The sequence below is a fragment of the Gemmatimonas aurantiaca genome (assembly GCF_037190085.1).
In the GTDB taxonomy this organism is placed as follows: Bacteria; Gemmatimonadota; Gemmatimonadetes; order Gemmatimonadales; family Gemmatimonadaceae; genus Gemmatimonas; species Gemmatimonas aurantiaca_A.
The window spans coordinates 173,015-230,685 of sequence record NZ_JBBCJO010000004.1 but is presented as its reverse complement, the minus strand read 5'-3'; the positions used below and the strand labels follow the sequence as shown (position 1 = coordinate 230,685).

48 protein-coding genes and 1 other RNA gene (1 of these 49 cut by a window edge) are annotated in these 57,671 nt (G+C 64.9%); 24 read left to right on the top strand and 25 right to left on the bottom strand.

Annotated elements, in window-relative coordinates:
• Positions 1–39: 39 nt before the first annotated feature.
• Entirely contained in the window at positions 40–1,458 is a 1,419-nt protein-coding gene (gene dnaA, locus WG208_RS05160) for a chromosomal replication initiator protein DnaA (RefSeq protein WP_337170267.1), read from the top strand.
• 233 nt (positions 1,459–1,691) lie between these two features.
• Positions 1,692–2,804 carry a DNA polymerase III subunit beta gene (gene dnaN / locus WG208_RS05155; RefSeq protein ID WP_337170266.1) on the top strand — a complete coding sequence of 371 codons (1,113 nt, stop codon included), beginning with the start codon at positions 1,692–1,694 and terminating at the stop codon, positions 2,802–2,804.
• A gap of 57 nt (positions 2,805–2,861) precedes the next feature.
• Here dnaN and WG208_RS05150 read toward each other — a convergent pair whose 3' ends face one another.
• Both WG208_RS05150 and rnpB read right to left on the bottom strand, forming a co-directional pair.
• On the bottom strand, positions 2,862–3,872 hold the full coding sequence (locus WG208_RS05150; protein WP_337170265.1) for a hypothetical protein: 1,011 nt from the start codon (positions 3,870–3,872) through the stop codon (positions 2,862–2,864).
• A 40-nt stretch (positions 3,873–3,912) separates the two neighbouring features.
• An RNA gene (gene rnpB / locus WG208_RS05145) (RNase P RNA component class A) lies at positions 3,913–4,330 on the bottom strand.
• 191 nt (positions 4,331–4,521) lie between these two features.
• Between rnpB and WG208_RS05140 the strand changes: the two genes are divergently transcribed.
• Positions 4,522–5,436, top strand: coding sequence for a helix-turn-helix domain-containing protein (locus WG208_RS05140; protein WP_337170264.1), 915 nt, complete (start codon positions 4,522–4,524; stop codon positions 5,434–5,436).
• A gap of 112 nt (positions 5,437–5,548) precedes the next feature.
• Here WG208_RS05140 and WG208_RS05135 read toward each other — a convergent pair whose 3' ends face one another.
• The 3 genes from WG208_RS05135 to WG208_RS05125 form a co-directional block, all read right to left on the bottom strand.
• Positions 5,549–7,180 carry a methyl-accepting chemotaxis protein gene (locus tag WG208_RS05135; protein ID WP_337170263.1) on the bottom strand — a complete coding sequence of 544 codons (1,632 nt, stop codon included), beginning with the start codon at positions 7,178–7,180 and terminating at the stop codon, positions 5,549–5,551.
• Between the two features lie 106 nt (positions 7,181–7,286).
• Positions 7,287–7,868, bottom strand: coding sequence for an orotate phosphoribosyltransferase (gene pyrE, locus WG208_RS05130; RefSeq protein ID WP_337170262.1), 582 nt, complete (start codon positions 7,866–7,868; stop codon positions 7,287–7,289).
• A 69-nt stretch (positions 7,869–7,937) separates the two neighbouring features.
• Positions 7,938–8,918, bottom strand: coding sequence for a serine/threonine-protein kinase (locus tag WG208_RS05125; protein ID WP_337170261.1), 981 nt, complete (start codon positions 8,916–8,918; stop codon positions 7,938–7,940).
• Between the two features lie 190 nt (positions 8,919–9,108).
• Here WG208_RS05125 and WG208_RS05120 point away from each other — a divergent pair, with 190 nt between their 5' ends.
• From WG208_RS05120 to WG208_RS05105, 4 genes are all read left to right on the top strand, one after another.
• On the top strand, positions 9,109–10,503 hold the full coding sequence (locus WG208_RS05120; RefSeq protein WP_337170260.1) for a GWxTD domain-containing protein: 1,395 nt from the start codon (positions 9,109–9,111) through the stop codon (positions 10,501–10,503).
• A gap of 65 nt (positions 10,504–10,568) precedes the next feature.
• Entirely contained in the window at positions 10,569–13,520 is a 2,952-nt protein-coding gene (gene polA, locus WG208_RS05115) for a DNA polymerase I (RefSeq protein ID WP_337170259.1), read from the top strand.
• A 262-nt stretch (positions 13,521–13,782) separates the two neighbouring features.
• Entirely contained in the window at positions 13,783–14,172 is a 390-nt protein-coding gene (locus WG208_RS05110; RefSeq protein WP_337170258.1) for a prepilin-type N-terminal cleavage/methylation domain-containing protein, read from the top strand.
• Between the two features lie 146 nt (positions 14,173–14,318).
• A complete protein-coding gene (locus WG208_RS05105; protein WP_337170257.1) occupies positions 14,319–14,609 on the top strand; it encodes a hypothetical protein in 291 nt (96 codons plus the stop codon).
• Positions 14,610–14,683: 74 nt separating this feature from the next.
• Here the strand turns inward: WG208_RS05105 and WG208_RS05100 are convergent, their stop codons facing one another.
• Positions 14,684–16,078, bottom strand: a complete 1,395-nt coding sequence (locus WG208_RS05100; RefSeq protein WP_337170256.1) for a lysophospholipid acyltransferase family protein — start codon at positions 16,076–16,078, stop codon at positions 14,684–14,686.
• Positions 16,079–16,108: 30 nt separating this feature from the next.
• The gene (locus WG208_RS05095; protein ID WP_337170255.1) at positions 16,109–17,485 is read right to left on the bottom strand and encodes an MFS transporter; all 1,377 of its coding nucleotides are present in this window, start codon (positions 17,483–17,485) and stop codon (positions 16,109–16,111) included.
• A gap of 190 nt (positions 17,486–17,675) precedes the next feature.
• On the opposite strand from WG208_RS05095, the gene WG208_RS05090 reads away from it, so the two are divergent.
• From WG208_RS05090 to WG208_RS05060, 8 genes are all read left to right on the top strand, one after another.
• Positions 17,676–18,587, top strand: coding sequence for a hypothetical protein (locus WG208_RS05090; RefSeq protein ID WP_337170254.1), 912 nt, complete (start codon positions 17,676–17,678; stop codon positions 18,585–18,587).
• Between the two features lie 399 nt (positions 18,588–18,986).
• Positions 18,987–20,189, top strand: a complete 1,203-nt coding sequence (locus tag WG208_RS05085; RefSeq protein ID WP_337170253.1) for a hypothetical protein — start codon at positions 18,987–18,989, stop codon at positions 20,187–20,189.
• A 95-nt stretch (positions 20,190–20,284) separates the two neighbouring features.
• On the top strand, positions 20,285–22,651 hold the full coding sequence (locus WG208_RS05080; protein WP_337170252.1) for a Tex family protein: 2,367 nt from the start codon (positions 20,285–20,287) through the stop codon (positions 22,649–22,651).
• A 131-nt stretch (positions 22,652–22,782) separates the two neighbouring features.
• Entirely contained in the window at positions 22,783–25,482 is a 2,700-nt protein-coding gene (locus WG208_RS05075) for a glycoside hydrolase family 9 protein (protein ID WP_337170251.1), read from the top strand.
• Between the two features lie 53 nt (positions 25,483–25,535).
• Complete coding sequence (locus tag WG208_RS18755; RefSeq protein ID WP_345786962.1) at positions 25,536–25,832, top strand: type II toxin-antitoxin system prevent-host-death family antitoxin; 297 nt, start codon at positions 25,536–25,538, stop codon at positions 25,830–25,832.
• A gap of 110 nt (positions 25,833–25,942) precedes the next feature.
• Positions 25,943–26,326 (top strand): hypothetical protein, encoded by a 384-nt coding sequence (locus WG208_RS05070; protein ID WP_337170250.1) that lies wholly within the window; start codon positions 25,943–25,945, stop codon positions 26,324–26,326.
• A 162-nt stretch (positions 26,327–26,488) separates the two neighbouring features.
• Positions 26,489–28,141 (top strand): TldD/PmbA family protein, encoded by a 1,653-nt coding sequence (locus WG208_RS05065; protein ID WP_337170249.1) that lies wholly within the window; start codon positions 26,489–26,491, stop codon positions 28,139–28,141.
• A complete protein-coding gene (locus WG208_RS05060; RefSeq protein WP_337170248.1) occupies positions 28,141–29,499 on the top strand; it encodes a TldD/PmbA family protein in 1,359 nt (452 codons plus the stop codon). Before WG208_RS05065 ends, WG208_RS05060 begins: the two co-directional genes overlap by 1 nt.
• 121 nt (positions 29,500–29,620) lie before the next feature.
• Here the strand turns inward: WG208_RS05060 and WG208_RS05055 are convergent, their stop codons facing one another.
• The 10 genes from WG208_RS05055 to mnmG all read right to left on the bottom strand — a co-directional run bounded on the left by WG208_RS05055 (position 29,621) and on the right by mnmG (position 42,608).
• Entirely contained in the window at positions 29,621–30,958 is a 1,338-nt protein-coding gene (locus tag WG208_RS05055) for a dipeptidase (RefSeq protein ID WP_337170247.1), read from the bottom strand.
• 114 nt (positions 30,959–31,072) lie between these two features.
• The gene (locus tag WG208_RS05050; protein ID WP_337170246.1) at positions 31,073–31,990 is read right to left on the bottom strand and encodes an ABC transporter permease; all 918 of its coding nucleotides are present in this window, start codon (positions 31,988–31,990) and stop codon (positions 31,073–31,075) included.
• Entirely contained in the window at positions 31,987–33,144 is a 1,158-nt protein-coding gene (locus WG208_RS05045; protein WP_337170245.1) for an ABC transporter permease, read from the bottom strand. Before WG208_RS05045 ends, WG208_RS05050 begins: the two co-directional genes overlap by 4 nt.
• A gap of 43 nt (positions 33,145–33,187) precedes the next feature.
• Positions 33,188–34,861 (bottom strand): ABC transporter ATP-binding protein, encoded by a 1,674-nt coding sequence (locus WG208_RS05040; RefSeq protein WP_337170244.1) that lies wholly within the window; start codon positions 34,859–34,861, stop codon positions 33,188–33,190.
• Positions 34,828–35,610, bottom strand: coding sequence for a Nif3-like dinuclear metal center hexameric protein (locus WG208_RS05035; protein ID WP_337170243.1), 783 nt, complete (start codon positions 35,608–35,610; stop codon positions 34,828–34,830). Before WG208_RS05035 ends, WG208_RS05040 begins: the two co-directional genes overlap by 34 nt.
• Entirely contained in the window at positions 35,607–36,686 is a 1,080-nt protein-coding gene (locus tag WG208_RS05030; protein ID WP_337170242.1) for a BMP family protein, read from the bottom strand. The genes WG208_RS05035 and WG208_RS05030 overlap by 4 nt, the downstream gene beginning before the upstream one ends.
• Before the next feature lie 30 nt (positions 36,687–36,716).
• On the bottom strand, positions 36,717–37,724 hold the full coding sequence (locus tag WG208_RS05025) for a ParB/RepB/Spo0J family partition protein (RefSeq protein ID WP_337170241.1): 1,008 nt from the start codon (positions 37,722–37,724) through the stop codon (positions 36,717–36,719).
• Between the two features lie 122 nt (positions 37,725–37,846).
• Entirely contained in the window at positions 37,847–38,608 is a 762-nt protein-coding gene (locus WG208_RS05020; protein ID WP_337170240.1) for an AAA family ATPase, read from the bottom strand.
• 740 nt (positions 38,609–39,348) lie between these two features.
• Positions 39,349–40,089, bottom strand: a complete 741-nt coding sequence (locus WG208_RS05015; protein ID WP_337170239.1) for an SIMPL domain-containing protein — start codon at positions 40,087–40,089, stop codon at positions 39,349–39,351.
• A 593-nt stretch (positions 40,090–40,682) separates the two neighbouring features.
• The gene (gene mnmG / locus WG208_RS05010) at positions 40,683–42,608 is read right to left on the bottom strand and encodes a tRNA uridine-5-carboxymethylaminomethyl(34) synthesis enzyme MnmG (protein ID WP_337170238.1); all 1,926 of its coding nucleotides are present in this window, start codon (positions 42,606–42,608) and stop codon (positions 40,683–40,685) included.
• 30 nt (positions 42,609–42,638) lie between these two features.
• Between mnmG and WG208_RS05005 the strand changes: the two genes are divergently transcribed.
• On the top strand, positions 42,639–42,941 hold the full coding sequence (locus tag WG208_RS05005; RefSeq protein ID WP_337170237.1) for a hypothetical protein: 303 nt from the start codon (positions 42,639–42,641) through the stop codon (positions 42,939–42,941).
• Between the two features lie 28 nt (positions 42,942–42,969).
• Here the strand turns inward: WG208_RS05005 and WG208_RS05000 are convergent, their stop codons facing one another.
• The 3 genes from WG208_RS05000 to WG208_RS04990 form a co-directional block, all read right to left on the bottom strand.
• Positions 42,970–43,341 (bottom strand): hypothetical protein, encoded by a 372-nt coding sequence (locus tag WG208_RS05000; RefSeq protein ID WP_337170236.1) that lies wholly within the window; start codon positions 43,339–43,341, stop codon positions 42,970–42,972.
• Positions 43,341–43,904: a hypothetical protein gene (locus WG208_RS04995; RefSeq protein WP_337170235.1), complete on the bottom strand. Its 564-nt coding sequence runs from the start codon at positions 43,902–43,904 to the stop codon at positions 43,341–43,343. The genes WG208_RS05000 and WG208_RS04995 overlap by 1 nt, the downstream gene beginning before the upstream one ends.
• A 175-nt stretch (positions 43,905–44,079) precedes the next feature.
• On the bottom strand, positions 44,080–45,132 hold the full coding sequence (locus WG208_RS04990; protein WP_337170234.1) for an alpha/beta fold hydrolase: 1,053 nt from the start codon (positions 45,130–45,132) through the stop codon (positions 44,080–44,082).
• A gap of 70 nt (positions 45,133–45,202) precedes the next feature.
• On the opposite strand from WG208_RS04990, the gene WG208_RS04985 reads away from it, so the two are divergent.
• The 5 genes from WG208_RS04985 to WG208_RS04965 all read left to right on the top strand — a co-directional run bounded on the left by WG208_RS04985 (position 45,203) and on the right by WG208_RS04965 (position 48,924).
• The gene (locus tag WG208_RS04985; RefSeq protein WP_337170233.1) at positions 45,203–45,520 is read left to right on the top strand and encodes a hypothetical protein; all 318 of its coding nucleotides are present in this window, start codon (positions 45,203–45,205) and stop codon (positions 45,518–45,520) included.
• A 97-nt stretch (positions 45,521–45,617) separates the two neighbouring features.
• Positions 45,618–46,883, top strand: a complete 1,266-nt coding sequence (locus WG208_RS04980) for a dicarboxylate/amino acid:cation symporter (protein WP_337170232.1) — start codon at positions 45,618–45,620, stop codon at positions 46,881–46,883.
• A gap of 67 nt (positions 46,884–46,950) precedes the next feature.
• Positions 46,951–48,039, top strand: a complete 1,089-nt coding sequence (locus WG208_RS04975) for a PDDEXK nuclease domain-containing protein (protein WP_337170231.1) — start codon at positions 46,951–46,953, stop codon at positions 48,037–48,039.
• 78 nt (positions 48,040–48,117) lie between these two features.
• Positions 48,118–48,537 carry a DUF3052 domain-containing protein gene (locus WG208_RS04970; RefSeq protein WP_337170230.1) on the top strand — a complete coding sequence of 140 codons (420 nt, stop codon included), beginning with the start codon at positions 48,118–48,120 and terminating at the stop codon, positions 48,535–48,537.
• A gap of 27 nt (positions 48,538–48,564) precedes the next feature.
• Positions 48,565–48,924, top strand: a complete 360-nt coding sequence (locus WG208_RS04965; protein ID WP_337170229.1) for an ArsC/Spx/MgsR family protein — start codon at positions 48,565–48,567, stop codon at positions 48,922–48,924.
• A gap of 18 nt (positions 48,925–48,942) precedes the next feature.
• Here the strand turns inward: WG208_RS04965 and WG208_RS04960 are convergent, their stop codons facing one another.
• Complete coding sequence (locus WG208_RS04960; RefSeq protein ID WP_337170228.1) at positions 48,943–49,986, bottom strand: hypothetical protein; 1,044 nt, start codon at positions 49,984–49,986, stop codon at positions 48,943–48,945.
• 165 nt (positions 49,987–50,151) lie between these two features.
• Here WG208_RS04960 and WG208_RS04955 point away from each other — a divergent pair, with 165 nt between their 5' ends.
• Positions 50,152–50,970 (top strand): hypothetical protein, encoded by an 819-nt coding sequence (locus tag WG208_RS04955; RefSeq protein WP_337170227.1) that lies wholly within the window; start codon positions 50,152–50,154, stop codon positions 50,968–50,970.
• Positions 50,971–51,086: 116 nt separating this feature from the next.
• Here the strand turns inward: WG208_RS04955 and WG208_RS04950 are convergent, their stop codons facing one another.
• The 3 genes from WG208_RS04950 to WG208_RS04940 are packed head-to-tail and all read right to left on the bottom strand — an operon-like array spanning position 51,087 to position 54,735.
• Positions 51,087–53,504, bottom strand: a complete 2,418-nt coding sequence (locus WG208_RS04950) for a DUF2723 domain-containing protein (RefSeq protein ID WP_337170226.1) — start codon at positions 53,502–53,504, stop codon at positions 51,087–51,089.
• A gap of 2 nt (positions 53,505–53,506) precedes the next feature.
• Positions 53,507–54,160 carry a hypothetical protein gene (locus WG208_RS04945; RefSeq protein WP_337170225.1) on the bottom strand — a complete coding sequence of 218 codons (654 nt, stop codon included), beginning with the start codon at positions 54,158–54,160 and terminating at the stop codon, positions 53,507–53,509.
• On the bottom strand, positions 54,157–54,735 hold the full coding sequence (locus WG208_RS04940) for an RNA polymerase sigma factor (RefSeq protein WP_337170224.1): 579 nt from the start codon (positions 54,733–54,735) through the stop codon (positions 54,157–54,159). Before WG208_RS04940 ends, WG208_RS04945 begins: the two co-directional genes overlap by 4 nt.
• A gap of 139 nt (positions 54,736–54,874) precedes the next feature.
• Here WG208_RS04940 and WG208_RS04935 point away from each other — a divergent pair, with 139 nt between their 5' ends.
• Entirely contained in the window at positions 54,875–56,272 is a 1,398-nt protein-coding gene (locus WG208_RS04935; protein WP_337170223.1) for a M20/M25/M40 family metallo-hydrolase, read from the top strand.
• Positions 56,273–56,312: 40 nt separating this feature from the next.
• Here the strand turns inward: WG208_RS04935 and WG208_RS04930 are convergent, their stop codons facing one another.
• Positions 56,313–57,041 carry an SGNH/GDSL hydrolase family protein gene (locus WG208_RS04930; protein ID WP_337170222.1) on the bottom strand — a complete coding sequence of 243 codons (729 nt, stop codon included), beginning with the start codon at positions 57,039–57,041 and terminating at the stop codon, positions 56,313–56,315.
• Positions 57,042–57,098: 57 nt separating this feature from the next.
• On the opposite strand from WG208_RS04930, the gene WG208_RS04925 reads away from it, so the two are divergent.
• Positions 57,099–57,671, top strand: partial view of a 1-acyl-sn-glycerol-3-phosphate acyltransferase gene (locus WG208_RS04925; protein WP_337170221.1) — the beginning only. The gene runs 984 nt beyond the window's last position; only the first 573 of its 1,557 coding nucleotides appear in the window; its start codon is at positions 57,099–57,101; its stop codon lies beyond the right edge, outside the window.

Sequence of the window (57,671 nt, the reverse complement as noted above, 5' to 3'; positions counted from 1 at the left end):
ACCTTCGCCGCCCCTCTCCCGCGTCTCCTTCTCCCTGCCATGTCGCTTTCGCCTGCTGAAATCTGGGATCGCGTGCGCCACCAGGCGCGCCAGTCCCTCCCCGAGCAGACGTACCGCACCTGGCTCGAACGCACCGAAGCCATCGCGTTCGAGAACGATACGCTGATCGTGGGTGCGCCCGACCTCTTCGCCGCCGACTGGATCGAACGCAACCACGGCGATCTGCTCGTCAGCCTGTCGCCGGTGGCCCTCGGCCACCCCATCAAGCTGCGCTTCAAGGTCAACGAGGAACGGCTCGCCCGAGCGCAGATGGATATGTTCGTGGCGCCGCCACCGGCTCCGATCATCGCGCCACAAAGCGCGCAGCAGCCACGCATATCAACGCCACTCAACCAACGGTACACGTTCGATCAATTCGTCATCGGCAAGTCCAACGATGTCGCCGCCGCCGCCGCCCAGGCCGCGGCCCAGGCTCCCGGCAAGGTCTACAACCCGCTCTTCATCTACGGCGAAACCGGACTGGGCAAGACCCACCTCATGCAGGGCATCGCCCACGAGCTGCTCCGGCGCACCCCCACCCTCCGCCTCGCTTACGTCGGCACCGAGCAGTTCACCAACGAGTTCATCGGCGCCATCCAGGCCGGCGCCATGGGCGATTTCCGACGCCGCTTCCGTGAAATCGACCTCCTCCTGGTCGACGACGTGCAGTTCCTGAAGGGAAAGGAATCCACACAGGAAGAATTCTTCCATACCTTCAACGCCATCTACGAAGGCGGTCGGCAGATCGTCCTGACTTCCGATCGGCCCCCCAAGGAGATCCCGGGACTCGAATCCCGCCTCGTCTCCCGTTTCGAATGGGGGATGGTCGCCAACATCGACTCCCCCGACCTCGAACACCGCATCGCCATTCTCAAGAAGAAGGCGAGCCTCGATCACCTCGAACTCACCATTCCGGACGAGGTCATCGAGTTCATTGCCCAGCACGTGAAGTCCTCCGTGCGGGAGCTCGAGGGGTCCATCATCAAGCTGCTGGCCTACGCGTCGCTCAAGCACCGCGACATCTCCGTCGATCTCGCCCGCGAAGCCCTGCGCGACAAGCTGCGCGACGCCGCCAATTCCGATTTCCCCGATGTCCCGCCCACCACCATCACGGTGGCCACCATTCAGCAGGTGGTGGCCCGGGAATGGGGCGTCACACCCGACGGGCTGCGCTCCAAGACACGCACCAAGCAGCTCACCGTCCCGCGCCAGGTGGCCATGTACCTCTGCCGCGAACTGCTCGCCCTGCAGTTGGTCGAAATCGGCAATGCGTTCGGGGGCCGCGACCATTCCACCGTCATTCACTCCCTGGATCGGGTGGCCGAGGACATGAACGCCGAGCCGACATTCACGGAGCGCGTGCTGAAGATGCGGAGCATGTTGGAAACTCTGCGGACAACCGGACAATTCGGCGTCTGAGTCCCCAGCCGTCCACAGTTCCCCACAATTCCGGGGTCGCCCATTGTGTGTCAGCGGGGAGTACGCCACGATTCCCACGGCCAGTTCACATCATCAGACATGGCGCAAATGTCCTCCAACACGTAGTTTGCGGCGTTTGTACACAAGCCCACATCCCCTGCTGCTACTACGGTTTTTATATCTAAGACTGATATAACAGCAGCCTGTCCACACGAACGGAAACCCGAACGGGCATGAAGTTCACGATCTCGCGTGAGAAGCTGCAGGAAGGCCTCCAGGCCGTGACCGCTGCCGTACCGGCCAAGACCACACTGCCGGTGCTGGCCAACCTGCTCGTCGAAACCACCGACCGTGGCATCCGCTTCTCTGCGACCGACCTCGATATCGCGGTCAGCACCGAAGTCAGCGCCGATGTCGAAACGCCGGGCGCGATCACCATTCCGGCCAAGAAGCTTGGCGAGATCGCCCGCGAACTGCCGCCGTCCCCGGTGAAGATCTCGGCCTCGGGCGAGCAGCGGGTCACGCTGGAATGCGGGCGCTCCAGGTTCAAACTCCTCGGATTGCCGCGCGACGAATTCCCCACGTTTCCGAGCGTGCGCTTCAACGATTCGTGGCGCGTCAAGTCGGGCGAACTGCAGAAGCTCATTTCGCATACGGCGTTTGCCGTCAGCACCGAGGAGTCGCGCCCCATTCTCAACGGCGTGCTCTGGGAGCTGCGGGAAGAGCGGATGCGCATGGTGGCCACCAACGGGCATCGTCTGGCCAAGATGGAGCTGCCGGTCGAAGCCAGCAGCGCGCCGCCGGGCGATCTGATCGTGCCGCCCAAGGCCCTCGAGCAGATCCGCCGCCTGTTTCCGGCCGAGGAAGAGCTGGAGATCGCGCGTGGCGACAATCACCTCGGGTTCCGCTCGCCGTTCACCTCGGTGTTCACGCGTCTCGTGGAAGGGCCGTATCCCAACTACGAGCAGGTGATTCCCAAGGACAACGATCGGTACTGTCTGGCCGACAAGGCCTCACTCACGAGCGCGCTCAAGCGCATGAGCGTGATCGCGTCCGATCAGACGCATCGCATCAAGATGTCCTTCAACACCGGGATGCTGAAGTTCAGCGTGACCACGCCCGATCTCGGCGAAGCATCCGACGAATTGCCGGTCAACTACACTGGCGATCAGCTCGATATCGGCTTCAACGCCACCTATCTGCTCGAGATTCTGCGCTACATGCCCACCGAGCAGGTGCGGCTCACGTTCAAGGCGCCGGAACGCGCGGCCACCATCGAACCCGAAGGATGGGACGACCAGGCCAAATATCTCTGTCTCGTGATGCCGCTGCGCCTGATGGATTGAAGCAGCACTGAAGACAGGCGCTTTGGACAGGCCGAGGATGAACGCATGAACGGGTCGCTATCTGGCGACCCGTTCGGCTTTCAGTTCCATCTGTTGCACGACGTGCTGCGTGCGCGGGATTCCCGAAGGAGTTCGCTCGGTGACCTGCAACGTGAGCGTGCTGGTGCCGTCGATGGTCTCCAGGACCCCGCTGACGGGATGCACACGCAGGCGCTGCGTTCCGCTGGATGTCCCCGTGAGTTCGAATCCGCGGAATGCGCTGCCGCCTTTTCCATCGAGGGTCGCGGTGATCGTGCGATTGATGAGCAACCGGTCCTGATCGAGTCGCTCCACGACGCTCTGCGTCACGGTGTGGATCGTGATCGGCACACCGGTGCGACACACCAGCGAGACCGTGCTGTCGCGCCAGCGATCCCCGACAGCCAGTCCATCGGGAATGCGCACCAGCACGTCCTTCGCCAGCGCGACCGCACTCAGCTCCGGCCGATCGCACTCGTTGGGCAGCAAGGGTCTCGTCACCACCCGATGTGACACGCTGTCCACGACGGCATCGAGCAACAACAGTCCCGGGGGGCGGTTGTTGTTCGCCGGGCTGGCCATGGCGCTGTTCGTGGGAGTGTTCGTGGAGCGATTCGTCGGGTCGTTCGTCAGGTTTCCCACCGAATCGAGCGTCGAGCGCACCGTGAAAGAATCGACCTGGCCGGTGCCGCGCAGTGCACCATTGCCAGCCCGTTCGAGCGTCCAGGAAACCAGAGCGCGGGAATCGATGTTCGATGTCGAACGGGTATCCCCGCGGGCATCACCGCGCGTATCCCCCCGCGTCTCCGCCGATGCACTGATGCGCGCGCGCGTCGTGACTTGCCAGGTGGTTCTGGCCATACGCGCGGGAAGCATCACGCGGGTGGGTGCACGAACCGGCTCCACGACCACCGGTGCCGGTTCCGGCGCGGGCGCCGGTGTCACCACGGGCCCGCCTCCACATGCCCCCAGCATGACAACGAGCGTGGCCCCGACCAGCACGAGGCCGGTCGGTCCGACACGATGCCGCGACGACATCAACGATTCCACGATCCCATCGACGATGATCCCAGCAACAGAGAAGAGATGCGGATGCCACCGGTCTGTAAGCCGGGTTCTGTCGGTACACCGAAGTATACCGGATGGTCATTCCTCTCGACGTGCCGTCACCGACACGTTCCAGCAGCCTACCCGCGGCTCGATGCCCGAAGGCATCCTGTCGAGACGGGCCGTCTCTCACCGCCTATTTGGCCTTGCTCCGACCGGGGTTTGCCGTGCCACGTTCGTTGCCGAACGCGCGGTGGGCTCTTACTCCACCCTTTCACCCTTACCGCCTTCTCGCGAAGACGGCGGTTTGCTTTCTGTTGCACTGTCCGTCACTCGCCGCTCACGCAACGAGCGCCCAGGCGTTACCTGGCGATCTGCCCTGTGGAGCCCGGACTTTCCTCGGAACACGGGCGTAGCCTCGAGGGCCCGTTCCCCTGTTTCGCGACCATCCGACCGGTGACATCCGCGCTCTCAATATAGCTCGGTTCGTCATCGACCACGTATACATGGGCCCAATGCAACATCGCGTCGACATACACGCAGATCGACGCAATTCACCGCAATTCACTGACGTGAAGCTGACGAGGGGTTCTACCGTCGCTGCATGCCGCACCCACCACACTCGGCGTGCCTTCCAGACATCGAGGGTCCCATGAGCAGCCTCGGCGGTTCCTCACCAAGAGCCATCCTGACATTTCTGACACCAGCGGAACGATCACGGGTCGATGCGGCGGGACAGGGATGTTATACCACCATGCATCACGAGGATCTCGAACAGGTGCTCGTCGATCTTCGATCCCGGCCAGCGTCGGCCATCATCGTCTCCGTGGCGCGTTATCAGCAACAGCATGCGCCACACATGGCCCGCCTGGTCAGGGAGTTTCCCCGCGTGCCCGCCGTCGCCCTGCTCACCGCCAACGAAGCCCGCACGACACAGGCGCTGCTCTCCCTCGGGCACAATGGCGTACGCAAACTCGTCGATGCCCGCGATCCGGCGGGATGGCGCGATCTCCGACAGTTCGTGGCCCGCGAGAATCCCGACAGCATCGAAGCCATCGCCATTCAACGCATCCGGAACGATCTCGCCAATGCCCGGCCATCGTGTCTCGCGTTCTTCGAAGCACTCTTCACCGTGCCCGCCTCGCTCACCACGGTCCGGCAATTCGCACACCTGCTCGGCGTCACGCCCACCACGTTCATGAGCCGGTTCTTTCGGTTCGGTCTTCCGGCGCCCAAGAAATATCTCGCCTTCGCCCGGTTGATCCGCGCCGCACGCCTGCTCGAGAATCCGGGTTATTCGGTGACCCAGGTGGCGCTGCTCCTCGAATACTCGTCGCCACAGAGTTTCTCGCGGCACCTGCAAAACATGCTGCAATGCGGCACGGCCGAATTCCGGCAACGCTACACCGGCGAGTCCATGCTCGATGAGTTCTATGTGCGCCTGGTGATGCCTTACCGCTCGGTGCTGCCGATGTTCGAACCCATCGACACCCTACCCGCATGGCTCATCCGCACGCAGAAGACGGCGGTGCCACCGCCACAGGCGGCGCTTTCCCAGGCGGGATGACATGAGGCTGGATGCATGAGGCCGAACGTCCGGCGCCGCCGTCGGGGTATGTCCCGCCGGTGTCCGTCCAGGCGATGTCCGCTCAAGCGGTGTCCACTCAGGCGATGTACACCTAGGCGGCGTGTCGTCTGGCCAGGGCACGCAAACGTGCCGTCGCATCCGCCAGCTGCTGCGCACTCCGCGAAAGCGCGTCGTTGCCGACCCGCTGCGCGGCGGCCGCGTCCACGGCGGAGCGCGCGCTGCTGGCCGCCCGTTGTGCGGAACCGTCCAGCGACTCGAACGCCGCCGCCGCGCCGGCGCTCAGGCCAGCCTGGGTCTGCGCCAGTCCCGACACCTCGTCGCTCTGACGGGCGATGCGGCCGATACCGTCCACCATCGACGCCAGCGCCCGCGTGGCCTCGCGGGCGATCGTTCCGGCGCCTTCCACCTCCAGCGCGGTGGTGTCCATCGCCATTACCGCCACGGCGATCTCGCTCCGCACCCGCTGCACGGTGTTGGCCACCCGCTTGGCGGCCTGCGCGCTTTCCACGGCCAAGGCCCGGATCTCATCGGCCACCACCGCAAACCCCAACCCGTCCTCACCGGCGCGCGAAGCCTCGATGGCGGCGTTGAGCGCCAGGAGATTGGTCTGTCGCGCAATCCGCGACACCGTTTCCACGAAGTCCCCCACCTGCTCCGATGCCGGCGCCAGAGCCCGCACCTGACGCGCCGCGTCGCCAACTTCGCGTCCCACGGTCAGCAACGCCTGGGCCGCCCGCTCGATCGCCTCGCGACTGGTGATCGCCGCGTCGTCCAGCGCGTGGGCATCGCTGGCCGTGGCTTCCGCGGTACGCCGGGTGGCTTCGGCAGTCTGTCGCGCATCCTGACCGGTGCGCACCCCCGAGGCCGCCCGCTCCCGCTGCTTGCGGAGCTCGTCGCTCAGCTCCTCGGAGCCCATGGCCACCTCCTGCGACCGACGGTGCAGGGCCTCGGACGTGGTCGATACCTCGGCGACGATGGCCGCCAGTTCTTCCGCTTCCCGTCGGACCGTCTCGATGAGCAAGGCGAGCTCGTCGAGCATGCGGTTGAAGCTGTGTTCGAGAAAACCGAGTTCGTCGGCATGCCGGGCATCGGCCCGCACGTTCAGGTCGCCCCGCTCCACCTGCGCCATGCGCTCCCGCGTCCGCCGGATACGCCGGATGATGCGCGACGGCATCGGAATGATCTGCTGGGCGACCACCAGCAGCAGCACCGCCGCCAGGATGACCTGCGGCCATGGGGCCGCGTCCTCGGGCCGCGCATGGGCAAAGCCCGCACTCGCCGCCAGAAACCCCAGCACCGCCGCTCCGGTGGCCACATACCCCACCCGCGGCCCGCGATCGAAGGAATACGGCACGATCGCAAGCACATAGGCCAACACGAAGACCGGCTGTCCAAACATGTAGACGATCGCACTCACGAGCAGCGTATCGAACACTGCAAAAACATATTTGAGCCACCATCGATACAATCGAAGCGATCTTCCGGCTGACGCACAGATCCAGTTCAGCACGATCGCCCCGCAGAACATGCCCAGCACCGTGGTCAGCGACTCCTGCGCCAGTCCCAGTCGCAGGCCCGTGAGCAGGACGCCCGCCACGACGATGATGCTCCAGAAGCGACGGCGGGCGGCCACGGCGAAGGTGGCCATGTCCTTGGCGCGTTCTTCCTCGTGCAGCGTGAGCCGCTGGGAGTCCTGGGGATCAGAGGGGACATGCGGATGCATATCCCCTCTGACGCGCGAGGAACCGCGTGGGTCTCGGAGCCGCGTGGGGTTGGACGAGTGGCTCGTCCAGATCGGCGCCGTCCGAATCCGGCCGGCGCGGGCCGGCTCAGACCGCCGGCAACAGCGGCAGCAACTGGCTCGCCGAGACGAGCGCGCGAACCTCGAGCCCCGCCGCCTGGAGTGCTTCGCGGCCGCCTTCCTCGCGGTCAACCAGGGCCAGCACGCCCAGGACTTCGCCGCCGGCCTGGCGGACGGCGTCGACGGCTTTGAGCGCCGAGCCGCCGGTGGTGATCACGTCTTCGACGACGACCACCCGGTCGCCGGCGCGGAAGGGCCCTTCGATCAGCTTTCCGGTGCCGTGGGCTTTGGCCTCCTTGCGCACCGTGAACGCCCGGACGAGCGGGCCCTCACCCCGTTCGTGCGCCAGCGCGCTGGCGTGGGCGATGGCATAGGCGATGGGGTCGGCGCCCAGCGTGAGGCCACCCACGGCGTCCACGGTCCAGCCCGAGGCGTGGAGATCGGCCAGCCCGGCGCGACCGATGAGCAGCTGGCCTTCCGGACTCATGGCCGTGAGCCGGCAATCGATGTACAGGGAAGAGCGCCGGCCGGAGGCCAGCACAAAATCGCCCCGCTTCGCCGAACGTTCAGCGAGCAGGGCGACGAGTTGCGACAGTATGGAATCAGTCACGGGACACGGTGCGGGTTCAGGAACATCAGCCACGTCATGCCAGGCGGACGTGGCGGGGGCGCCGATCGACTACCCGCGACGGAACAGCCCTCGCACCTTGCCAAGCAGTCCGGACTTTTCGTCACTGGGCTCGGCGTTGGGAACAGAAGACGGACTCGCCACGGGAGTCGGCTGGCGGGTGGCTTGAGCGGCCGGCGATGTGGGATTCGTCGCCGCCTGTGTGAAGGCATCGGCAAACGCCTTCACCGACGGATAGCGGTCGGCCGGCTGTTTGGACAGGGCCCGCATCACCACCGACTCGATGGCCGGGGGAAAAGTGAGATTGGGGCGCGCCTTGTTCAATGGGACCGGCGGCTGCGTGAGCAGTTGCGAGAACAGCTCACGGGGAGACTTGCCGGTGTAGGGGAGCGTGCCGCACAGCAGGAAGTACGCGATGGTGGCCAGGGAGTACTGATCGGCCGCCGGCCCCACCAGTTCACCCGACAGCGCTTCCGGCGCCACGTACATGAGGGTGCCCACGAAGAACCCCGCGCGCGTGAGGCGCTGATCGGGCGCCGCGTCGGTGTCGGCGGCAATGCCGAAATCGAGCAGCTTCACCTGCTTCGTGGCCGGATCGTACATGACGTTTTCCGGCTTCAGGTCACGGTGCACGATGTTCACATCGTGCGCGGCCTGCACCGCACTGCAGATCTGGGACAGGATGCCGGCCACTTCCACGGCAGGCAGAGGCCCGGCCTTCTCGGCGTACTTGTCGAGGATCTCGCCCGCGGCCCAATCGATGGCCAGATAGTAGCGGTCGCCGTCCGATTGTCCGTAGTCTAGGGTCCGCACGATGTTCGGGTGTTCCACTCGTGCGCCGAATTGCGCCTCCCGGAGGAAACGCGCGACCGCGGTCTTGTCGTGCTGCAGCTTTTCGCGCAGCACTTTCAGGGCCACCGTGCCATGCTGCGGATGTTCGGCGCGGAAGACGGTGGATGTTCCACCTTCACCCACCTTCCCGCGCACCGTGTACCCGGCCAATGTCGTCCCGACTAGCGTCTCGATAGCCACGGGGCGAACGTAACGCCGACCTCCGATGGCAGCAAGTTGAAATATCCGGTACATCCGTCGGCACATCCATCGGTGCAGCCTGGGTTCATCCTGCTCGACATATCCTGCGGCACCTTCGATACACAGGGATGGTAGAATGCACTTTGTGACACCTCATTCCTCATCCATCCGTTCCCGCATCGCCCCGTTCGTGACCATCGGGGCCCTGGTGCTGCAGTCGCTGCTGCTGAGTGCCTGCGCGAAACCCCGTCCTACCGGTCTCGATCCGGCCGGCACACCCGATGGCGCGCCCGGCCGTACGCCCGGGGGCGGTGGCGCATCGGCCGCAACGCTGGGTGACATGCAGCGTCTCTATCGCGGCATGGGACTGATTGCCGGTGCACCGACGTTGCCGTTCGTGGCATCGGTCTCATTCATGCCCGCTCCCGCAGCGGACACCACGCTGGTCCTGCTGGCGCTGTCGATGCCGTCGCGTGCGCTGGGGTTCGGCCGCGAAGGAGAGCGGTATGTCGCGAACTATACGGCGCGGGTCGAATTGCGACGTGGGCCCACCGTGGTACGCACCATCGAAGTCAATGAAACGGTGCGCGTTCCCACGTTCCGCGAGACGTCCCGCACCGACGAAAGCATCATCTGGCAGCAGTTCCTGCGTCTTGCCCCGGGACGTTACTCCATGACCGTGGCCATCCGCGACGAAAACGGTTTGCGCAACGCCGCCGAGGATGTGACGCTCGACGTGCCACCGGTGAGACCCGGCAGTCTGAGTTCGCCCGTGGCGGTGTACGAAGCGATCCCGCGTCAGAGCCTCGATTCGCTTCCGCGGCTGCTCGCGCGTCCCCGGTCCACGGTGATCTTCGGTCAGGACTCGGTCCTGCCGCTCTACATCGATGCGGTCGGGGCCGCCGCGCCGCCCAGGATCGATGTCCGTGTGGTGGGTGAAGGGGATCTCGTCTCCTGGAGCAATGCGTTCGACCTGCCGGAACGTGGCGGCTCGCGCAGTACCACCATCACCGTGCCCGTCGCGCGGATGGGCATCGGTTTGAACACGGTGCAGGTGGCCATTCCGGGGTCGGCGGATACCGTGCGCACCCGGGTGCTGGTCAGTCTCGGCGACGATCTGCCGATCGCGACGTTCGACGAGATGCTCTCTTATCTGCGGTATTTCACCACCGGCGAGCGGCTGAAGCCGCTCCGCGACGCGTCGCCCGCGCAGCGGGCCGAGGCATGGGCCACCTTCCTCCGGGAGACGGACCCCGTTCCCGGCACGGCTGAACACGAGGGGCTGCGCGATTACTTTGCACGCATTCGTACCGCCAACGTGCGTTTCCGTGACGATGCGCAACTTGGCTGGCAGTCGGATCGCGGCATCGCCTTCGTGGCGCTCGGCGATCCCGACAACATCGTGGACACCGGCCTCATCGATCCGAATGCGCGCGTCCGCCAGCAGATCTGGGAATATCGGGAGCTGCGCCTGCAGCTGGTTTTTGTCGACCAGACCGGCTTCGGCCGCTGGCGCCTCAACTCGCAGGGCCGCGCGGATCTCGACAACGCGATCCGTCGCAAGATGGCACAGCGCGACCAGTGAGGCCGCCGGCAGTGCGGACACGACCGGCGGGATCGCAGTCGACATGAGCCGCGGGGGTGGCGTCCATGGCTGACGTCACCCGCCCCACGGCGCCGCGCCTCTTTCTGGTCGACGGCTACGCACTCATTTATCGCGCGTTCTTCGCGTTGCTGCAGCGCCCGCTCGCCACGAGTCGTGGCGAGAACACGTCCATTGCCTGGGGCATCGCGAGCTTTCTCAAGCGTCTGCTCAATACGCACAAGCCGGAATTGCTCGGCTGGGTGCACGATTCGGGCGCCACGTTCCGCGACGATCTGTATCCCGAATACAAGGCCACCCGCGAAAAGCTCACCGACGAGCTGCAGGCCGATTTTGACCAGGGACTGCAGCGTGTGCTGCAACTGCTCGCAGCGTACGACATTCCCGTGCTCACGGCGCAGGGGTTCGAAGCCGACGACGTGATCGGGACCATGGCCGCGCGTGGGGTGGAGGCCGGCTACAACGTGGTCGTCGTGTCGGGAGACAAGGACTTCCAGCAGCTCGTGCGGCCCGGGGTCTGGTTGCTCAACCCCGGACGTGGCGGTCCGGCGAGCGTGGATGAAAGCTGGGTGAGCGTGGAGAATGGCAGCGACCGGCTCGGTGTGCCGCCGGACCGGGTGATCGACTATCTCGCCATCGTCGGCGATACCTCCGACAACGTGCCCGGTGTGAAGGGCATCGGTGAGAAGGGCGCGCAGGAACTCATCGGGCAATACGGCCCGCTCGAGAACATCCTCGCCAACGTGGAGCACATCACCAAGAAGCGTCCGCGGGAAGCCCTGTTGCAGTACGCCGATTCCGCGCGGCTTTCCAAGCAGCTGGTGACGATCCACTGCGATGTGCCCATCGCATTCGAGCCCGAGAAGCTGACGGTGAACGCACCCGATGTGGATGCGTTGCGCATGCTCTATCTGGAGCTGGAATTCACGTCGCTGCTCAAGGACCTGGGCGGAGCGCCGGCGCCGGCCGGCGAACAGCGCGCCTGGTCGGAGGCGGTGGGTATGGTGATCACCACGCCCGCGCCCACCATCCCCGGACGTCCCACACCGCCCGCGGTCGTCGTTGGCGAGAGTGGCGTGTCGGTGCTGGCCGACGCGCGATACACGACGGTCGACACGGTCGATGCGCTGCAGGCGTTGATGACACGCGTGCGCGAAGTGCCGTACATCGCCATCGACACCGAAACCGCGATCGATCCCGACGCACCGTTTGCCGTGGATGCGCTGCGTTCCCGTCTGGTGGGACTGTCCATCGCGGTGGCGCCCGGCGAGGCGTACTATCTGCCGTTCGCCCATCGCCGCGACGATGGCAGCGGCAACCTCGCCCTGCTCGCCGGGGAAACCGGTATCGTGGGACGCCGCATCAATGCGGGCGCGCCCGAGCCGGTGAATGTCCCGCCGTTCGACAGCGAGGCCTGCGCTCCGTTGCGCGCCATGCTCGAAGACGCCACGGTGAAGAAGATCGCGCAGAACGCCAAGTACGATCTGCTCGTGTTGCGGGGCAGCGGCGTGCGGGTCGCCGGTCTCGAGTTCGATACGATGCTGGCGAGTTACGTGCTCGATCCGGGCCGTCGTTCGCATGGCCTCGATCTGCTCGCGCTCGAACAGCTCGGCCACACGATGACGGCGTACGATCAGCTCGTGGGCAAGGGCAAGACGCAGTTGCCGTTCGATGTCGCACCGGTGGACACGGCCCGGGACTATTCCTGCGAAGACGTGGATGTCACGATGCGTCTGCGGACGAAGTTCGAACCTTTGCTGGCCGATCACGCGCTGCTGTCGTTGTATCGGGAAATCGAAGTCCCCCTCATTTCGGTCCTGGCCGACATGGAGTGGGAGGGCATCGCGATCGATCTCGACTGGTTCGCGTCACTCAAGGCGCGCTTCGCTGCCGAACGGGGCCGGGTGGAGCAGGCCATCTACGCCGAGGCGGGAGAGGAGTTCAACATCAACTCCAATCCGAAGCTGCGGTCGATCCTCTTCGAGAAGCTCGGGCTGCCGGTCAAGAAAAAGACGGCCACCGGTCCGAGCACCGACGCGAGTGTGTTGCAGGAGCTCGCCGAGGAAGGGCACGTGCTGCCGACGCTGCTCATGGAATACCGTGAGATCTTCAAGCTCGAGGGCACGTACATCGACGCCCTGCCGCGACTGGTGAATCCGCGCGATCATCGGCTGCACACGTCGTACAGCCAGACGGTATCGGCCACGGGGCGTCTGTCGAGTCACGATCCGAACCTGCAGAACATTCCCATCCGGCGTGAACTGGGGCGGGACATCCGTCGCGGTTTTGTGCCGCGCGAAGGATGGCGTCTGCTCAGCGCCGACTATTCGCAGATCGAGTTGCGGGTGCTCGCGCATCTCTCGGCCGATCCGGCGTTCGTGAGCGCGTTCAGAGCCGGCGGGGACATCCATCGACAGACGGCGGCGATCATCTTCGGCGTGCCGCTCGACGAGGTGACGGGTGAGATGCGCGCTCGCGCGAAGACGATCAACTTCGCGACGATCTACGGTCAGGGCGCACATGCCTTGTCCCGACAGCTGCGCATCACGCACGCCGAAGCCAAGGCGTTCATCGAAACGTATTTCGAACGCTTCGCCGGAGTGCGCACGTTCCTCGATCAGTGTGTGATCGACGCGCGCGCCAGAGGGTATGTGGAAACGCTGTTCAAGCGTCGCCGCTACATCCCCGAACTCAAGGAGCGGAACTTCAATATCCGCGCCTTCGGTGAACGGGTGGCCCAGAACGCGCCCATTCAGGGCTCGGCCGCCGATCTCATCAAGATCGCCATGATCAATGTGCACGAGGCGCTGCAGCGCGAGCGCATGGCGTCCCGCATGCTGCTGCAGGTGCACGACGAACTGGTGTTCGAACTGCCGCCGGAGGAATCCGATGCACTGTCGGCGCTGGTGAAACGGGAGATGGAAGGCGCCGCCCAGCTGGACGTCCCGCTGCTGGTCGAAATGGGACTCGGCACCGACTGGGTCACGGCCAAGGCCTGAGGGCATCGGGCGGCATCAACCGGTCTTGCACTTTGCAGCATTCTGCGGGAGGTGCGAGACCGGCAAATTGCGCGGGTCATCCGTGGTGTTCTTTAACGTGTTGATTGACAATGACTTGACTGGTTCCGCACCGGAGGCACCAACGTTGCCATGAGGGGGAGTGGAGACGCCAACGACGGTCTCCTCCCACTCACGTCCGCCTGGCTGCCATGGCGCTGCAACAGCGCTGCCGTGCAGCCGCTCCACCGCGGAGAACCTACGCATGGCAACGCATCGCATCCGCACCGGCTTCACGCTCATCGAACTGCTCATCGTGGTCGTGATCATCGGCATTCTCGCCGCGATCGCGATTCCGAAATTCCAGGATACGAAGGCGAAGGCGTACGCGACGTCGATCAAGAGCGATCTCAAGAATCTGACGTCGATGCAGGAGAGCTATTTCTACTATCACGAGACCTATGCCAATGCCGTGGGATCCGCGGGATTCGCAAGTTCCCGCGGGGTGAACATTGCGATCGCGGAAGCGAACGGGCGCGGATGGTCGGCCACGGCCACGCATCCGTCGGCCCAGCCCCTCACGTGCGCGGTATATTACGGAGATGTGACCCCGGTCTCGCCTGCCACCCAGGAAGGTGTGATCGAGTGTCAGTGATGCGTGATCTCGTCTGACCGGACGGCCCGATTTCCGACCACCTCCCCGACATCGTCCGTGACCCCGACTCCCGCCGACGTATCGAACGTCTGCGGGAACTGGTCTTTCACTATGGGTGTCGGGAGTTCACGAAGCGTCGTGACGGCATGATCCACGCCATGAACGGTGGGCTCTGGCTGCACCGGCACATCTGGTTCGACAAACCCCTGGTGCATCTGGTCAGCGTCGATCGTGTGAAGCTCGAATCGTTCGGCCAGGACGTGGGACTCGCACTCGACCGCCTGCAGTTCAAACCCCTCAAGGACCCGCGCACGACTCTCCGTCGTGATGCGTGGCACTGGGACCTGGGCGGCCCCGTCTATCCGCCTCACGATCCACGGTTGATCGTGGACGTGACGGCACACGCGATCGCGAAATTCCTCGTGGACGGGGATTGAACGGGGATTGAACGGGGATTGAGCGGTCGCACCACGATTCGCGCCACGCATCACGTGATGTTTCACATGATGCATCAGCTCACGATCGCCTGTTCGAGCAGTCCCGCGTCCCGCCGGATCGCATCGCCTTCCGCGCGCAACTGTTGTTGCAGCGCCGGATCGCGCCGGAAGAGACGATAGGCGCGGGCACGCCATCGTGCGCGGCGCAGTCGGTCGCCGTAGCGGAGATCACTGCTCGCGGAGGGGATGAGCGTGAGCAGGAAGAGCAACGCCCACCAGCCGCCGGCCAGCGTGGCCACGAGGGCGGTCTGCACGGCGTAGGCGAGGAGGACGAGGACGAGCCCCATCACCAGCGTCCGCATGGCCGGTTCGTCGCGGGGTTGTCCGGCGCGGACCGCCAGGCGTCGCGCGAGCTGAATGGGAATCACGTGGGTGAGGCGTCCCCACAGCCCGATGGGAACCAGCAGCAGCGCGAGTAGCGTTTCCCGCAGGGCAAACCGCAACCCCGCGCGTGCGCCGGCGTCGATGGAGAGATCGTGCACATCGATGTGCAGCGCATCGAGACGGGCGCGGAAGGCCCGCACGCGCGCTTCGAACGCCGCCGCCCGCTCATCGAGCGCCGGATCCTGTCGGGCGCGCAAGGCCTCGGCGGCCCGATCGAGACGACGCACCACCGCCAGCGTGCGACTGAGGGGCACGACGCTGTCTCCCAACGGTGATGGAGGTTCGAGCAGCGCAGCGACGGTCTTGCCCACCATCTGCAGACGGTCGGCGTCTTCGGGTGAATCGAAGTTGAGCGTGACGGCCTGGAGGCGTTGTGCCACCAGTTCGGTGAGGGTGGCCACTCCCACCTGTGACGCCCGCAACGTGTCCACGTCGAGCGGTTCACCCACCTGCAGCAGAATGCGCGAACGTGGCGCTTCCTTGTGCTCGAACAACAGGCCGATGGGCACGATCCGGATGCCCCGCACCCCATGCACCTCAGCCGCATGCAGGGCCATGCGCGCCAGTCCCGTGCGCAGCGGTGCCAGATGGGGATCGTCATGGCTCTTCCCCTCGGGAAACACCACGACGGCTGCATCGTGGGCGAGAGCCCGCGCCACCGCGTCGAAGGCCGCCGCGTTGCGGGTGGGATCGGGAGCTGTGGTCTCACCGGAACCCGCATCGGACGACGCTCCAGTTGCGGGCGTGGCGTGTTCGTCCGAAGCCCGGCGTAACGGCACCACGCCCACCGCGGAGAAGAAACGTGCCGCCACGGGATTGGCGAAGATCGTCGCCTTGGCGGTGAAGTGCACCTGACGCGGTATGCACCATCCCACCACCAGGGCGTCCACCAGCGCATTGGGATGATTGACCGCCAGGAACACCGGACCGTGGTGCGGCACCCGCTCGAGGCCCATCACCGTGATGCTGCGGTAGTACCAACGCAGCGCGACACCGACGATGGGTTTGAGTGTTGCGTACAGCATCGCGTATGGGCGCCGTGCGGAGTGCGGGTTCTACGCCGCGCGATGCGTGCGCGCGTTCGCATCGCGGGCCATCGTTTCGCCTTCCTTCGTGTTCACGAGCATCAGCAACGCTCCGCCCACCACGAAGAAGCCGATCACCCACAGGATCGCGCTGCGGCTGCTGCCGGTCTGTCCGATGGCGAGACTGAACACCAGCGGACCGAGAATGCCGCCGAACTTCTCGAACACGGAGTAGAAACCGAAGAACTCGCCGCTCTTGTGCTTCGGCACCATGTTCGCGAACAGCGAGCGGCTGAGCGCCTGCGTGCCGCCCTGCACGGTGCCGACCAGAATCGCCAGCACATAGAACTCGCGCGCCGTGCTGATGCCGTAGGCGTAGATGCAGATGCCGGTGTACACGAGCAGACCGAGCAGGATGGACCGCTTGGCGCCCAGTTTGCCAGCCAGCGATCCGAACGCGAAGGCACATGGAATGCCGACGAACTGCACGATGAGGATGGCCGTGATGAGATCGGACCGTCCGATACCGATTTCCGTGCCATAGGCCGTGGCCATCTTGATGATGGTCTGGATGCCGTCGTTGTAGATGGTGAACGCCAGCATCGCGAGAAACGCCTGTCGATAGTGACGCAGCTCACGCAGTGTCTCACCCAGGCGCGTGAACGCGACGACGAACGGATTGGCCCCCGTGCCCTCGTCGGCTTCGAGCGCCCGCGCCGGTTCGGGCACCCGTCGCAGCACGGGGAAACTGAACAGCAGCCACCAGATGCCCACCGACACGAAGGCCAGACGCACGGGCAGTGTCGCCTGCGCGGGCGTGAGTGTGTCGCCGGTGGGCAGTCCGATCAGCCCGGGATTGGTGATCCAGGCCAGGTTGACCGCCAGCAGCACACCGCCGCCGATGTAACCCAGGGCGTACGCGGCGGTGGACACGCGGTCGATCTCCTGTTCACTCGCGATGTGCGGCAGGAGCGATTCGTAGAATGTCATGCTGCCGGTCGCGCCGGCCATCGACAGGATGAACAGCGTGGACGCGAGCAGCAGATCGCCGTGCTGGATGAAGTACATGCCCAGCGTGCTGAACACACCGATGAGCATGAAGACGGTGAGGAACGGCTTCTTGGCCGCCTTGTAGTCGGCCACGGCGCCGAGGATGGGCCCGAGGACGGCGATCACGACGGCGGCGATGGTGTTGGCGTTGGCCAGCGCCTGCGTGGCCGCTTCCGGTGGACGGCCGTCTCCGGCCACCGAGATGAAGTAGATGGGGAAGACGGCCGTCATGATCACCGTCTGCATGGCCGACACGGCCCAGTCGTACATCGCCCAGGCGCGCAATTCGCGCCGATGGAGACCCAGCGCATTCAGAATGCCGCGGGAGGAGGAGGGCGTGGAGGAGACGGCGGTCATGAAGGATCCGGGAGGGTGCGAGGGCGCGGGCGGTGCGGCAGATTGAGGGCAGACGAACGCGCCGGTCCGGAATTGTCAGGATCGGCATGGCGGCTGTCCAGTGCGACAGTCGCAGACTCTTCACCGGTACCGTATCAAGTCCGTGATGCGCTCAACGTGGCGCGCGTCGTGTTCCGCGGCGCTGCTCCTGATGGTCTCCTCGTTCTTTTCGGCCTGTGACCGGCCGCAGCCCTCGGCGGGGGGCGATTCGACGGTCGTGCCCGCGCGTGGCACCGACAGTGCGAGCCGCCGTGAAGAACTGATCAACAGCGGATGGGATCCATCGGCTGGTGCCGTGCTCGTGCTGCCCACCGTCGACGGCGGCATGGTGGCGGGTTCCCTGCTTCGTCCCGAGGCCACTGAACTCACCGTGGCGGACACCGTCGGGATCGGCGCGGCCATGGGTGACCGTCGTCTCGATCTCTTTACACGCAGCGGCCGGATCGGCGGGGCGCTGCTGTCGGTCGAAGCCGCACCGAAGACCGAACCGGGATGCACGGCCTGGCCCGTGGCCCGTCTGGCCATCGACGGCGGCACCGTGAGCGCGCCCTGGACCGCGGCGTTCATGGCGGGCAGGGTGACGGCCATCCCGCTCGACTCCATCGAAGGACTCGCCGCGCGGGATTCCGCGCGGCTGGCCGCCGATCTCACCCGCCTGGCCTCCGGACTGCCCGACGACACCAGTCACACGTTCCGGACGCTGCCGCTGGTGGTGTTGCGCGCCTGGCGCACCTCGGGCCTCGACAGCGGATTCGTGGTGGCCACCCTCGTGCGGCGGGTGAATCAGGAGGACGATCCCAAGGAGGAACGTCTGGTGATCGTCGTGAACGCCCCGTCCACCGACGCGAAGAGCTGGAAGGTGGCCTGGCATGAACGGGCATCCGGTCACGAAGAGGAACTCGTGGTGGCCGAACCGCTGCTGGCGTTCCGCACGGCGCGTTCGGGTGATCTGCACCTGCTCTTCGGCCGCGACGATGGTGTGGCGCTGGGTGCCGCCGTGCTCACGCGCGCCGGTGGTGTGTGGCGCGTGTTGTGGGAGAGTGCGGTGGCGGGGTGTGACTGACGGAGTGCTGACGGGTCGCCCCCAAGATGTTCCCCGTCAGGCTGCGAGGTGATACTCTATAAACTTGGCAGAGTCGATACCGATCATCCGGCTTCCATAAGCAGGACCCACGCCAATCCCAGGAGGATCTATGCGGGAAAATCGTGATCAACCTCTCCTGATGGCGCGAATCATCGGCGCTTCCGTCGTTCTCGCCCTGATTGGCTACGTGATCGCAGGTTTCTGGGGCGCCGTTGTCGGTTTGGCCTTCCAACCTGCGATGTACGGTGTGCTCTATGCATGGAGTAAGAATGTTGGCGGGAAGCATTCTCCGAAGTTCGAAGAGGACCATTCCTACGAGGGAACTCATCGAGTCACTCCATAGTCACTTTGCTGACACACGCTGTCTGAAGGCAAACAATGGCTGATGTGCAACAAGCAATTTCTGATATCCGCCGTTCGGTGACGGCATATGATGTATTGGGCTATTTCGTGCCCGGTAGCGTTCTGGTGTTCGCTGTCAGCCTCTTCGAGTACTGGAGCAGATCCGCATCTATCGATCCCGAGTCGGTCAGTGTACCGATCAACACGGCTCTCCGGACGGTTCTCGCAGGAGTGGCCAATGCATCTTCCTGGCCTGCTCAGGTTGTTGTTCTACTCGCGGCGGCGATCGGTTGTTACGTCGTTGGTCACCTGGTGGCATCCATCTCTGCCATTGCAATCGACCGGTTCTATGTGGAGAAGGGCCGGGGGTATCCATTCCGGCGATTTCTTGGAGGGCAGGTCGGTCATCGCGAGATTACGGCCAGCTTTTCACGTGGAGTGTTCTTCTGGGTCAATGCATACTTCCTTTTCCGCTACCTCTCCCTGCCCGGAGCCATTCCTCTCAACCGTCTTCTTCCTTCCCCTCTGGCCTATCTGCTCTCGGACAACGCGCTGGCGATCGAAAGACTGGAATGGGCAGCGACATTGTCCGGGATCGCCCTCGTGATTCTGTTTGTATCCTGGATCGTCTCGCTGTGTCTCACGATATCTCAATGGGATTCGGTCCTGCGAATCAACAAGTCGGAAAGTGGCCAACGACTGTCGGCGGGGCTGACATTCGTCGCCTATGTATTGTCCGTTCCCGAACGATTTGCCTCTGTGCTCCTGGCCAAGCTTACACACTCCAGGCGCCCACTGGACAAAGAGACCGTCGCACAATTCTGGAGCGTGCGGGAGCGCTGCGGTGCTGGGAATGACCGCAGTGACTTTTCTTCTGCATACTGGTTCGCAGCAATGGCCGTGAGAGCCAGCGGACCATCCATGAGCGAACTCGCCGACAACTGGCTGCGGTTGTACGGATTCTCCCGCAACCTGGGATGTGCGTTGTACCTCGCCGCTTTGTACTGTGGTCTTTGGTGGTTGAACGTTGGTTCGTTGGTCGAGTTCGGGACAGACCATCAACGGCAGATGGCATTCTCCGTGCCCGTTCTTCTGGCGATAGCAGCGTTCCTTGCGCTCTTTCGCTACTACTATCTCTATACGGACTATTACTCGAAGTTCCTGATTCGTGCGGTCGCATTCGGCTTTGCCGATAGAGCGCTGCCATCCGCAAAGGAATGGTTGTCCTCATCACAATAGGGGAGCACTGCACTACGTGGAGGCCTAGGTGATGTGCCGATGTCGCCGGATTTCAAGTCCTCCATTTCGCACCCGTGCGCCTCTATGTTGACGCCATGACCGCACCCGCCGCACCGATCGGCACGCTCGACGCGACCCTCGTCGCGCGCGTTGCCTCCGAACTCTCGCTGAACCCGCAGCAGGTTCATCGCACCCTCGTGCTCTTCGCCGAGGGCGCCACGCTTCCCTTCATCGCCCGCTACCGCAAGGAAGTCACGGGTGGCCTCGACGAGGTGCAGCTCCGCGATGTGCGTGAGCGCGCCGACTACATCAAGGAACTCGAGGATCGTCGCGCCGCCATCCTCAAGAGCATCGATGAACAGGGCAAACTCGACGACACGCTCAAGGCCTCCATTCTCGCCGCCGACACCAAGCAGGCACTCGAGGATCTGTACCTCCCCTACAAGCCCAAGCGACGCACGCGGGCCATGATCGCGCGCGAACGTGGACTCGGTCCGCTGGCCGAGGCGCTCTGGGAAGGAACCGCCTCCGATGAAGCGGCGTTGGCAAAGGCGGCCGAGTTCATCCTGCCCGAAGTCGACGGCAAGCCCTCCGAAGTGCCCACCGCCGATGCAGCCCTGCAGGGCGCACGGGACATCCTTGCCGAACAGGTGGCCGAAGACGCCGTGATCCGTGGATGGGTACGCGAAGTCACCCGCGCGAAGGGTGTGGTGAAGAGCAGCGTCATCGCCGAGAAGAAGAGCGACGATTCCAAGTTCAAGGATTACTTCGAGTTTTCCGAACCGCTGGGAACCATTCCCAGCCATCGCATGCTGGCCATTCGTCGTGGTGAAACCGAAGGCGAACTGTTGTGGCGCATCGAAGCGCCCGTCGAAGAGATCAACGCGCGCCTGGCGGGCGAGGTGATCGGCACGCGCAAGGCCACGCAGCAACTGACGCTGGTGGCGGCCGATACCTACAAGCGTCTGCTCGCGCCGGCCATCGAGGTGGAACTGCGCGTGGAACTCAAGACACGCGCCGACGACGAAGCCATCGCCATCTTCGGCCGCAACCTCGAGCAATTGCTGCTTGCCTCGCCCGCCGGTGAGAAGCGCGTGATCGGACTCGATCCCGGTTTCCGTACCGGTGTGAAAGTGGCCGTAGTGAGCGCCACGGGAGCGCTCGTCCATACGGACACGCTCTATCTGCATCAGGAAGACCGCTTTGCCGGCGCCGTGCGCGCGATGGTCGCACGCTTCACGCCGGAGCTCATCGCGATCGGCAACGGTACCGCGAGCCGCGAAACGGAAACGCTCACCAAGGCCGCGTTGCGTGAGCTCGATCCGCCGCGTCCGCAGGTGGTGGTGGTGAATGAAGCGGGGGCGTCGGTGTATTCGGCCAGTGACCTCGCGCGACAGGAATTTCCCGAGCTCGACGTCTCGCTGCGTGGCGCGGTGAGCATCGCGCGCCGGTTGCAGGACCCGCTCGCCGAACTCGTGAAGATCGACCCCAAGAGCATCGGCGTGGGACAGTACCAGCACGATGTGAATCAGACGCGTCTCAAGCAGCGTCTCGACGACACGGTGGAGAGCGCCGTGAACCGGGTGGGCGTCGAGGTGAACACCGCCTCCGCCGCGCTGCTGGGGTATGTGGCCGGTATCGGCCCCTCGCTGGCGCAGGCCATCGTCACGCTGCGCGACAATCAGGGCGGATTCAAATCGCGAGGCGATCTCAAGAGCGTGCCGCGACTGGGCGCCAAGGCCTTCGAACAGTCGGCCGGCTTCCTGCGTGTGCGCGGCGGCGCGCATCCGCTCGACGCGAGTGCCGTGCACCCCGAGCGCTACGGCCTCGTGGAACGCATGGCCAAAGACCTCGGCGTGAACGTGGCCGAACTCATCGGCAACGATGCGCTGGTCGATCGCATCGAACTCGCGACGTACGTGAGCAACGATGTCGGCAACGCTGTGGGCATGCCCACGCTGCGGGACATCGTGGCCGAACTCAAAAAGCCCGGCCGCGATCCCCGCGCCGCATTCGAACCACCCGCGTTCCGCGACGACATCCAGAAGCCCAGCGATCTGCTGCCGGGCATGGTGCTGGAAGGGGTCGTCACCAACATCGTGGCCTTCGGGGCTTTTGTGGACATCGGCGTGCACCAGGATGGACTGGTGCACGTGAGCCAGTTGGCCGATCGCTATGTGAAGGACGCCAACGACGTGGTGAAGGTCGGCCAGAAGGTGAAAGTCACCGTGCAGAGCGTGGATCTGCCCCGCAACCGCATCGCGCTCAGCATGCGCAGCGATGGCGGCACGAGTGGCGCGCGCGCAGGAGCGGCGGGTGAAGGCGGCACACGACGGGATGTGCAGGACAACAACCGCGGCCACCGCGACGGTCGTGGCCCGGCGCGTCCCGGTAAGCCCGCGCCCAAGCCGTTCGTGCCCACCAAGGGCGCCATCGCACCAAACGGGATCCGATTCAAGTAGCATCGCCTGGAATCGCTTTCCAGTGAGATTTGGCGGGCATGCTGCCTCCTGGCATGCCTCGCCCATTCTCCAGGCTCTGACGTGTGCTGATTGCGCAAAATTGACCGCACGTGTCCATTTTGAGTCTCAATATGGACACGTTGCGGAAACTCCTCGTCACGGTGGCCACGATTGGCGCGGCCACCTCTCCCAACTTGCTTGGCGCGCAGTCCCTCGCCCCGCCGCGCGCGCTGCTCCCCATCGACTTTCCGAATTCGGCGGAGTACGGCTGGCTCGCCAAGCCCGTGCACGCGAGCCGCGTGCTCGATGACATGACGCAGCCGGCCAACTGGAAACTCACCGGTGCCGGCACGCTGTCGTTTCCCGACGCGCCACGTCTGAGCGACATGCGGGCGCTGCGGGTGGACATGCGGCTCAACCGGCCGCCTCTCCCTGAACGGCCGCGGCTGCCTGCCATCAATCTCCGCCGCACGGTGGCCAACGAGGACTGGAGTGCGTTCAATCGCATCTCCATCTGGATCCGGCCCGACTACACCGGCGTACCCGTGCTGCCTCTGCAGCTCGTCATGCACAACGATGGCGCGGTGAAGGTGCCCGATCGCTACAACCGCGAAGGCACGCATGTCATCACGCTGCAGAAGAACGGGTGGCAGCAGGTGACGTGGGAGATCGAACCGCTGGCCCGCGATCGTGTCACGCTCATCGAGATCGGCTACTTCGTGAACCGCATGATCGCGAACCCCGACGATCGGGTGGCGTTCGAGGTCGGACGTATCGAACTGCAGAAGGTGGACCCCGATGTGCACACCGGCTGGAGCGTGGCGCCAGGCAAATTCGCGTTCAGTCATAGCGGGTATCAGGTGGACAGCCGGAAATCCGCGATCGCGAATGGTCTGACCGCTTCGCACTTCGACGTCGTGCGCGTGGGCGACATCGCGTTTGGCGAGAGTGTGCTGCGCAAGTCCGTGCAACAGGTGACCACACCCACCGGTGCATTCCAGCAGCTCGATTTCAGTGAACTCACCACACCCGGCCGTTACGTGTTGCGTGTGGGCTCGGCCATCAGCAAGCCCTTCGTGGTGAACGACACCGCCTGGCTGCCGTCCATCTGGAAGTCGCTCAATTTTTACTATGGCAACCGCTGCGGTTTTGATGTGCCGGGTGTGCACGGCATCGATCACCTCGACTGGTTCGCCACACTGGGCGACAAGCGCATCACCATGAGTGGTGGCTGGCACGACGCCGGCGATCTGTCGCAGGGCGTGATCAATACGGGCGAAGGCACGTATGCCATGTTCGCGCTGGCCGAGCGACTCATGACCGAAGGCCGTCACCCCGCCCTCGTGGACCGGCTCATCGAAGAAGCCACATGGGGACTCGACTGGGTGTTGCGCGTGCGTTTCGACGGGGGATACCGCATCGGATTCGGCAGTCACAACTTCTGGTCCAACAACATCGTCGGTGATGCGGACGACCGTTCCGTCGAAGCGAAGAACAATCCCAACGCCAATTACATCTCGGCGGCGGCCGGTGCGATCGGTGCGCGTGTATTGCGGACACGCGACCCGGCGCGTGCCGCCGAAGCGTTGCGCATCGCGCGCGACGACTGGGCGCATGCCATCGTCGGCATCGAAGGACCATCCACCTGGCATACACCGGCGTTTGCGGCCGCGCGCATGGAACTCGCCAGCATCGGCATCACCGCGTCACTCGAACTCTGGCGCGCCACCGGAGAGGCGCAGTACCGCGACAAGGCGGTGGAGCTCGCGCGCATCGTGATGGCGTCGCAGCAGGTGACGCGGGTGGGCAGCACGCTACCGCTGTCGGGCTTCTTCTACACCGGTCCCGATCGGGACACGATCTTTCATCAGTTCCACCGCGCGGCCGACCAGGCGCCCATCGTGGCGCTCACCCAGCTCATCGACGCACTGCCCGGTCACGCCGACTGGATGCCGTGGTATGCCACCGTCGTGCGCTACGCCGAGTATCAGAAGCGCACCGCGCGCGTGACGGCGCCATATGAAGTACTGCCGGCGTATGTCTATCGTGCGGTGGACAGCGTGCAGGTGCCCGACTCGGGCGGACGCTATCTGGAGAAGCAGAGCGAGTACGCCGAACAGGTGCGGGCCGGCACGCCCATGGGTGACGGCTGGTATCTGCGCACCTTCCCGGTGTGGTTCCAGCGCCGCGGCAACTACGGCGTGTTGCTGTCGCAGGCCAAGGGACTGTCGGCGGCATCACGCATGCGCGGCGATCGTGACGGACTCGAACTGGCCACGCGGCAGGCCGAATGGGTGGTGGGACGCAACCCGTTCACGCAGAGCACCATGTACGGTGAAGGCTACGACTGGGCGCAGCAGTACAGCGTGTCGTCGGGTGACATGGTCGGCACGCTGCCGGTGGGCATGCAGAGCCGTGGCACGAGCGATCTGCCGTACTACCCGTCGCAGAACATGTACGTGTACAAGGAAGTGTGGGTGCACTCCAGTAACCGCTGGTTGTGGCTCATGGAGGATCTGCTGCCACATGCGCAGGGCCCGGCGCAAGGTTCGGCGTCGGCCGACACATTGGCGCTCACCAGCAGCACGGCCGCCAATGGCGACATCACCCTGCGGCTCACCGTGAGCGGTGCCGGTATGCACCGCTACACGCTGCGCACCGACAACCTGCGACTCCGCACGCCGGCCCAGGCCACCCAATCGGTCACGCTGCAGGCGGGAGCACCCGCCACGCTGACCTGGACCGTCCGCCGGGATCGCTCCGACGCGCCGTGGGTGGCGGTGGTGCTCGAAGAGGGGAGCAGAAGGCGGGCTGATCGATATGAGCACTGAGAACAGCCTGTAAAAGCCTTGATTGGTCGAAACGAAATGACTATCATGGTCTTATGAAGACAGTGTCCGTCTCTGATGCAAAGAGCGGGTTGAGCGCGCTGATCCGGGAGATTCGGAGCGGAGAGGCGGTGGTCATCACCGATCGTGGGGTTCCGGTTGCGCAACTCGTGCCCCCGCCGGTTACCGCGGGGGTGTCGGCGCACGCGATCGAACTCGCCCAGCGGGGCCGCCTGATTCTTCCTTCGGCTCCGCTCGAGGGGGAAATCGAGACGATTCTACAAGCGCCGCTTCCGCGGGCTCGGGCGTCGGCAGTCGCAGCGCTCCGAGCCGAGCGGGATGACGGGTATTGATCGTCGTCTTCAGCATCTCTGCCGCTGCCGCGTTTCCCGGAACACCCTCCTGACAGTCTATGCGCTATTGGGACACGTCCGCACTATTGCCGCTCCTGATTCAGGAGCCAATGACACCCGCAATGCGGGACCATCTCGCCGATGATTCGGCTGTCGTGACGTGGTGGGGAACGCGCATCGAGGCGGTCTCTGCCCTCGCGCGTCTCGAACGTGATGGAGACATCGAGGCCGATATGCTGCGAAGAACACTGCATGGACTAGAGGCCAATGCACGGCATTGGTTGGAGGTCCCTGCCATCGAAGACGTGCGACTCCAGGCCACCCGGCTGCTACGCGTGCATCGTCTGCGAGCTGCCGATGCCCTTCAATTGGCGGCAGCCATCATCGCATCCGATTTTGCTCCAGGAACTCTGCCGTTCGTGACGCTCGACGAGCGTCTCGCCGTGGCGGCTGATCGGGAAGGATTCCGAGTCCTCGGCGCTTCCCTCTGCTAGACCATTCCCCGCGTCAGGGAATCGGGACGACCCGCGGAACATTCGTCCCGGCCCTTCCTGCTATCGAAACGGCCGTCCCGGCCCTACCGTAGGGGACTTACCACCTCGCGCCGCCGTTTTTTCTCTCCTGGCGGCGCCATTCGAGTCCGTCACCCCTCCCCAATGACTTCCCGACGCGATTTTCTCAGGCAGGGCGGCACCGCCCTCGGCGCGTCCATGGGTGCGTCCCTGCTCGCCGGCAGTGCGCTGGCCGGCATTCCGCGATGGCTCGCGGCCGCACCCGCGCCAGACCCCCGCGCCCTCGACGCGTTCACCGACATCGCCAATGTCCGTGAACTCATGAACGCGGCCCTCAACGCCGCGAAGATGGCGGGTGCCACCTACGCCGACGTACGCTGCAGCCGCCAGCGGCAGAACTTCGTCTTCACCCGCGAACAGCAGATCCAGCAGGTCGTCGACACCGATACCGTGGGCATTGGCGTCCGGGCCCTGGTGAACGGCACCTGGGGATTTGCCGCCACGCGTCTGCTCACCACCGATGGCGCCGCCGCTGCCGCGCGGGAAGCCGTGGCCATTGCGAAAGCCTCACGCATCGCGCGCGCCAATCCCATCGAGTGGCTGCCCACCCCCGTGGTGGCGAATGGCGTGTGGAAGGGCGCCTACACGCAGGATCCCTTCGAGATTCCCGTCGAACAGAAGGCCGATCTGCTGCTCAAGGCCAATGCCAACGCGCTCAAGGCGAAGAACGTGAAGTACATCTTCAGCGGCTTCTTCTTCGTGAAGGACGAGCGCAACTACGCCAACACCGACGGCACGGTCACGAAGCAGGATGTGGTGCGCACCTGGCCCACCATGCAGATCACCGCGGTGTCCAGCGATTTCACCGACTTCCAGAACCGCTCCAACATGGTGGCTCCCATGGCCCGCGGCTGGGAGTACGTGCTGCAGAACGACCTGGTGGGCAATGCCCAGAAGTGGGGTGAGGAAGCGGCCGCCAAACTCACCGGCAAGCCGGTGGACGTGGGTCGTTACGATCTGGTGCTCGATCCGATGAACCTCTGGCTCACCATCCACGAAAGCATCGGGCATCCCACCGAGCTCGATCGCGCGATGGGTTACGAAGCCAACTACGCCGGCACGTCGTTCATCGCCCCGCCCGACAAGATGCTGGGCACGCTCAAGTACGGTCCGTCCATCATGAACATCCAGGGTGATCGCTCGCAGGAAGGCGGCCTCTCCACCATCGGATGGGACGACGACGGTGTGAAGCCCGATGAGTTCCTCATCGTGAAGAACGGCATGTTCAACGACTACCAGACCACGCGCGAACAGGCGCCGTGGCTGCGCTGGTGGTACGAAAAGAACAACCGCCCCGTGCGCTCACACGGCTGCGCGTATGCGCAGGGATGGGACAACGTGCAGTTCCAGCGCATGCCCAATGTGTCGCTGCTGCCGGGTGAACGTGATCTCACCATCGACGATCTCATCGCCGGCACCGATCGCGGCATTCTCATTCAGGGCGACGGCTCCTTCTCCATCGACCAGCAACGCTACAACGCGCAGTTCGGCGGCCAGCTCTTTCACGAGATCAAGGGCGGCAAGATCGTCGGGGTGCTCAAGGACGTGGCGTATCAGATCCGCACGCCGGATTTCTGGAACAGCATGGACATGATCGGCGGCAAGCGCAGCTATCAGCTCGGTGGTTCGTTCTTCGATGGCAAGGGACAACCGCCCCAGGTGAACGCCGTGAGTCACGGCGCGCCGCCCGCGCGTTTCCGCAACGTCAATGTCATCAACACCGGGAGGAAGGCCTGATGCCGCTTCGTGCAGACAACGGCGCCATCCTCACGCGGGAGCAGGCGCAGGCCATCGTCGAGAAGGCCGTCAAGCTGTCCAGGGCCGATGCCGTCGACGTGCAGGTCAACACCTACACGCAGGGCAACATCCGCTTCGCCGACAATCAGGTGAGTACCGCAGGCTCCACCACCGATGCCCAACTCGGCATTCAGAGTGCGTTCGGCCCCAAGCATGCGGTGGTCACCACCAACGATCTCTCCGATGCCGCCATCGAACGCGCGGTGCGCGAGAGCGAACGTCTGGCGAAGCTCGCGCCCGATGATCCGGAAGCCATGCCGCAGCTTGGCGCGCAGCAGTACACACCGGTCACCGCGTGGTTCGACGCCACCGCCAATCTCTCGGCCGACGATCGGGCCAAGGCTTCACTCACCGCGCTCGAACTCGCCCGCAAGGCCGGCGATCTCAAAGCCGCCGGGTATCTGGTGACCACGGCGGGTGCGCTGGCCATCGGCAACAGCACCGGCATGTTCGCGTATCATCGCAGCACCAACGCGAACTACTCGCTCACGGTCCGTACGGCCGATGGCACCGGTTCCGGCTGGGCCGCCGCCGATCACGCCGACTGGGCGCAGCTCGATGCCACGCGCGTCGCCCAGACGGCCGTCGACAAGGCACGGCTCTCGCGCAATCCCGTGGCCATCGAACCGGGTCGCTACACGGTCATCCTCGAACCGCAGGCCGTGGGCGATCTGGTGCAACTCATCGGCAACTACGCCGACGCGCGCAGCGCCGACGAAGGGCGCAGTCCATTCGTGAAGCAGGGCGGTGGCAACAAGGTCGGAGAGAAGATCCTCGACGACCGCGTCACCATCTTCTCCGATCCCGCCGATTCCCAATTGCTTGGGCGCCCCTGGGACTTCGAGGGCATGCCGCTCGGTCGGCAGACCTGGATCGAAAAGGGTGTGCTCAAGCAGCTCATCTACTCGCGCTTCTGGGCGAAGAAGCAGGGCAAGACGGCCACGGGCGGGCCGAGCACGTTCAAGATGGCCGGTGGCACCAAATCGGTGGACGATCTGGTGAGGGAGACCACCCGCGGCATTCTCGTCACGCGCCTGTGGTATCTGCGCGAAGTCGATCCGCGCACCATTCTCTACACCGGTCTCACGCGCGACGGCACCTTCCTCGTGGAGAACGGCAAGATCACCAAGTCGCTGCGCAACTTCCGCTTCAACGAATCGCCGCTGTTCATGCTCAACAATCTCGAAGAGCTCGGACGCGCCGAACGTCTGGCCGGAACGGAACAGGGCGGCGATGTGGTGATGCCGTCCATCCGTGCGCGTGATTTCAATTTCACGTCGTTGTCCGAGGCGGTCTGACGCATCCGGGCGCGGTCCAGACATGCTCTGAACACCGGATCGCCGTGAAGACACGAAGGGGTGAGGCCATGACGGCCTCACCCCTTCGTGGTTCATGAACAACGACAGCCTTGCCTCGTCCTTACTTGCCGCCGTTCTTCGCGACCTTCTGCACCTGGTCCAGCACCCGCAGCAGATTGCCGCCCCAGATCTTGTCGATCTCCGCGTTGGTGTACCCACGGCGCACCAGCTCGGCGGTCACATTCACCGTCTCGCCCGCATTGCGCCAGCCGTCCACACCGCCACCGCCGTCGAAATCGGAGCTGATGCCCACATGGTCGATGCCGATGCGCTTCACCACGTAGTCGATGTGATCGACGAAGTCCTTCACCGTGGCCGGCGGATCGCTGGGGTAACGGCGCGCGGTGATGTCTTCCTGCGCGGCGAGATATGCGTTGCGCTTGTCGTTCGGCAGCGCCTGGATCTGCGCCTGCTGTTCCTGCCGGCCCGTGGCCGTGATGCCGTATTCCTTGCGGAGCTGTTCCATGGCCGCCGCGCGCGCTTCTTCACGCGGAATGTCGCGCTTGGGATCGCACTTCACGTAGCTGTTGAACGCCACGAGCTGGATCACGCCGCCGTTCTTCTTGAGCGCGTCGAGCTGTTCGTCGTCCATGTTGCGGCTGTGATTGCAGATCGCGCGCACGCCCGAGTGCGAGCCGATGATGGGCGCCTTGCTGATCGCGATGGTCTGCATCATCGACGCCTTCGACGGATGCGACACGTCGATCATCATGCCCACGCGGTTCATCTCGGCGATCACCTGCCGGCCGAGCGGGCTGAGTCCGTTGTGCAACCACACGCCGTCACGTTCGCCGGTGTTGGAATCGGACAGCTGGCTGTGTCCGTTGTGGGCCAGCGACATGTACCGTCCACCGAGGTCGTAGAACTTCTTGACGTTGGTGATGTCACTGCCGATGGGGAATCCGTTCTCGACGCCGATGAAGATCACCCGCTTGCCGGCCGCATGGATGCGACGGGCGTCGGCCGCGGTGTAGGCGATCTCCGCGCGATTGGGCGCGAGCTTTTCGGTGAGCCGGTGAATGGCATCGAACTTCTCGATGGCCTGCGCATTGGCGCGCGCGAAGCTCGCTTCGTCCAGCGTGGGCGCCTGCCCGACGTAGACCACGAGGAAGGCGCTGGCGAGTCCGCCCTCTTCCATCTTCACGAGATCCACCTGCGTACGCGGCAGCTTCTGCGTGTAGTTGGGACCGGTCTCGGTGAAATTCGCCGGCGAGATGTCCACGTGCGTGTCGATGGACAGCACCTTCGACTGGATGGCCTTGGCTCTGGCCATCACGTCGGCTTCGTTGGTGACCGGCTTGCCCGACTGTGCGCTCAGCGCCGCAGCCGACAGCAGGGAGAGCGGAGCCAGCGCAAACGCCGGCCGGAGCGCACGGAATGCCGTACGGGATGTCGTCATGTTCGATGTTGGTGAAAGGTCGTGCCTTCGGAAACGATACGCTGCATCGCGATCTCACGCTGACCGCGCAGTCCGCACGCGACCGCTATGTGATAACAGAGAATCAGGAGAAAGTCAGATACGTTTGCCGAGTGCCGCCGGTGCGGCGGACCGTCCACTCGCGCCGGCCAGCACGAGCAGGGTGAGCACGTACGGCAACGCCAGGAAGAGCTGATACGGTATGCCGCTCCACCCCATCGACTGAAAGAGCGTCTGCAGGGAATTGGCCGCACCGAAGAGCAGTGCGGCGCCGGCCACACCCAGCGGCTGCCAGCGTCCGAGCACCACGATGGCGATCGCGATGAAGCCGCGTCCGGCCGACATGCCTTCCACGAAGGTGCCCGCCTGCGCGAGTACGAGTGTGGCACCGGCCAGTCCCGCCATGGCGCCCGCAAAGAGCACCGCGAGGGCCTGAATGCGACGGGGCGCAATACCCGCGGCCACGGCGGCCTCGGGATATTCACCGATCGCGCGCAGGGCGAGTCCCGCATGGGTACGCCGCATCCACCATGCCAGCACGACGGCGAACGTCATGGCGACATATGTCACCACCGGCTGCGAAAAGAACGCCGGACCGATGAGGGGAATCGAGGCGAGTCCCGGAATCGTGAACGTGCCGGCCGTCGGCGTCGTGAGCGCCACGCCGGCGGCGCCGAACACCGAACGATAGAGGGTGCCTGTCAATCCGAGCGCGAAGAGCGTGATCGCGGTGCCGGTGATGATCTGATCGGCCCGCATGCCCACGGTGAACCAGGCGAACAGGGCGGCAATGGCCATGCCCGCGACAGCACCGGCCACGAATCCACCGCCCACACCCACGATCCCCGCGGCCACCGTTCCACCGAGGGCGCCGGCAATGATCGAGCCTTCCAGTCCGATGTTGATCACCCCGGCGCGTTCGCTCACACACTCGCCCAGCGCCGCCAGCGCGAGTGGGGTGGCGGTGCGCACCGTCGACTCGAGAAACGCCGTGCCGACATCGAGGGCGCTCACGCTGCCGCTCCTGGAGTGGCTCCCGAAGTGGTTCCTGACATCGCGCCCGCGCTGTCCGATGTGCGTGCACGCCAGCGGTCCACGGCCACCACCAGCAGGATCAGCACCGCTTCCACCACCGACACCACCACACTGGGCACCCCCGCATCGCGCTGCATGGCGTTGGCGCCCGCTTCGAGCGCACCAAAGAGCAACGCGGTGGCCAGCACACCCACCGGATGCAGCCGCGCGAGCAACGCCACGGCGATGGCCGTGTAGCCGTATCCGGGCGAAAAGTTTTCGTACAACGCGTACGTGATGCCCAGATACTCCACGGCGCCACCCAGTCCGGCCAGCAGTCCACTCAGCAGGAACACCAGCAGCAAGGTGCGCGCCACACGAATCTCTCCCGCCGATTCCGCGGCCCGCACGTTGGCCCCCACCGCACGCACCCGGAATCCACTCGCGGTGTGAAACAGCCACCACCAGAGAGCCACGGCCACCACCGGCAGCATCATCACACCGGCGTGCAAGCGCGTTCCATCGAGCAGCACCGGAAGCTGCAGCGAGGCCGGCAGCGAGGCCGACTGCGGATTCACGCGCTGCGGTTCCTGCAGCGGGCCGCGCACCAGCCATCCCGTGAGATTGAGCGCGATGAAATTGAGCATGATCGTGCTGATCACCTCGAGCACGCCGAATCGCAGTCGCAGCACACCGGCAATCATCGCCCACACGCCGCCCGCCGCGGCACCGCCCACAATCATGAGCGGAATGGCCAGCAGCGGCGAGGTGTTCTGCAGCGGTAACGCCAGCGCTGTCGCCGCCGCCGCGCCCACCAGCAACTGCCCCTCGGCTCCCACATTGAGCACGCCCGCACGAAAGGCCAGTGCCACGGCCAGTCCGGCAAAACCCAGCGGAATCATGCGCACGAGCGTCGCCGACGTGATGGCGTACCACGATCCGAACGCGCCGCGAAACAGTGCCGTCAGCGCGGGAATCACCGGATGACCCGTGGCAACGAGCAGCGCGGCGAGCAGGAACAGCCCCATCGCCAGCAGCATCACGACCTGCCCGGCGGCCAACCCGGCCTGCCGCAGGCCCGCGGATGCCTGGCCTGGAACACGCGCCGCAACGGTCGTGGACCCCGTCGTCGAACCCTCGACCGGATGATTCATGGATGATTCGCGCGCTGCATCATACGCGGCTTCATGCGATGCATCACGCGCCCGCCGACGGCATCGAAGCCTGCGCGCCGAGCATCGCGCGTCCCACCGCATCCCGATCGGCGATCATCTCCGTCACCCGTCCGTCGTGCACCACATATACCCGGTCGGCCAGCGCCAGCACTTCGTCGAGATCACTGCTGTACAGCACCACGGCGGTTCCGCGGTCTCTGGCGTCACGTAGCGCCTGCTGCACGGCCTGCGTGGCTTTGAAATCGAGCCCCCGGGAGGGATTCTCCACCACCAACGCCGGCGGTGCGTCTCCCAGTTCGCGACCCAGCACGAACTTCTGCTGATTGCCGCCGGACAACGTACGGGCGCTCGTTTCCGTACCGGCCGCACGCACATCGAATCGGCTCATGAGCGCCGTGGTGCGATGGCGGAAGTCGGGCCATGACAGACGTCCCCGTCGGGCGCCCGCTCCGCGCAGCGCCACGTTCTCGAACAACGGCGCATCCAGCAGCAAGGCATCGCGGTGGCGGTCTTCGGGCACGAACCCCACGTCCATCGGTCGTATCACGGAACCGCGCACCGGCGTGAGACGACCGGCGAGCAGACGCAGCAGCTCATGCTGTCCGGCGCCTTCCACCGCGGCAACTCCCACGATCTCTCCACGCCGCACGTCCATGCTGGCCCGTCGCACGCGCACGACATCGCGGGCATCGCACCACGTGACATCACGCAACGAGAGAATGATTTCGGGCGGTGGCTCATGCGCGTTCTTCTCCGGAGACCGAAGACCGGACCGTGCCATGCCGTGCGCACCCGGCGCACCCCGGACATCCGGAATGTTCTGCACCGACGCCCCATCCTGCGCAGGCTGCGCATCTCCAAGCATGGCCGCGGCCAGTGCCGCTTCCGTCGTCTGACGCGCCGGCACCGACAGCACCGAGCGGCCCCGATGCAGCACGGTCACGTCATCGGCCACGGCGAGCGCGTCGCGCAATTTGTGCGTGATCAGCACCACCGCGTTGCCGGCATCCGCGAAACGGCGTACCCAGGCCAGCAGTTCACGCGCGTCGGCCGGTGCGAGCACCGCCGTGGGTTCATCGAGAATCAGCAGCTGCACATCACGCGCGAGCGCCTTCACGATTTCACAGCGTTGTTGTGCGCCAACCGGCAGGGTGTCCACGCGGGCATCCGGATCGAGCAACAGACCGGCGCGCGCGCCCACTTCGCGTACCCGCGCCGCCGCCGCTGCGGGATCGAAACGCCCGTGTCCACCCAATGCCACGTTTTCGGCCACCGTCATCGCCGGCACCAGCGTGAAATGCTGATGCACCATGCCGATGCCGGCGGCGAGCGCGTCGGCCGGGGCACGCACCGCGAGTGGTGTGCCCCGCCATTCGATGACACTCGGCGATCCGTCGTCGGGTGTCAGCAGACCGAACACGATGCGCATCAGCGTCGTCTTGCCGGCGCCATTCTCTCCCAGCAACGCGTGCACCGTGCCGGCGCGCACCGCGAACGACACGTCGTCCAGTGCCTGCACCCGACCGAAGTGACGGGAGATGTGGGCGAGCGACAGCAGCGGTGTCGACAATGGCGTCGCCCGCGGTGTTTGCGACAGGGAATGCGACAGGGAATGCGACCGGTCGCCGGATGCCTCGTCCGCGTCGCCGCCCGCCGCGCCGTTCACGATCCGGTCGGCAGGTGCAGGAATGTCCATGGCAGGTCGAAACGGGACGCGATCCACGCTCCGAGTGCCTGCACGCCGAGCGTCTCCGTGGCGTAATGCCCCGCATACACGACGCACAGATCGTGTTCGATGGCTTCGACGGTGGTGTGATGCGGCCCTTCGCCGACGATGAGCGTATCGACGCCTTTTTCACGGGCTTCGCGCAGCGTCTCGGACGACGCGCCACCGCCGGTGCAGATGGCCCAGCGGCGCGTGATGCGATCGTCGGTGGGCAGCGATGTGCGGACCTGCCCGCCGTAACGCGCCGAGAAGGCCCGCACGCGATGCACCAGCGCCGTGGTGGATTCGTGGGCCGCGCCGGTGAGTCCGATGTCGATGGACTTGTAGCGCGCGAACCCGCCGTCCGGTGTGAGATCGAGGGCCCGCGCGAGCTGCGCATTGTTGCCAAGCCCGGGGTGCAGATCGAGCGGCAGATGTGAGGAGTAGACGGCGATGTCACTGCCGAACAGCGAGCGGAATTTCTCGTAGCTCACCCCCACGAGGGGCTGTGCGCCGCTCCAGAACAACCCATGGTGCACGAGGAGCAGATCGGCGCCCCACACCGCCGCTTCGGCGATGGCCGCGCGGGATGCGTCCACCGCCACGGCCACACGATGCACGCGCCCCTGATTGGCGACTTGCAATCCGTTGAGCGCGCCACCGTAGTCGGGGATGTCGATCGTGCGCAGTTCGGCGTCCAGTGCGAAGACGATGTCCCGGAGCGATACGGAAGAACTCACGGCGCGGGCGGTGTCGATGGTGGCGTCGATGCCTGCCCCGGAGTGACGCTGGTCTGACGGGGGGCATCCGCTCCCTCGAGCACGTCGGACAGCGCATGGAACGTTCCGGCCTTGAGCAGCGCGTCCACCGAATCGACGGCCGCACGCGCGGCCGCCGGAATGCGGTCGGCCAGCGCCGGGTTGAGCTCCAGCCGCACCACGTCGTCCTTCACGCCCAGGCTGATGACCCGACCCGTGAATGCACCGCTCTGCACTTCACGCCCGATCAGCATGAATGCTTTGGGCAGATCGATGACCACACTGCCGATGATGACATCGGGCGCGACATCGTTCTGGTTGGCATTCGTGCCGAACGCGAGCGCCTTCTTCTCCTTCACGGCCTGGAAGACGCCAAGACCGGCGGCGTCGGCGTTCTGGAAGATCACGTCCACGCCGCGCGCGAGCTGGGCGAGCGCCTGTTCCTTGCCGGCGCTGACGTCGTCCCAGTTGCCGATGTAGGACGTGATGACTTCGACCTTGGGATTGACCGCCCGGGCCCCGCGGGCGAAGGCCTCGAAACTGGCCTTCACGGGCGGCAGTTCGGTGCCGGCGATGAGCCCGAGTTTGTTGGTCTTCGTGACGGCGCCGGCGATCATGCCGGCCTGATACGACGCTTCCTCGAACAGGAAGGCGACGCCGGCGAGGTTCGGACCGGTCACCCGCCCCGACGTGACGACATAGATGGTCTTCGGATAGCTGGGCGCGACTCGGCTCGCGGCGTCCTGAAATTCGAATCCGTGGCCGAATACGAGGCGGTAACCCTGCGCTCCGTACTGCCGGAAGTTCTCCTCGAATTCCGCCGGGGTTTTCGTCTGGATGTGCGAGACTTCGGCGCCCAGGCTGTCCCGCAGCGCGAGCAGTCCTTCGTAGGCACTCCCGTTCCATGACTTGTCGGAGATCGGTCCGGGGGTGAGCAAGGCGACGCGCATCTTGTCGGCTGCGCTTCCCGACTCGGCCTTGTCCTTGCCGCACGCCGCGAGCAGGCCGATCAGGGCCACGGCGCCGAAGCGGACACTTTTCGTGAGCACGGAATTCATGGGTGATGCCTCTATTCTGTCTTTATACTGTTAGTCGAGTGAAACGCCGAGCAAGTCGAGAAGGCGTTCTAGGTCCTCGTTGGAGAAGAACGCGATGCGTACCTCGCCCTTGTCCTTGGCGGTGAGCGCCAGGGAGACGCTGGTCTGGAGCTTCCGGCGCAGCTTTTCCTCGATCTGTCGGACCACTGCACCCGATGCGCCGGGGGGCAGCGTCGGGGTGCCGCTGTCGGCCGAAGGCTTCCGTCCGGCGGCGGGCGGCGTGGGGCGGCCGGCCTGGACGCGGCGTTCGACCTCGCGGACCGAGAGCTGTTGGGAGACGACTTCGCGGGCGAGATCAACGATCGCGCGCTCCGTCGCGAGGGGCAGCAGGGCGCGGGCGTGTCCGGCCGTGAGTTGCTTCTCCTGCAGCATGCGGCGCACGGAAGCCGGGAGCTGCCGGAGGCGGAGGGCGTTGGCGACGGTCGAGCGGTCTTTGCCGACCACGTCGGCGACTTCCTGGTTGGTGAGCCGGAATTCCTCGATGAGCCGCTGATAGCCGTCGGCTTCTTCGATGGGATCGAGGTCCGCGCGCTGCAGGTTCTCGATCATGGCCAGCGTCAGCAGCGTCTTGTCGTCAACCGGTTTGACGAGGGCCGGGATGTCGGTCCAGCCCAGACGTGTGGCGGCACGGAAGCGGCGCTCGCCGGCGATGAGTTCGTAGCCCTGTCCGTTCGGTGCGGGCCGCACGGTGATGGGCTGCAGCAGTCCATTCACCCGCAGACTGGCTTCGAGGTCGGCCAGCTCTTCGGGGCGGAATTCCTGACGCGGCTGATAGGGGTTGGCGCGGATCTGCGAGAGCGACAACTGCCGCAGTGTCCCGGCCTCACTCGCCTGCTCTTCCGTTCCGGACGTCGTCACTCCCTCGACCTTCGACTGCGCCGAGGCAGTGGTGGTCGTGGGTGAGGCAGATTCGGCGGGAGCGGGCTTGGGGTCGCGACGGGCCAGCAGCGCGTCGAGTCCGCGGCCAAGTCGGCGGGGAGGTTCGGGGGGGGGAGTCATCAGAAATGGTGGTGCCGGCGAAGGCGCCGGTCGAAGAATCGGGAAAGATGCCTGTAGGTCTTAGGTCTTACAAGCGATGGTGTCCGTGCGATCAGCCGTTTCGCCGGTCGATCGCCCATCCCTCATCGGCTCATCATCTCGCGGGCGACGGCCATGTAGGCCTGGGCGCCGACGGAGGCGACATCGTACACCACGATGGGCTTCCCGAAGCTGGGGGCTTCGGCCAGGCGGATGTTTCGCGGGATGACGGTCTGGAAGACTTTCTCGCCGAAGTGGGCTCTGGCATCAGCGGCGACCTGTCGGGACAGATTGAGCCGATTGTCGAACATGGTGAGCAGGACCGCATCGACATCGAGGGTGGGATTCATCGAGTCCTGCACGCGTTGCACGGTGCTGAGTAGCTGGGAGAGTCCCTCGAGGGCGTAGTACTCACACTGGAGCGGGATCAGGAGGGCGTCCGCGGCGACCAGCATGTTGAGGGTGATGAGCCCGAGTGACGGGGGGCAGTCGATCAGGATGAAGTCATAGCGCTCCCGTACGGGCGCCAGCGCATCGCGCATGCGGGTGAGCCGGTCTTCGGCGTCCACGAGCTCCACTTCCACGGCCGCGAGGTCGGGAGTGGTGGGGAGGACGTCGAGGTGTCGGAACTGGACGCCACGAACGAGGGCCTGATCGATGGAGGCTTCCCCGAGCAACACGTCGTAGGTGTTGAGGGAGAAGTCTTCACGGGCGATGCCGCACCCCGATGTCGCGTTGCCCTGGGGATCGGCGTCGATGAGCAGCGTGCGCTGTTCGGCGACGGCGAGTGAGGCGGCGAGATTGACGGCGGAGGTGGTCTTGCCGACCCCGCCCTTTTGATTGGCGATAGCGAGAATGCGGCCCACAGGAGCTGGCTGAAGTGGGGGGGGGGGTGCGCGCGGACGCGAAGTATAGGAAGAACCTCAGCAGGTGACCATGGCGAGGAGCTCATTCCGGGTCAATTTGCGGCGTTTTCTGGCGGTTGGGCTTTGGGAAGGGGGTGAAATGGACGGTACGGCAGGCTCATCTGCCATCGTTTCACGTGAAACGGAGCCAGTGGAGGGGGCGGTTCTGGGTGAGGGGGCGGAGTTGGGGGTGATTCACCGGCTGTTTGGGGGCCGCCTGCGGCGGCGATACCAGCAGGATGAACGGCGGATACCAGCAGGATTTGGTGTGGTGCGGGGCGTGGGGGCGTCGCGTGTCGGATGGATCGGCAACAGCAACGCATGGCGCAGATGAGGCGGATGACGCAGAGGACGCGGATCAAACAGGGGTTGACCCCGTGGTTCTGGCACTATCTGCGCTCGTCTGTGTCATCTGCTCAATCTGCGATACGCTGTCTGAGTGGTTTGTTCTTTGAGGGACCACGGGACTACAGGACCACGGGCGAGGAAGCAGGAGGGAGCTGGTCAGGGAGGAGGTGGCGAGACATTGGCTGCTCGTGAAGGTCGCGCAGAATTGGGTTCTGCCTCCGCTGCCTCCGTTGGCCTCCCCTGTTTCACGTGAAACCGGCGGACCGGAGGTCCTCGGCAACAAAAAAGGGCCCGATCCAATGGGATCGGGCCCTGATTCCTGCTTGGCGCTGGGAGGATCTTCTCCTGAAGGATCAGCGCTTCTCGAAGCGCCAGCGGGTCATGACGCTGACTGCGACGGTGGTGGTGCCTTCGGCCACCGGCGTGGGGGCGCCGGCGTCATAGGCTTCGGACTTGGCCATCGCCATCATGGGACGGGGCATCGGCTGTTCGAAGTCGTTGATGGAGAGCTCGAGCAGCTCCGCCACGCGCCCACCGGCCGCCTGCGCGGCAACTTCCGCCTGACGCTTTGCGGAGGCCACGGCCTGGGCCAGCGCAGTTTCCTGGGCCTTGGAGCGGTCCTTGACCAGGAAATCCAGCCCCGCCACCCGGTTGGCGCCGTTCGTCAGACCCGCATCGATGATCTGACCGGCCTGCTCCAGCTTGTCCGTCTCCACCTGTACGATGTTGCTCACGCGATAGCCGTCGATCACCACGCGGCGTTCCTTCTCGTCGTACCGCTGGACCGGCGCGACGCTGTAGTTGAGCGTCTGGATCTGGGCCGCCGGAATACCCAGCGCACGGATGGCCGCCAGGATCGCCGTCTGCTTCTTGTTGTTCTCCTGCGCCGCGATCGCCGCAGTCTTGGCCTGCGTCTCCACCCCGACCTGCACCCGCGCCCGGTCGGGCGTCACCTGCACCTCGCCACGGGCCGTCACCATGATTGCCGGCGGCTGAACCGACTCGGTCTGCGCGGCCACCACACGCGGAGACACCGCCGCGAAGCCCATGGCCGTCATGGACACCATCGAACGCTTCGACCAGAAACGACGCATATGAAAACCCCCTGAGGGAAAAGGTCATACCACGAAATCCTGCCAACGATCACCCCGATCCGTTACCAAAGTTCAGGGATCCGTTCCATACACCAAAGGAGACGCCAATACCCCAAAATCTTGCACACATGTCAAGACATTGAACTCTATAGCGCCACTAACAAAACACAATGGTTTTTTCGCTAAGCCCTCTCTTAATGAAGGTGATATTCCTGGGACAGAAAGGAAACACAATTCAAGATACAAAGACACTCATAAATCACTATCAAATCATCAATAGCGCACTTTCTCAAAAAATATCCCATATAAAGGAAAACTCTCTCGCAATCTCCCATTCAAAAGAAAAAACGGCGACGTCGTATCCAGACGCCACCGTTCGCACCCATACTATTGGAGAAGGAGACAACCCCGTCTGACCACCAGCGCCGCTCTCTTCGTTGTCCATCCTGCAGGTATCCGCCGTTCATCCTGCGGGTATCGCGCCCCGCAGGGGCGCCCCATCAAACCCAAGGTTTCCCCCAAAACCCGCCGCCAGCCGCACGTTCCCACCCCAGGCTTCCCCCAAAGGCCCCCAACCCATACCTCGACCGGTCTTACCGTCGCCGGATCTCCAGAACCAGGTTCTGCAGATCGGCCGGACTGATCCCCGGAATCGCACTCGCCTGCGCCAGCGTCCCCGGCCGAAGACGCTCCAGCTTCTGACGGGCCTCGATCGACAGCGTCCGCATCGACGCATAATCCAGCGCGGCCGACAACACGATGGCGCCCTGCGCCGCCAGACGTTCCGCCTGCTGGCGCTCCCGCTCGAAATATCCCGCGTACTTGATCTCGAGCTCCGCGCCCACCACCGCATCACGCGGCAATCCGTCGCCCACACCCGCCGCCTCGAACAACGACTGCAGCGTGACATCGTTGCGACGCGCCAGCTCCACCGCGCGCACCGCATGCACCAGTGGACGCGAGCCCGCGGCCACGAGAATCGGATCGGCGATGTCCGGACTCATGCTCGTCGCCTCGGCCAATCGCATCGCCTCGCGCACCGCACCCAATCGCGCGTGCAACACCGTCAGTTCCTCGTCGGTCCACAGACCTGCCGCCTCCGCGATCGATCCCAGACGCGACAGCGCATTGTCCTGTCGCACCGTCAGGCGGAACTCACTGCGCGACGTGAACAATCGATACGGCTCGTCGACCCCGCGCGTCACCAGATCGTTGATCAGCACCCCGATGTAGCTCGTCTCACGCCCCAGGACGATCGGTTCACGATCCTGCGTGAAACGCGCCGCATTGAGACCCGCCAGCACACCCTGTCCACCGGCCTCTTCATAGCCGGTGGTCCCGTTCACCTGCCCCGCAAAAAACAATCCGTCGATCGCGCGCGAACCCAGCGACGGCCAGAGCTGCGTGGGCGGATAGTAGTCGTATTCGATGGCGTAGCCCGCACGTGTCATGCGGACCGACTCGAGACCCGGCACACTGCGCAGAATCGCCAGTTGCACCGGCGCCGGCAGTGACGTGGACAGACCATTCACGTACAACTCGGTCGTGTCGTGCCCCTCCGGCTCGAGGAAGAGCTGGTGCCGCACCTTGTCGGGAAACTTCACCACCTTGTCTTCGACACTCGGACAGTAGCGCGGCCCACGCGATGCGATCGCGCCACCATACATCGCCGACTCGTTGATGTGATCGGCAATGAGTCGTGTGCCCGCCTCTTCCAGCCATCCCACCCAGCACGGCATCTGCGGCGGATGACGCGTCGAGCCATCGGCAGCGACACGCGACGTGGTCCAGAAGTGCGACCACGCATAATCGAAGAGCGCGATCTCGCTGTCCTGTCGGTCGAAGCGCGAAAAATCCACGCTGCGTCCATCGATGCGCGGCGGCGTTCCCGTCTTGAATCGCTCCGTCGTCAACCCCTCGGCGTCGAGTTGCTGGCCAAGGTGCACGGAAGGTGCTTCGCCTGCGCGTCCACCACTGATGCGCGTGCTCGTGCCGATGTGCATGGTGCCGCGGCCGAACGTGCCCGTGGTGAGCACCACCGCGCGTGCGCCGAAGCGCCGCCCCTCCACCGTCTCGACACCAGCCACCCGGCGCGTTCCTCCACCCGAGGCACTGGCCGCGTCATCGAAGAGCAGACGCGCCACCATGCCTTGGATGGTCGTCAGCAATGGCTGCGCTTCGAGCAACTGCCGCACGGCGCGCCGATAGAGACCACGATCGCACTGCGCGCGCGGTGCCCACACCGCGGGACCCTTGCCGCGATTGAGCATCCGGAACTGCACCGTCGCCTGATCGGTGGCACGCGCCATGATGCCGCCCAGCGCGTCGATTTCACGCACCACGGTGCCCTTGGCGATCCCCCCGATCGCCGGATTGCAGGAGAGCTGTCCGATCTGCTCCAGCGCCCCCGTGATCAGCGCCACCTGCGCGCCCGATCGTGCCGCGGCCACGGCCGCTTCGGTGCCGGCGTGGCCCCCACCGATCACGATCACGTCGAAGGACGCCTCGAAACCCCTCAAAACTCACCTCTCACGACGGTAGTATTCGGCATGCCGCTGAATCTGTCACACACCGCGCCCACGCTCATCATCCGGAAGAGCGCCTTCGAACGGGTCAATCTCACCCGCGCCCAGTTCGACGAAGCCCTGAACCTCACGGCCGACGAATTCCGTGTGGAAGGCAATCTCATCGCCATCGGTCCGGTGATGGGAGAGGAGAGCGTGAGCGATCTCCTCGCGCAGTTGGAAGACGCGGGACTCGTGTACTTCGACGACTTCTTCGAACTGAGCGGCAACTGGCCCGAATGGCTGCAGTTGTTCGTGTCGGGCGTCCGCCCGTCATCCGGCACGTGATCCAGCGCTGATCCAGCGCTCGCCACTACTACCCGGCACGGGAACCCGGACCGGACCCCGCCGCTGATCGGGACTGCGCCCGGGCGCGGACTTCGTTGACCTGACTCCAGGCCCGTCGCCGCTCCCGTTCGCGCGCCACCCATTCATCGCTGCGACGCAGCAGGCCTTCCCACCCGCACTCGACGCACCAGCTCCGGCGGCTGCGGGACGCCGACCCGAAGATGCGCCACCAGCCACTGCGTTCGACGGCCTGGGTTTCGCCATCACACACGGGGCAGCGGTCGCCCTCGGTGATCATGCGGAGAAATATCGTGGTGAGCAGCCAGAACATGGTCGCCTTGAGCGCAAGGATGACGGCGATGAAGATGATCGCGTCCCACCATGTCCAGGTGCCCGGCATCAGAGCCGTTGCTCCACATCGGCCCAGGGTTCCGCGTACGCCGTGCCCTGCTCCACCCGATCGATCACCACATCGGTGCCCACGGCAAACGCGCGGCCGTCCATGCTGCGCGCGGGCAGGTGATACTCCCGTCCATCGAGCGCATACTGCAACTGGCCCGCACCCTCGGCCGGGACGGCCTCGGTGATGCGCGCCAGGGTGCCCTGCAGCAGATACCGCTCGTCCACCTGATCGGCCCGCGCACCGGGGATGGCCCACCGCGCCATCAGCAGCGTCTGCAGCACGTACGTCGCGCCACCGGCGGCCAGCGCGATGAACAGGTGCCAGTACCAGGCCCAGTCATTGGCGCGGGTGAGCAGATACCCCGTCAGGCCGAACCCCACGGCAAAGGCCGCGATGCTCGCCAGGTTGAAAGCCGGCGACGGTTCGGCGGCGGGATCGTGCTCACTGCGACGTTCGTGCGGGGCGACCACCGGCTGCACCGATCGCTCGGTGCCATACAGCATCGCGTAGACCCCGAGCACGAGGCCAGTGAGGAGAAAACCAAGAGCAACTGCGGTCACGACGGTGTTCCTGTTCGGGGGCGACTCAGGCGGGCATCCGCCATTCCTTCAAAAAAAGCCCATTCCGGCCATTTCGGGAGGCATCTCCGTAGTTCTCCCGGTTCGGCTGGTCGGCGGCGACGACCGGCCCATCATCCTCATACATGATGGATCCACAGCCGAGCCCGGGACCCGGTCACCCGAACGCGTGCAGATGAGGCGTCAGGAACTCTGCCGCCCGCCATTCGCCGTAGTACCACGCCGCCCAGGGCCAGCGACCGGCGGTGAAGCCCACGTGACCACCCCGGGCGGGAAACTCCGCACTCACGACCGTCGTGCCGCGGATCGTGTCGCGCACCGCATCCAGGACATCGGATGGCAGGAACGGATCGTCCACCGCACTGAGCAGCAGCGTCGGGTGGGCGATGCGGGAGAGGAACGGCAGGGAGCTCGAGCGGGCGTAGTAGTCGGCTGCATCGCGGAAGCCGTGCACGGGCGCGGTGAACGCATCGTCGAATTGCCAGAGCGTCCGGGCGTCTGCCACCCGGCCCAGCGCCGCCAGCTCGGGGTGACGGGCGATCTTGGCCAGCGCCTTGGGCACGAGCGAACGCAGGAATGCCCGTTCGTACACGGCGCCGAACCCCCGTCCGATGTGCTGGCATGCACGCGCCAGATCGAAAGGAACGGACATGGCCACCGCACCCACCACCTGCGCCGGCAGGGTGTCGGCATGCTCGCCCAGCAGCTTGCAGAGCACGTTGCCACCCAGTGACACCCCCACCAGACCGATGGGCGCGCGCGGATACCGCTGCGCCAGTCGCTCCAGCACCCAGAGCACGTCTCCGGTTTCCCCGGAATGATAAGAGCGTGGCAGGCGGTTCGGTTCCGAACCACAGCTCCGGAACAGCAGGAGATCGGCCGCCCACCCGCGGCTCCCGGCTTCCCGGAAGAGCGCGCGGATGTAGTGCGAATGCACGCCGCCTTCCAGACCGTGCAGCAGGAGCAGGCGGGGGCTGTTCTCCCCCAGCGCACCCGGGAGCCGGACGACATCGAGAAAGTCGCCGTCGGGCGTGTCCCATCGCTCGAGATGTGTGGGCGCCAGCGGCTCCCGGCGGCCGATCCGTCCCCAGAGTGTTGCCGAATGCGGATCGGGCAGCCACCAGGCGGCGCGATAACGCCGAGTGGACTCGGCCGGACCACCAGTGGCGCGGATCGGATCCGATACGAGGGGGATGGTGGAAGCACTCATGGGCGGAAGACAATTTATCCAACCCCGATGGCTACATCGATGCCTACATCGACCAGCATCTGACCACTCCGTGAGCACCGCACTGATTTCTGCACTGACCGGGGGCCTCGCGGCGGCGATGCTCTGCGCCATCGTGGCGCACGGCATTCTCCGTCCCCTGCTCGAAGCCCGGGGTGTCATCCCCTGGACCGTGCGCGACTCACTGGGCTCCCTGCCCCTCGTGCTCATCGGCAGCGCTCTCACGACGGGCGCCGCCGTCTATCTGGTCCACCTGATGAGCGACGCCTCCAGCGCTCGACTGCCGGTCCGCGTGTTATGCTTGGCCCTGCTTTGTGCGGGGCTGCTGATGGTGCGCCTCGGGTTGCTCGCGCTGCGCAAGCTGACCTGACCCACCCGCCGTTCAACTCCCACCCGCGCGTCGCCCGCTCCGTCCCGCCGCGTTCGCAGTTTCCGACACGCTTCGACGAACCCTCCGCCTCTCCCGCGTGCTCTCGCGTATTGCCCGCAATCTGACCTTTCAGGTCCTCGTCGCTGTTGCCATCGGTGTCCTGATCGGTGTCGTCGCTCCCGACACGGGCAAGGCGCTCAAGCCTGTCGGCGATACGTTCATCAATCTCGTGAAGATGGTGATCACGCCGATCATCTTCCTCACGATCGTGCATGGCATCGCCAGCATGGCCGATCTGCGCAAGCTCGGACGTGTGGGCGGAAAGGCGCTGCTGTATTTCGAGCTCGTGTCCACGCTCGCGCTGGCCATCGGCCTCGTGATCGTGAACGTCACGAAGCCCGGCGCCGGACTCGATATCTCCATGCTGGCCGCCGGCGACGTAAGCAAGTACGCCACGGCGGGCAAGGAACAGGGCATGCTGGAGTTCCTGCTGCATATCGTGCCCAGCAACGTGGTGGCCGCGTTTGCCGGCGGGGAATTGCTGCCCGTGGTGTTCTTCTCCGTGCTCTTCGGCGTGGCGCTCACCGCGGTGGGCGACGCCGGACGCGATCTCATCGATCTGCTGGTGCGTCTGCAGGCGGTGTTCTTCCGCATCGTGCACATCGTCATGAAGGTCGCGCCGCTCGGGGCACTGGGCGCGATGGCCTACACTGTGGGCGCGTTCGGTCTGAAGACGCTGCTGCCGCTCGGCCGGCTGATGCTCGATGTGTACGCGACGATGGCCGTGTTCGTGTTCGTCGTCCTGGCGCTCATCTGTCGCACCTTCGGTTTCCGGATCTGGACCTTCCTGCGGTACATCCGCGAGGAGATCCTGCTGGTACTGGGCACGTCGAGCAGTGAGGCCGCGTTGCCCGGCATGCTGGAAAAACTCGAACGGTACGGCTGTGCGAAATCGGTGGTGGGACTCGTGATCCCCACCGGCTATTCGTTCAATCTCGATGGCACGAGCATCTATCTGTCGATGGCGACGATCTTCATCGCGCAGGTGTATGGCATCGATCTGAGCATCGGACAACAGCTCACGCTGCTGGGCATTCTCATGCTCACCAGCAAGGGTGCGGCCGGTGTGACCGGATCGGGATTCATCGTGCTGGCGAGTACACTGGCGGCCACTCGCACGGTGCCCGTGGAGGGGGTGGCGCTGCTGCTGGGTGTGGACCGGTTCATGTCCGAAGCGCGCGCCATCACCAATCTCATCGGCAATGGCGTGGCCACACTGGTGGTCGCGCGCAGTGAAGGGGCGTTCGACGATACGAAGCGCGTGATCGCCGAGGAAGAGATGCGCAGCGGGGCTACGGTCTGACGGTTTCTTCCATTCTTCAAGCTGTTGTCGCCTGCCACCGACGTGAAGAGTATTTGAGGCGCGGATGATGAGCGATTCGATCCAGCACGCCAGCTACCGGCAGGTATTGGCTGATATCAAACAACGGGTTCGCCATGCCCAGACGCGGGCGGTCATGGCCGTCAATGCCGAGTTGATTCGGCTGTATTGGGAAGTTGGTGCCATGATCGATACCCGTCAGCAGCAGGAGGGCTGGGGAGCGGGCATTATCCCTGCGCTGGCTCGCGATCTTCATAATGAGCTGCCCGAGGAAAAGGGCTTTTCTGAGCGCAATATCAAGCGGATGCTGGCCTTTTATCGGGAATATCCGCATTTGGAGTTTGTGCCACAGTCTGTGGCACAAATGACATCGAGCCCGGAAGTGCCACAGGCCGTGGCACTTTTCCCAGCCGATTTGCTGTGTGCGTTACCCTGGGGGCACCATGCAGAGCTGATGGCCAAGGTCAAGGACTTGCCCACGCGACGCTGGTATATGCAGGCTGCCATAGAGCATGGTTGGAGCCGCAATATTCTGCTGATGCAGATTGCATCGGCAGCCCATGAACGCTTTGGCCGTGCAGTGACCAACTTCACCAGACTTCTGCCATCCCCAGATTCGGACTTGGCGCAACAAGCGTTGAAAGATCCTTACTTGTTTGATTTTCTTACGCTGGAGGCAGGCTTCCATGAGCGGGAACTCGAAACTGGACTGATCGCACACCTAGAGAAGTTTCTGCTGGAGCTGGGGCAAGGCTTTGCCTTTGTAGGTCGCCAGTATCACCTGGAAATTGGTGGCAATGATTTTTACGTCGATTTGCTGTTCTACCACCTCAAGCTGCGCCGCTATGTGGTTATTGAACTCAAGCGGGGCGACTTCAAGCCCGAGTATGCCGGAAAAATGAATTTCTATTGCAGCGTGGTCGATGATTTGCTGCGCCACAAAACCGATGAACAGACCATTGGTCTGATTCTGTGTCAGCAGTCCGACCGGGTGTTGGCGGAATACGCCTTGCGAGATATGACTAAACCCATTGGCGTATCGGGTTTTGAATTGACCCGTGCATTGCCGCAAACCCTGCAGAGCAGCTTGCCCAGCATTGAGGATATCGAGAGAGAACTGAGAGGCGCTGAGGCATGAAGCTCAAATTCCAAACTCAGGCCGCGACCGTCACTTACGACGTAGTGAATGGCTTCGGCAAGTTGATGGAGATGAAGCATGGCTGACATGCCCACCGCAGGCTACTCCGGCACCCCGCTCGCCCGCAAACTCGGCATCAAGGCCGGTGATCGGGTCGTGGCCATCGGTGCTCCGAAGCACTACCGCGAATTGCTCGCCCCGTTGCCCGATGGCGTGACGTTCGGCCGGACAGCGTCGGCGACCACCCGCATCGTACATCTCTTCACGACGGAGCGCGCCGAGCTGGTCACGCGGCTGACCACCTGTCGCGAGGTGCTATCCGCCGACGCCATGGTCTGGGTGTCGTGGCCGAAAAAAGCCTCCAAGGTGCCCACCGATATCACCGAAGACGTCGTGCGCGCGGTGGCGCTGCCCATGGGCTGGGTGGACGTGAAGGTGTGTGCCGTGGACGAGGTGTGGTCGGGGCTCAAGCTCGTGGTGCGGGTCGAGCTGCGCTGAGTGACTGGCGTCCGCTAATTTCCCGCCATGCCACCGGCCGACCTGCAGGTTCAGATCTTCGGAACGAAAAAGAGCGCGGACACGCGCAAGGCGTTGCGGTTCTTCGCCGAACGTCGCGTGAAAACCCATTTTGTCGATCTCGCCGAGCGGGCGGCATCACTCGGCGAGCTCAAACGATTCGCGCAGAAGTTCGGCGTGGAGGGCATTCTCGACCGCGAGTCGAAGCGGTTTGCCGAACTCGGATTGCGCACGGCCATGTACGGCGAGGAGCGATGGCTCAGCATCCTCGCCGACGAACCCTATCTCCTGAAGCAGCCGTTGGTGCGTCTGCAGAACAAGCTGTGTGTCGGCGTCGACGAGAAGCTGTTCAAGGAGTGGCTGGCGTAGCTGGAGTGCGGTCGGCAGTCAGGGCGTGACGACGGTGGGTGTGTAGACGACGCCATCGGGTGTGTCACCGGCGCCGATCTCGCCGACGATCTGTCGTGTGGCCACATCGATGACGGCCACCGCTGCGGCCTGACTGAACGACAGAAAGACGTGCCTGCCATCGGGCGCGAAGATGATGCCCTGGGGCGCCTTGCCCGGCAGCGGGAGACGGCCGAGTTCCCTGCGCGAAGCGCGATCGATGAAACGCAGTTCTTCCTTGCGCAGATCGGGCATCAGCACGAGACGATTGTCTGGCGAGTACAACACACGATACGGCCAGCCGAAACCTTCGGCCGCCGTGGTCACGGCGCCGGTTTTTGTATCGACCACGCTCACGCGGCCGGTGGCATTGCTACCCACCCACACTTCGTTGCCATCCGGCGTGACGTTGATGGCTTCCGGTTGCGCGGGCACGGCGATGGTGCGCAGCGACCGACCGGCAACGAGATCGAGTTCGGAGACGGTGTTGCTGCCGATGTTGCCGGTCCAGCCGCGTGTGCCATCGGCGGTGATGCCCACCATGTGGGACCCGTTCTGCGCGGTGGGAATGACTCTGGCGATCTCCCCATTGGCCACGCGCACCAGCAGCAGCGCACGATTGGCTTCGGAGGTGACGGCCACGATGGAGTCCCCGGGCATCAGCACGAGTCCGTGGGGGCGTTTGTATTCGCCGAGCGACACGGTGCGCGTGACACGTTTGCCAGGCACGTCGATGAACGTGAGCGTGCCGCCCGGGGCGGGGCCGGTGCCGTAGTCGGAGACGATGGCCGTGCGTCCATCGCGCGTGAGCACGATTTCGTGCGGACCATGGCCGGTGGGCAGCGTGGCCAGGATGCGCTTCGATGCCACGTCGATGATGGTGGCGGTGCCGGGCGTCTTGTTGGTCACCACCAGGGTGCCACGGAGGCCCGGCGGCTGCGCGCGGGTGTGAGACGGAGTCAGCGGGGATATCAGCAGAGACGCCAGCAGCGCGGCGGCAATCAGAGGCGCTGTGGGCCGGAAGACACCAGAGAGAGGGGGCATGGGCGGGACCGGTGAAAGGCGGCGAATGTGCGTCCGGTCACAGTGGACATCCGTGACCGGCCTGCAAAGATGGGTGCCGATGGATTGCCTTCGCCAGAGATTGGCGAGACACTCGTCGACACCCCGCAGACACCCCGTCGATACCCCCGGAAGGAAGCTCGCATCGTGCCCATCAAACATCCCGACGTCTACGAAGCCGTGTACCTGCGCATGCGCGATCTGCTTTCGACGATATCGTCACGGACGGTTCCGGGAGCTTCCCGGGTGTATCGCAGCGGCGGCGCGGTGGACAAGGGACGTGCCGGCGCCGACAAGTATCGCACCGTGTACAGGAGCAGCGTCAACGACGAGTACCGATGGACGGGACCGCGTCCTGCGTCATCGGTTTCCGCTGCAAAGGGAAAACCCGGCGCGGGCGGGGTGTACACGTCGTTGGGAATGAACGATGCGCTGCTGGGAGAGCTGACGTTCTATGCCTTCCAGACGACTCTCGATCTGGACGTGCAGCGACAACTCGATGGACAACCCACCACGCTCACCAGCACGACGTTTCCGGCCATGCTGGCCACCAAGCGGATCTTCGAATACACGTTCCCGGTGGCCACGCAGATTGCCGATCTCTCGTTGAGCAGCAATGCGGGGCGTTCTCTGCTCCGGGCCATCGGTTCCGATCCGCGCGTGAAGAAGGCGCTCACCGGTGCCCGCTACACCACACCGCGTGAAGCGTATCTCGCCAGTCACGATCACAGTCTGCCGCGGGCCATGGCGCAGGTGGTGCGGGACTTTCTGCCGGGCTATCAGGCCATCTGGGTCTCGAGCGCGCGCGCCGGTTCGGCCGTCAGCATGCAGGACCAGGAAGGAGACAACATCGTGTTTTTCGGACCCGATGGCGCCACGCTCAATCTGCTCACCCCCGTGCGCGAGATCGGTTTTGCCCTGCAGCCGAACGGCACCTATCGGCACACGGTTCAGGCCATTCCGTGACACAGGGATTGCACGGTGTCATCCGGAGTCGTTGCCGAAACACCACGTAACCATCACGGGGCTATCGACGGGCTGCCGACTGGCTGCCGACTGGTCGTGGCCTGGGTGTCGCATGGTTACCGCACAATCCCGATCGCCCTGGCGATGGAATCCGTCTGCCGCAGCAATCGTTCGCCCGCCAGTGAATCGCCGCGCGCGATGCGCACGTACCCGGTGAGTTGTCCCGTGTACGCATAGGCATACGGAATGGACACGGATGGTTCGTCGATCCACTGGCCCTGCGACAGCAGCGCGGCCGGTGCCCGGTAGGTATTCCAGAGCGAGTCGCTCACCACCGGATCGATATACTGGTTGCCAACCGGCAGAAAGGCGGGATTCTCCGCCGCCGGGTGCTCGAGCAGACGCTGTGTCAGGCCGTGTCCCACCACATACCGATCGAGACCGATGGCTCCGGGATAACCGCCCACCGAAAAATGAATCGGTCGTTTCGGAAACTCGTTCTTGATGATCTGCAGCACGACGAGCTGATCGCGCAGATGCAGTCCCGCCGGCACCACGGCGTGAATGGTGCCGTGTTCGAACACGGCCGGCTCGCGCAGCTCCACGTACGGCGGAATCTGCTCCACATCGGGCACGAGATGATGGGCGTACCAGTCGGCATTGAGATACGGCGTGATGGCCAGCACCACATCGGGACGCACCCCTTCCACCAGTTGCGCGTACCACACCGGGAACGAGTCGTTGTCACCGCTGGTGATCAGAATGCCGTTGGGAGACACCGACTCCAGCAGATCCCGCGCCCAGAGTGCCGTGAACGTCTGTCCGCGACGGGGCGCCGCGCCGGCGTTGCCGATCAGCGGGATGAGTGCTACCGCCATCACTGCCGAGGTGAGGAGCCAGGCGCGCGTGTTCCCCATCGACGATGCCGTCGATGAGGACACGGGGGAGGATGCCGAGGATGATGCCGAGGACGATACCAGCGGGCGATGGTCCGTCGGCGTGTGATCACGGGAGGCGAGGTGTGGCGCCAGCCGCTGGGTCAGCCGCAGCGCCAGGGATTGCCACAGTGATCCCAGACCGAGCGCCACCCACACGCTCCACGTGGCGAAACTCCAGAGAAAGAAGTAGTCGCGATCGCGCACTTCACGATTGACCGCATCGCCCAGTTCCGGTGCCTGGGTGGCACCGTATCTGAAATTGAGATACACGACCAGCGCCGGCGTGAGGGTGAACACCAGCGGGCCGAAGAACGCAAACGATCCACGATCGCGCCGGAAGTGCATCCATCCGCCGAAGAGCCCGAGGCCGAGCGCCATGATCGCCAGGGCGCGCTGCAGTGTGGGGAGCGTTCGTGCGGCGTCGCGCACCATCTGCCACTCGAAGTACTGCCACCACATGCCGAACTGCGCGGACAGCGGCGCCTGACGCTCCATCACGCGATGACCTCCGTACTGCTCGCGACTCACGTTGGCCATGACCTTGGCATACGTCTCGGCGCTGAAGGTGCACGCCAGTTCCGGCGCTCCCACGCAGGCCGTGGGTTCCCCCACATTCATGGCCGGATGATGTGCGGCGCGAATGGGCTGATAGAGAAAGACCGAGAGGCCCAGGATCATGACACCCGCCGCTGCCATCAGCACGCGCCACTGCAGCAGCGTGGACGCGCGACGCCAGAGCACGTACACACCGAAGGCGGGCAGCGGCAGGAAACCCGCTGGATGGTTGGTGTAGCCGAGCGCGCAGAGGTACACGAAGAGCAGCAGCCAGCTCGTGGAGCGGCGCGAGTGGGCCGGACTGTCATGCCATTGCAGGGCACACCACGCGGAAGCGGCGAGACCGAGCATGGCCACGGTGTACACCTTCTCGTTCACCACGCTCTGATTCCACACCGTGAAGCAGGTGGCGCCCAGCAGCGCTGCCGCGCCCGACGTGACACGTCGCGGGACCGTGGGCATGCGCCAGCCACGCAATGCCCGCCAGGTGACGAGAAACCAGAGCGCCGCGCTGATGGCGCTCGTGGTGGCGGCAAGGAGATTGATGCGCCCGGCGTACGACAGCGGCACGGGCAACAATGCAAACGCATGGGCGATGAGCACGAACAACGGATTGCCCGGCGGATGCGGGATGCCGAGCACCTTGGCGGCGGCGATGTATTCACTGGCATCCCACATGGCCGTCGTGGGCGCCAGCGAGACGACGTACAACGCGAGCACCATGACACCGACGATCGCGGCAACACGGTACGGTGCAGGTTCATCGTCAGGTATCGCTGGTGTGGCTGGTATCCCCGTGCGTGACGACCCTGCGGCTCCCACATGATGACCGGAAAACCAGATGGCCCAGGGGACGGCCACCACATAACCCAGCACGAGCAGCACCGAGGCGAGATCGGTGCCACCGAACCAGAGATCGACGAACCCCGCCAGGATCACGATCAGGGCGCAGAGTCCGGCGTACGGCACGGCACGCGCTCCCGCGGCCAGCGGCGAAGAAAGGAAACGCCGTTGGGGTTGCTGCATCGAATTGTCGGTCATGGTCAGCGGGGAGGAGACGCCACCGGAGTGGGAGCGAGTGCCACGTCATTCACGATGACGGTCACATCGACGGCATCACGGGGAACGAGAGCCCGGGCGCGCCATTCGGTGGCGGAAATCCGGGCCAATGCCACCGCACGCACCGCGGCGGTCTGACGCAACGCGACCTCACGTAATCCCGAGCCGCGCACCACGAGTTCGACCACCCGCATGGTGTCGAGCCACCGGCTGCGTCCCTGCCGGGCGCCCGGTGTGCCGGCTTCTCCGCGCGGGTGTCCGGCGTCGGCCGTGGAGATCGGGACGGCGGAATCACCGAGTACGAGGGCGGTGGCATGCACACGCGAAGCGAGGGTGAGATGCTCGCCCTCGTGCACGGTCAGCATGAGCGCGAGCACGGCCGTGAGCACGACGCCGCCCATCCCCGACAGCGTGCCGCGGCGTCGCCAGCGTGCCAACGGCATCGGCGCCACCAGCCGACGCGGTGTGGGCAGCGCGCGTACACGGGTCATGATCCGTGCGCGTGCCTCGAGCAACTGGACGGTGTCGCCATCGCCTGGGAGCATGCGCAACGTGTCCACCATCCACGCCGAAGGAGTCGTGTCTCCCGGGAGATCGTCTCCGGGCATGTCGGACGGAAAACGATTCGTGGAGATCATGGAGACAGGGGCTCCGAAAGCAGGGTCCTGAGACGGGTGCAGGCACGTTGTACCCGCATCTTGAGCGCCGACACGCCGGCGCCGGTGACCGCGGCCATTTCTTCGTACGACAGCTCTTCACCGAAGCGCAGGACGATGGCTTCCCGCTGATCGGGCGCGAGCTGGGCGAGTGCCTGGGCCAACTCCTGTCGCCGGTCGAAAGGCCCATCGTCCGGTGACGTGATCATCTCCGCGGTCATCGTGCCGCGACGCAGCTCGGGATCCAGCGCCGTGTAGCGCGCCTCGCGTGCCACACGCGTCCGGCACTGATTCACGACGATCCGCAGCAGCCAGGCCACGAACCGGTCGCGCTCGCGATACCGGCCCAGATGACGGTAGGCGCGCACGAACGCTTCCTGCACCACATCGTCGGCATCATCCGCGTTGCCGAGCAAATGGGTGGCCACACGCAGACAGTGCGCATGATGACGGTCCACCAGCGAAGCAAATACCTCCACACGCCCCGTGAGCACCTGCTGCACGAGGACGGCGTCGGAAAGGGGTTCGTTGCCGGCGGAAAGGAAGCTTTCAGGCACGCTCGATAACTCGGCCAACGACCGGAACGTCACAAGGGGCGCGCACAGCGGGACCGCGCGATAAGATGGGGAGGCGACTTCTCCCTACCAGCCCCCCCGCCTCATGTTCCGCTTCAAGCCGACTCTCCCCTTCCTGACCGTGAGCAGAAAGGCGCCGTCCGCGGCACTGCTGCCCACGCTGCTGCCCGCGACCCTGCTCGCACTGGCCGCCGCTCCGGTTCCCGCCCGGCTCGCCGCCCAGGCCGCGCCGACACCTGTTCCGTCGAACGAGGACCCGCGCATCCACGATCTCGTGGCCGCGGCGTCCGCGGCCCGCGTGGAGCAGGACATCCGCACACTGGTGAACTTCGGCACGCGGCATACGCTCTCCGATACCACGTCGGCCACTCGCGGAATCGGTGCGGCCCGGCGCTGGATCTTCTCGGAGTTCCAGAAGATCTCGAAGGACTGCGGTGGGTGTCTCGAGGTGCGCTACATCGCGGACATCTGGAAGGGCGACCCGAATGGTCGCATCAAGCAGGACGTGAACATCGTCAACGTGGTGGCCGTGCTGCGCGGTCGCACGGAACCGAACCGGTATGTCGTGCACACCGGGGATATCGATTCGCGCGTGACGGATGTCATGAACGCCACGTCCGACTCGCCTGGCGCCAACGACAATGCATCGGGGATCGCGGCCATTCTCGAAGCCGCGCGCCTGCTGTCGAAACATCGTCCGAATGCGTCGGTGGCGTTCGTGGCGCTGTCGGCGGAAGAGCAGGGGCTGTTCGGCGGCGAGATCGTGGCGAAGGTGGCCAAGGCCGAGGGCTGGCGCATCGATGCGGTGATCAACAACGACATGGTGGGCAATACCCGGGGCATCGATGGGGTGTACGAGAACACCAAAGCCCGTGTGTTCGCCCCCGGCCTGCCGGCGACCACCACGCCCGCCGAGCTGCGTCGCATTCTCACGAACGGTGGTGAGCTCGATACGCCATCCCGTCAGTTGGCGCGCTACATCGACATGGTGGCCGACCGCTATTTCCCCAATCTCGACGTGGAGATCATCTATCGTCTCGATCGCTACGGGCGCGGGGGACATCACACGCCGTTCTTCAATCTCGGTGCCGCCGCGGTGCGTCTCATGGAGGCGCACGAGGACTACACCCGGCAGCATCAGGATCTGCGCACCGAGAAGGGGATCAAGTACGGCGATGTGCTGGAAGGCGTGGACTTCGACTACGCCGCGAAGATGACGGCGCTCGACGCGGCCACGCTGCTGTCGCTGGCCTGGGCGCCCGCCACGCCCGATTCGGTGACCATCAGCGGGGCCGTGCAGGCCTCGGCACGCTTGCGCTGGAAACCGTCTCCCTCGCCCGACGTGATCGGTTATCGCGTGTACTGGCGCAAGCCGAGCGAAGTGAACTGGACGCGTTCGCGCTTCGTGGGGAACGTGACCGATTTCACCGTGCAGAACGTCATCATCGACAACTACTTCTTCGGTGTTGCGACGGTGGGGCGGAACGGGCAGGAGAGCATGGTGGCGTTTCCGCGATAGCAGTGGCGAGTGGCGGTGGCAGCGGGAATTGCTGCCACCGTCAGCGCCGTAGCGCCTTCCTGATGCCGGCCTCCACGAGCGGCGCCATCACATTGTATCCCGCTTCGTTGGGATGAACGCCGTCGCTGCCGTAGTCGGCGCGCAGCCCCTGCCGGGCATCGGCCATGGGGGTGTGGAAGTCCACGTACTCATGGCCGTGTGAGGCAGCGTATTCCCTGATCCAGCGATTGAGTGCCACGATCTTGGGCGCCGGTTCGATGCCCGGTTTCCAGCGGTAGTCGTACACGGGCAGCACTGAGCACAACACGACGCGGACACGGTTGGCCTTCGCCAGATCCGCCATCGAGGCGATGTTGTCCTCGATCATTTCGAGCGTGGCGGGGCCGGTGTTGCCGGCGATGTCGTTCGTGCCGGCGAGAATCACCACGACCGAAGGCGCGAGGGCGATCACGTCCTGCCGGAAGCGCAGCAGCATCTGCGGTGTGGTCTGCCCGCTGATGCCACGCCCGATGTACGCCTTGCCGGGAAACATCGCGGGGAAGTACTTCGCCCACCCTTCGGTGATGGAGTTGCCCATGAACACCACCCGCTGCTCACCACGACGCGGTGCACTCAGGCGCGCATTGTCCTCCTGATAGCGCGCGAGGTTGGCAAAGTCGGCCGCGGACACGGATTGTGCGTGCGTGGACAGGAGGGGCAGGGCGAGCAGGAGCAGGCCCAGACGAATGGGGCGACAAGTGCGGAGACGAATGCGGACAGGGAGGTCCATGCCGCCAAGCTGCGTCCGCGTTGTCAGCGCCGCTACCCGGGGCTTTCTTATGCGGCCATGTCTGCGCCGCTTTCCGACTCGCTTTCCAAGTCGTTTTCCAGTTCCCCGCCACCCGGTTCACCGAAGGAAGGTTCGCCGGTCATTCGCCGTCTGGTGCGCTGGTTGTCGCGCCGGTGTCTGCGCTGGGTGTACCGGGATGTGCGCGTGTTCGGTGCGGAGCGGGCACCGGAATCGGGGGCAGTGCTCTTCATTGGTAATCACCCGAACGATCTGCCGGATGTTCTGCAGGGGTTCTTCGTGACCCCACGTCCGCTGCGTTACATCGCGACACTCGCCGCGGCGTCGAGCTGGCCGGCCCGGAAGATCTATGAGGGGTTGGGGGTCATCCCGGTGGTCCGGGTACGGGATGCCCGTGCCGAGCGGCGGAAGGGAACGGACATGGTAGCGGTGAATGCCGCGGCGGGCAGTGCCGTGGGTGCCGCGCTGGCGGCCGGTCATGCGGTGGGCGTGTTTCCCGAAGGCGGCGTGCACAATACGCCGTACGTGGGGCGTCCACGCACTGGTGTTGCAAAAATGATTCTCGAGTATGTCGATAATGGCGCCAATGGAGACGTGCTGATCGTGCCATTC

Coding starts and splice junctions, on each gene's coding strand:
- dnaN (WP_337170266.1), top strand. CDS start 1,692: ATGAAGTTCACGATCTCGCGTGAGAAGCTGCAGGAAGGCCTCCAGGCC.
- WG208_RS05085 (WP_337170253.1), top strand. CDS start 18,987: ATGGCTGATGTGCAACAAGCAATTTCTGATATCCGCCGTTCGGTGACG.
- dnaA (WP_337170267.1), top strand. CDS start 40: ATGTCGCTTTCGCCTGCTGAAATCTGGGATCGCGTGCGCCACCAGGCG.
- WG208_RS05040 (WP_337170244.1), bottom strand. CDS start 34,861: ATGGACATTCCTGCACCTGCCGACCGGATCGTGAACGGCGCGGCGGGC.
- WG208_RS05105 (WP_337170257.1), top strand. CDS start 14,319: ATGATCCACGCCATGAACGGTGGGCTCTGGCTGCACCGGCACATCTGG.
- WG208_RS05095 (WP_337170255.1), bottom strand. CDS start 17,485: ATGACCGCCGTCTCCTCCACGCCCTCCTCCTCCCGCGGCATTCTGAAT.
- WG208_RS05030 (WP_337170242.1), bottom strand. CDS start 36,686: ATGAATTCCGTGCTCACGAAAAGTGTCCGCTTCGGCGCCGTGGCCCTG.
- WG208_RS04945 (WP_337170225.1), bottom strand. CDS start 54,160: ATGATCTCCACGAATCGTTTTCCGTCCGACATGCCCGGAGACGATCTC.
- WG208_RS05080 (WP_337170252.1), top strand. CDS start 20,285: ATGACCGCACCCGCCGCACCGATCGGCACGCTCGACGCGACCCTCGTC.
- WG208_RS05070 (WP_337170250.1), top strand. CDS start 25,943: ATGACACCCGCAATGCGGGACCATCTCGCCGATGATTCGGCTGTCGTG.
- WG208_RS05015 (WP_337170239.1), bottom strand. CDS start 40,089: ATGCGTCGTTTCTGGTCGAAGCGTTCGATGGTGTCCATGACGGCCATG.
- polA (WP_337170259.1), top strand. CDS start 10,569: ATGGCTGACGTCACCCGCCCCACGGCGCCGCGCCTCTTTCTGGTCGAC.
- WG208_RS04930 (WP_337170222.1), bottom strand. CDS start 57,041: ATGGACCTCCCTGTCCGCATTCGTCTCCGCACTTGTCGCCCCATTCGT.
- WG208_RS18755 (WP_345786962.1), top strand. CDS start 25,536: ATGAAGACAGTGTCCGTCTCTGATGCAAAGAGCGGGTTGAGCGCGCTG.
- WG208_RS05110 (WP_337170258.1), top strand. CDS start 13,783: ATGGCAACGCATCGCATCCGCACCGGCTTCACGCTCATCGAACTGCTC.
- WG208_RS04970 (WP_337170230.1), top strand. CDS start 48,118: ATGGCTGACATGCCCACCGCAGGCTACTCCGGCACCCCGCTCGCCCGC.
- WG208_RS05055 (WP_337170247.1), bottom strand. CDS start 30,958: ATGACGACATCCCGTACGGCATTCCGTGCGCTCCGGCCGGCGTTTGCG.
- WG208_RS05075 (WP_337170251.1), top strand. CDS start 22,783: ATGGACACGTTGCGGAAACTCCTCGTCACGGTGGCCACGATTGGCGCG.
- WG208_RS05025 (WP_337170241.1), bottom strand. CDS start 37,724: ATGACTCCCCCCCCCGAACCTCCCCGCCGACTTGGCCGCGGACTCGAC.
- WG208_RS05140 (WP_337170264.1), top strand. CDS start 4,522: ATGAGCAGCCTCGGCGGTTCCTCACCAAGAGCCATCCTGACATTTCTG.
- WG208_RS05090 (WP_337170254.1), top strand. CDS start 17,676: ATGGTCTCCTCGTTCTTTTCGGCCTGTGACCGGCCGCAGCCCTCGGCG.
- WG208_RS05045 (WP_337170245.1), bottom strand. CDS start 33,144: ATGAATCATCCGGTCGAGGGTTCGACGACGGGGTCCACGACCGTTGCG.
- WG208_RS05060 (WP_337170248.1), top strand. CDS start 28,141: ATGCCGCTTCGTGCAGACAACGGCGCCATCCTCACGCGGGAGCAGGCG.
- WG208_RS04965 (WP_337170229.1), top strand. CDS start 48,565: ATGCCACCGGCCGACCTGCAGGTTCAGATCTTCGGAACGAAAAAGAGC.
- WG208_RS04990 (WP_337170234.1), bottom strand. CDS start 45,132: ATGAGTGCTTCCACCATCCCCCTCGTATCGGATCCGATCCGCGCCACT.
- WG208_RS04950 (WP_337170226.1), bottom strand. CDS start 53,504: ATGACCGACAATTCGATGCAGCAACCCCAACGGCGTTTCCTTTCTTCG.
- WG208_RS05065 (WP_337170249.1), top strand. CDS start 26,489: ATGACTTCCCGACGCGATTTTCTCAGGCAGGGCGGCACCGCCCTCGGC.
- WG208_RS05000 (WP_337170236.1), bottom strand. CDS start 43,341: ATGCCGGGCACCTGGACATGGTGGGACGCGATCATCTTCATCGCCGTC.
- WG208_RS05005 (WP_337170237.1), top strand. CDS start 42,639: ATGCCGCTGAATCTGTCACACACCGCGCCCACGCTCATCATCCGGAAG.
- WG208_RS05100 (WP_337170256.1), bottom strand. CDS start 16,078: ATGCTGTACGCAACACTCAAACCCATCGTCGGTGTCGCGCTGCGTTGG.
- WG208_RS04975 (WP_337170231.1), top strand. CDS start 46,951: ATGAGCGATTCGATCCAGCACGCCAGCTACCGGCAGGTATTGGCTGAT.
- WG208_RS05135 (WP_337170263.1), bottom strand. CDS start 7,180: ATGCATCCGCATGTCCCCTCTGATCCCCAGGACTCCCAGCGGCTCACG.
- WG208_RS04960 (WP_337170228.1), bottom strand. CDS start 49,986: ATGCCCCCTCTCTCTGGTGTCTTCCGGCCCACAGCGCCTCTGATTGCC.